Genomic DNA, 52,910 nt, shown 5'->3' on the forward strand with positions numbered 1-52,910 from the left:
GCTTTGAAATAATGTGAAGGAACGTGGGCAGGAAACCCCAGAACTCAGCCAATCTGGCCGCCTTCCTTCACATTATCGACACCTCGCGATTACTGGGTTTATGCTCACCTCGCCATAACTCCAGCCATGCGCCGATATAATCAGCATGGCGCACCGTTGGCGTGACGCCGAGCGCGGCGCAGAGGAAGGCCGAGCCCATTTCGGCGACCAGTTCTTCGCGGGCATAATCCTTGCTGCCGTAGCTGTTCGTGAGGTCGCGTCCCAAGCGCTTGGCATGGCCGGTCGCGTGGGTGAGTTCATGCAGGCAAGTCCGGTAATAATTGACCTGATCGAAAAAGGCGGGCTGCGGGGGCACCTGAACGAAATCGCGCGAGGGCACGTAGAAGGCGCGGTCACCGCCGACATGAAAATCGACGCCGGATGCGGCGATAACATCCTCGGCGACGGGCACGATCTCGCGTTCGGGCAGCGGCGCGGGATCGGCGGCCAATCCTTCGCGCAATCCTTCGCACTGGGCGACATTGAAGACCGTGAAGCGCTTGAGGAACGGAATGGATTTGATCTCGGACGGTGCATTTCCGCTCGGCGGCGCGGCGTTGCCCCCAAGCCCCGCCCCTTGCGCCTCCTTGGGAATGAACCGGTCGGCATAGACGACCGTCTGCCCATGCTCGCCTTTGCGGACGCAACCGCCTGCTGCCAGAGCCTGCCGGAAGGTGAGCCAGCTTTGCGAGGGCCAGCCGTGCTCAATGACCGCCCCCCACAATATGAGGACATTGATGCCCGAATAGGCGCGCGCCGTCAGCGCATTACGCGGCAGGCCGGGCCCGGTCGCACCGTCCTTGCCCCAAGGCTGGACCCACGGCAGTCGCCCGGCTTCCTGTTCTCCGATGATGCGGGCCGTCACCGCGTCATAGAGGTTGGCCCGATTGTTCTCCTGACGATCTTCGCCACCAGCCTTTCCACGGGCACTACGCTTACGAGGTTCACGCATGGTCTGTCTCCTGCGCCACCCTAAAAAAAGCATAAGGCCTCCCCGCAGAGGCGGGGGTGGGCGGCACGAGCGACCAAGAGGCCCGGCTCCAGCGGCCAGGGGCACCTCCCGGGGTCCCCATCGCACGGCGATGGGGTGGACCAGAGGGCGAAACGCAGTGGCGCACCCCAAGCGCAGCGCCGGGGTTGCCCCGGGCCGCGACGGGCCTAGCCGGGCGCGCCGCCTGCACCCGCCGAACGGGAAAGGCCTCGATAAAACGCCGCCGCCGCCAGCGGCGACCATTGGCCGGTCGCAGACCGGCCCCTGCCAGGGATCGAAGCCGTATGGCCGAACGCGGAGCGGCTAGGCGGCCCCGCCGCAAGAGCGCGGTTGTGCGCCAGCGCAAGGCAGCAGTGATGAAAAAGGCCGTCCTTAAGACCGCTCAAGGCCAGCGTTCAGACCCGCAAACCCGCCACGGTTTATAGTGCAAATATATGCGGAATATCCGCAAGATTTCCCCCAGAGGGCCATAATCAAAGGATTTTTGGGCCTCAAGATGCGCTTTATGCACGCTTGGCGGCGCAATCATGCTCGCATGTCCTCTCTGGTTTTCAGGGGGAGACAGATGATGCCGATCAAGAGCCCTGTGATGCGCCCGCCGCACCTTATTTCACGCGGGACCGCGAACCCACGCGATCTGGATGAACCGGCGAGCATCGCATGGGAGGTCGTACGCCGCCGACAAGACTACCCCGCCCAGACAGGTCACCGTACGATTCTCCGCACGGCGCCGCGCGTCCTCCTGATCGAAGCCCCGCCACCCGCAGTCGACATCGGGCTGCTTTTTCGCCGAAGATCCGGCACGTCCTGCGCATGCGGCATCGATTTTCTGGGATGCCCGCATCGATGGCAGCGTCATCCCGGTCGCGGCAACGACGTGCGATCCCTTCGCAGCGCACGCATTCGATCTCATGACCCTGGCTTGGCCCGCCCGAATCCTGCGCAGCGGCGCGCGCGAGGAGGTCTCAATAGAGACGCCGGATGGCCGCTTCCGCCTCAGCGTCCAAGAAGGATCGGTGCTGAAAGGCGCTGTACACCTCACCTATGTCCTCGACGGGAACCGGCTGGGCGACCGGCTGAAGGCACTCCAGCGCTGGCACTACCTTGTTCAGACCGGAAAAGCGTTACCACCCAAGATACCGCCCTCTGGGCGCACGGCACGATGGCCGCTGCTTATCGCCACGCTCGACGCACTTGCCGACCCATGCTCGTTGCGGGAAATAGCGACCCGACTGTTCGGGGGCACGATCGTGGCGCGCGACTGGAACGCAGGATCGGACTATCTCAAGCTGCGGACCCGTCGGCTGGTGACGCAGGCCAGGGCGCTGGCCATGGGCGGCTATCGCAGTTTGTTATAAGCCCATCGACCCGCTCATGCTTTCTTGCGGTGGAAGCCGCGCAAGCTGAGCGCACCCAGGCCAATACGGCCGACGCGCCCGTCGAGCCATTTGCTAAGGAATGCTTCATTGTCATCAAGGCGAGCACCCAGGTCGGTAAACAGGCGCTGCAGGGCGGCAATGACATTGGGCGGTTCGAGGAAACTGATATCGCTGCCGCGTTCGTCGGCAAATTCCTGCAGCGTCATGATCATGATCATGACGAGCTTGGTATCGGCGCAATGGACCGCAAACTCGCTCGAACCGAACGGTCCTACCAGGGCAAGCGCGAAGGGATCGCAGTCGGTGGCTTCAGCAAAGGCGACGATGCGCGAGAAGGTGATGCGCCCACCCCCTGCTTCGAACAGTTCATAGCTGCGCTGGGCCATATTCATGCGGCGTGCGACCTCGCTGGTCTTGAGGCCGCGGTGACGGCGGATAGCGCGCAACGCGCGCGAGAGGCAGGGATTGCTTTCCGAGAGATCCAGCGACGAGAATGCCACGCCTACCTCCAACCTGCACGACCGGCACCATGCCAGTCGCTCCTATTTCGGGAGGCCGATCCTGTCGCGCGTACAGGATAGAGCTATTTGCCCCCTGGCGATGCGCGCTCCTTCTGCGGACTGTCCGCCGTCTTATTGCAGAGTATCAGCAGCTTGATTGCTGATTGCAACCTTTGCTGTTGCGCAACATGCCTGCACATGCCGCGAACACCCGGATTTCCTTGCCGATCGCGATGGCGTGACGAAGCGTGATGCCAAGGAGACGCAATGATGGAGCACAAGTCACGGATATCCTACCAGGAGGTCTACGCGCATGTCCTGCAGCGACTCGCTCAAGGGCACTATCGTCCGACACACCGTATCGGTATCGTCAGCCTTGCTAAATCGCTTGGCGTCAGCACGACGCCAATACGTGAAGCGCTGCGGCAACTGGCTGGGCGCGATATCGTCGTGGAGCGACATCGCGAAGGCTTCTATCTCGTTCCGCTCAGTGCCCGCACGATCGCAGGTCTCTATTTGGCACACGGACATTGGATGGAGCGACTGCTGTCTGGGCCGCTGTCGCCCGGCCGGGTCGGTAGATCGAGGGGCGATGTATGGCGCCTGTTCGACATCGCGGCATCGCGCTCGAATGACGCAGCGCTGATCATGGTGCGCCGCTACATCGATGACCGCCTTCTGGTGTTGCGCCGGCACGAGCCGCTCGTGATGCTGGACCGCGCAGCCCGCGGATCGGCCTTGGCAAAGGCTCTGGCGTTGCGCGACCTCGATCATGCGCGCGCGCTCAGCCAGGCGTTCCATGCGCAATGCGCAAGCCGAGCGGACCGCCTCGCCCACGCACTCGAAGCTCTCTGAACAAGCCACCAAATATATTTGGAAAATAAGGCAAATATGATTTCGATATCGACCCCCACCTGCCGCCTAATAAGCCTGCCGCAAATCCGCGGCTGCAATGGAGGTTGACATTCACAACAAGACTCAATGCGACACCTTGGCTGGCCGTCCTGCCAGCCGGGCCATTCCACTCGGCGCAGCGCGCCATCTCACCCGGGCGTCATTCTCGGGGATTCGCGCTGAGCTCGTCAGCAATCGCCAGTATACGCTGGGCGCCTGACCATCGGGGCGGCGCCGGCTGACCTTCGTCGGCGCCGTTCGCAGCCAGAGGTGCTCCTATGCTCCCGCGCGATCTCTTCGTTTCGCCAAGCGTGCGCTGCGGTGACGGCACCGTGATGCTCGATTTCGAGACCGACACCTATTTCTGCCGGTACGACGCGCAGCCGAGCCGAGAGGCGGACACCAATAGAATACCGGCTGAGCCGATCTGGTGCGAGCCTCCTGACGTGGATGCCCGGCTCGCGCCGAGCGACGTCTGGCTTTTCCTGCGTGCCTATGCTGCGGCGTTGACGACATTTCCCGGTCGTTCGGTGCGCCGTCTCCTCATCGAAGCGGTCGAACTCGAGCGGGTCAGCTACGTCGACGCGCCTTCGCCGGTCGCGCTCGCCGCTCGTTTCGAACGGCTTTCGCTCTATTTGCCGTTTCGCCCGTCCTGCCTGCTCAGGGCCGTTGCACTGCTGCACTATCTTGCCCTGCAGGGCCATGATGCAGACTGGGTGATTGGCGTCCAGCTGTTTCCGTTCCGGGCCCATTGCTGGCTCGCGCGCGACAATATGCTGCTTGCCGAGCGTGCGCACCTGATCGAGGACTATGTGCCTATATACCGGCTGCGGCAGGTTTAGGCAGTGCGCGGCTACCTTGTCCTGCAGTGGGCACCAGGCAATAATGACGCAGACACTGCGGTGCATCGGATCAAAGCGCTGATCGGGCGAGACGGTGGTGACATCCGTGTCGACGCACCGGGTGTCCTGATCGCAGGCGCACGAGACAGAGTGCGTCCCATCGGCTCGGGCACTTATGTTGTCGGCGACCTCTTTGCAGGTGCCGCGCGCCCTGCCACCCCGCCCCGCCTCGACACAACCGACGTGGCAGGCTTTCGCGCCTATTGCCAGACCCTGCTGTCGCAATGCTGGGGCAGCTATGTCGCTATGCGGCATGCCCCGGACGAGGATGCGCCGCTGTGCGTTCTTCCCGAACCCATGGGCATGCGCGATTGTACGAGCTGGGTGCATGAGGGTGTCCGCTTCGTGACATGCGATCCGGACAGATGGATCCTTAAGTTCCCCCCGTGCGATCTGGCCATCGATCGTGACGCCGTGGCGCATCTGCTGGCCTACACGACCGGGATTGCAGAGGCGCAGCCCCTTGTCGGCCTGGAGCTGCTCGACCCTGGGGCGCTCACCACGTTCCGGCCCAAAGGCCACGACAGCGAACGCCTGTGGACACCGCGCGATTTTTGCCAAAGCCATGGGCAAGCAAGCGAACCGGCCGCGCTGGCGTTGCGCGTCGATGCCTGCCTTGCCGCCTGGGCCACTATTGGCGACAAGGCGTTGCTCGAGCTATCGGGCGGTCTCGATTCCGCGATCGTAGCTTCCAGCGCGACCCGGGCCGGCATCCCGATTGCCCAAGCGGTGACCTTTTTCGGCGATACGCTGAGCGGGGACGAGCGCCGCTTCAGCCGGGCCATCGCTGCGCATCTGGGAATCGAAACACAGGAAATCGGCCTGATCGCCCGTGCGCTCGAGACGGTAATGCCGTCCCAGTCCGCAACCGGCATAAGACCGGGGATCGGCGCCACAAGCCTGTTCCACGATGACCGGCTGGCACAGGTCGGCGACGCGCTGGGCACTGACATGCTCCTAACCGGACAAGGGGGCGACGCGCTTTTCTTCCAGCATCCCACGCCCGCAGTCGCGTCCGATCCATGGCCGCGTGCCAAACACAAGAGCAGAGCCAGCCTGGAGGCGCTCGCCCGCTGGTCGCAAAGCTCGATCTGGTCGATTGCCGTGCACGCATGGCTGCCAGGATGGACGCGCAGGCAGGCAGAGGCAAAGCCCTGCTCCTTCACACGCTTTGAAGGTCCGCCCCGTCCCCTGCGCTGGACGGGCCCGCTCGAAGGGCTCCCTCCTGCCAAAGCCATGCAGGTGCTGGCGATAGCAGGCGATCGCAGCGCCTTTGGACCCAGTCAATGCAACCAGTCCATGCGCGTCATCCACCCCCTGCTCTCGCAGCCGCTGGTCGAATATGCATTGGGCCAATCGGTCATGACGCTGACCGATGGCAGGCGCGACCGGGCGCTGGCGCGCGCGGCCTTTGCGCATCGCCTCCCTGCAGCGATCATCGATCGGCGGGGCAAAGGCGCGCTCAGCGGTTTTTTCGGCCGGGTGCTGGCAAGGCGTACAAAATTGCTGCGCAGCGAACTGCTCGACGGTGCGCTTGCGCAAGCCGATCTGCTGAACCGGGCCGCGCTCGAGCAAGCCCTAGACCCTGAATTTCTGATGCAGGAAGACTGCTATGGTCCCATCCTCAATCTGCTGATCGTCGAGGGATGGATGCGGACCTGGCAGGACAGGCTGCGTCACGGCCCGGCATGAGCCACAGGCTTTGCAGAGCCCAAATTCTCCTCAAGGAACGCGAGCACCCGTTCGTAAAGATCGCGCAGATTGGCGGGGCTGGCAACGACATGGCCTTCTCCCCAATAAGTGACAAGCTGGGCGTCTTTTCCTTGCCGAAACAAGGCCGAAAAAAGCTGTTCGGCCTGCCCAAGCGGCGCAAAGTCGCGGTCTGCGGCAATGAGCAGCATCGGTGTCTGGATCCGATCGGCGCGGTAGACAGGACTGTTGGCAAGATAACGCGACGGCGCTGTCCAGGGCGCGGCGCCCATCCGCCCCTGCCCTGCTTCCGCCCAGGCATAAGACGAGGCTACCCAGACACCTTGCTCGGGGGCGATGCGGGCGGCGGGGCCGAAGGTTCCGACCGTAGCGCCAAGGTCGTAAATGCCGGAGGACGCAATGATGGCGCGGAACCGCGCGCTCTGCGTGGCGGCCATCGCGACGGCATAGGCGCCAAAACTATGGCCCCAAAGCGCTATCCTGGTCGCGTCGCAGCAGCCGGTCGCCAATGCGGCATCGATGGCCGGGTCCAAAGCCTGCGCAAAGGGAAAGCCTGTGTCAGGAAGGCGATCGGGCATTGGCAACGACGGCAGCAGCACGGCAAATCCCGCCGCTGCCAGGAGCTGCGCATTGGCATAAGGCCGCAGACCGGTCACCATCTGGTCGGCAGGGGCTGTGCCGCTGTAGACCTCGCCGGGATACGGGATCACGACCAACGGCAATGCAGCGCGGCTATCATGGCCTGGCGGCAAAAGAAGCCAGCTTATCAGGCGCGCACCATCGGGCCCAGCATGCTCCAGGCGGCGCAGGATGGCCGGTTCGACGTCGCGCATAGGGGCGTTCAGCACCATGATCTCCCGCCCATTGGCGGGGCCGGCGGGCAAAAGCCGCGTCTCGCCGGACCGGGCACGCACCCGCAGCAGCAACGGCGTCGCGCGACCTTGCTGTCGCAAGGCATCGACGCTTGCGATCCCGGACGGGCTCAAATGCGCCAACGGCACGGCACCAACCCTCTCAACAAGAACAGCGCCGCCGTCTCCAAGGTTGCGCCAAGCAACTGGCCTCCACCCCGGCAACGAGACGTCGGCGTCGTTCGCGCAGTCTATCGGAACCTGCCATCGAAAGGCATCCGTACCGGACGGACGGGACGTTCGCGCAGCAACGGGCACGCCTTCCTGTGGGCTGAGCGTGCAGCGAAGCGGTCGCGCCGGAAGGCGATCTTGCCCGGCCCGCCATAGCGTTCGACCACGAATGTCCGCGACCCTCGCGACGATGCCAGGTTGATCCTCGGCGAGGAAAGCAATGTACCGCCCGTCCACGTCCCAGCGCGGATCACCCTGGACGGCGCAATCGGGGCAAGGGACCCACTGCGCACCCGACACCAGGTCGACCAGGCGCAGGGTCCGGGCGAAGAACCCCTCGTCCTCGCGCACGACGGCCTGCGCGGCCGGTTGCTGCGGCTGCGCCAGTTCGAGCAGTGCCACCCTGTCATGATGCGGCGACAGCACAAGCTGGTTGAAATGCCCCCGCGCCAGTGGACGCACGGCGCCCGATCGCCGGTCCAGCAGCAGCAATCGCTGCGCGGGCCGGTCAAGGTCGCGCAGATAGCGCCCGCTGCCGATCACGGTGACGGCATGTTTGCCCATCGCGGTTGCATCCCATTTGTCGCGCACCCGGTCCGGGGCCCGGTCCATCGCCAAGGCCCAGGGCAAGTTGCTATCCGCCTCAGCAATCAGGAGCAGGCGGTCCTCAGACAGCCAGGCCAAAATGCTGTGAAAGCCATCATAGCTTGGCGCATAGGGAAACCAGTCGGTCGCACCCGTCGCCACCGTGATGAGGCCGAGTTGCAAGCGGTCGTCCTCCAGGCGCGCAACGGCAAGCTGCGTGCCTTCAGGCGAGAAGCCCAGGATCTTGGTGCCAGGGGTCATGCCGTCGGGCAGCAGAGCCCGCGCCGGACCGCCGCGCTGCAAGTCGACAACGAACGGACGGGCCCGCAGCACATGGGAGATGGCGATGCGCCCGGGCTGCGGCATCGCAAGGAGGCCGTCCAGTTTCTCGAATGCGAGCCAGCGACCGCCGGGGTCGACAAGGATCTGGCCTATATCTTCCTGCCGCAGGAGGTCGTCGAGCCCATAGGGCCGCGCGGCAAGCGGGTCCGGACGCCAGCAGAGCAGCGCTGCGAGCGCCAGGCCGGCGACGATAGCACGCATGATGGCACTACCAGCTTTTGCTGATTTCAAGCGCAACGAACCGCCCGGTCGCGTCGGCATTGGCGCCATCATAACCGGCCCCGGCCGTCGAATCGTAGAAAGGGGGCGCGCGGTCGAACAGGTTCTGCGCCACGAGCGATACCGAAAAGCCCGAAAGGCGCCCAGAGCCGGTGGGTGGCGCAAAGCCCAGCCGGAGGTCGATCGTGGTCCAGGCCTTGATACGCCGACCGACTTCGTCCCGGTAGCGGTTGACATGGTTGACCCCCAGTAAGGCATCGAACGCCCCCCGGGTCCAACCGGCGGTGAGGCGCCCGCGCAGGTCGACGGGTCGTCCCGCGATATTGCGTTGGTCGACCGGCTGGGCGGTCGGCGTCAGTTGCTCGCGCCACCGCGCCAGATAGGTAGCGCCCAGTCCTAAGGTGAAGCGGTCGCTGCCTCGCGTGAAAGCATAGGTCACATCAATATCGCCGCCTGCAACGTCGACGCGCCCCGTGTTGACGTAGCGCGTATCGACGACAGCGGCAACGGCTTCGGCTGGATAGCCCGCCGCCCCGCCTGCTTCGGCAAGGAGCGCGTCTACCAGCGCACGGTCCTGGGCATTGGTTGCAGGCGACACGAACTGGACGAAGGGCGCGAGGCTAGGATTGGTCAATGCCTGCGAGAAATTGCGCAAGGCCGGCAAATCGATCCGTCGGCTAAAAATCGTTCGGAATGCCGTGAGGCTCGCCTTGAAACCGGCAAGGGAACGCGGCTCAAGATCGAGCCCCACGGTCCAGCTTCGCGCCTTTTCAGGCGTGAGACCGGGATTGCCTCCGCTGCGCTGGAGAACGATGACCTGATTGCCACTCCCGTCGGTGAGAATGGTCGGACTGACAGCGGTCGGCGCGCCCAATTCGCGCAAATTGGGGGCGCGGAAGGACGTCCCCCAGCTTCCCCGAAGCGCGAGGCCCTCCATAGGCACCCAGCGAATACCGATTTTCGGATTGGTGGTCGTTCCCACGTCGCCATAATGCTCGGTGCGCACGGCAGCCGAAATGTCGAGGCGCTCAAAGCCGGGACGCGCATTGCCTGGCCCGAACAACGGCACGCTGAGCTCGGCGAACCCTGCCCATATGCTGCGGGCATAATCGGCGGGCGTCCCCGGTTCGGGAAGCGGCGAGAAAACGAAATTCACCGCACGGGTCGAAAAGGCCTCGCGCCGAAAATTGCTGCCAACGGCCAAACGCGCGGTGCCGCCCGGAAGCGCCACCAGCGGTCCGTCGGCCAGAAGCTCGCCGGTGTAGATGCGCGCGCGGGTGCGAACGTCGGTAAAGCCGCTTATCGCCTCAAGGATGGGCCGGGCGTTGGATGTCCCGTCACCATAGGGGTTGAAGTAACCGTCGACCGCGGGCGAATAGAGCGTCGCGGGGTCGTCGGGGATCGTGCCGAGCGCTTCGGCGAGTACATATTCATTGGCGAAGCGGTCGGTTGTGCTCACGTCGCGCTGCGCTGCATAAGCGGCATAGGGCGCAAGTTTCCAGCCGGAACCCAGGTCCATATCGAGGGCTGCGGTGAGGCTCAGGCTTTGTGCCGACCCTGCGGTTCGGGTTGGCCCCAGTTCACGGGTAAAGGCGTAGCCGATAAGGTCGGATGACGCGCCGGTCGGCGAGACGAACCAGGGATTGGCATCGGTGACGCTCAGGATGGTCGCGTAGCCGAAAGTGCGGCTGTCGAAGCGACGATGGGAAAATCGGCCCTCGAGCGACAGGTCGACATCGTCTGCCAGCCTCTGGTTGGCGTGCGCATACACGCTGTGGCGCTCCTGGTCCGGCGAAAGATCCGAGCCTTCCCGGAAATTTTCAAGGTTGACCGCACCGGCCAGAAAATCGCCGGCGCTGAGCGCCGTGCCGTTCTGGCCAGAGGGGATGGCAAAAGCAGGCACCAGCGCACCGTCGGCGTTGAATCCCAATATGTTTCCCGGCAGACTATAAGGATAGCGTCGATCGGTCCCGCCCAATGCGCGGGCATCGGCAGAACGGGCATAACGCCGATCGGCGCTGCGCAAGCCTGCGCGCCACTGATATTCGTAGGAGATAAGCGCCGAACCACCGTTCCAGCGGGTGCCCGCGGTTTGTGAAAGCTGGAGATCGCGAGCGTGGCCACGCGTTACGCTGCCAAAGCGCGCATCGCTCTGAAACCCTGTAAAATCCTGCTTGAGAAGGATATTGACGACGCCTGCAACCGCGTCCGAACCGTACAGCGCAGAAGCGCCATCGGTCACGATCTCGACACGCTCAAGTGCGCTCATGGGGATGCTCGATATGTCGGCAAAATCGCCAAGCAACCCGGCCCCGGCGATGCGGCGTCCGTTGACGAGCACCAATGTTGCATCGGGGCCAAGCCCGCGCAAGTTCAGCCCCGAGGCCAATGTTGCATTGTTGCCCGACCGGTCGGCAAAGGACAACGCGCTCTGCTCGGTCGCCTGCCCCGCGAAATTGCCTGGCAAAGCCTGCAGCGCCTGCGCCACCGTGCCATAGCCGTTGCGCTTCATATCCGCGCGGCTGATAGTCTGGGTTGGCGAGGCTGACGGCGGCGCGCCGCGAATGAGCGATCCTGTTACGACGATGTCGTCATGGTCGAGCGCAGCATCCAAGCTGGCCTCAGTCTCACTGGCCTTCGAAGACGGCGGCGCGACCAGCATGACGATCCCGGCACCCACCTGGCGGACACTGATGCCCGTCCCGGTTAGCAGCCGTTCCAACGCGGCCGCAGCCGTCAGATCACCGTGCAAGGCCGGAGTCTTGCGCCCAGCGGCAAGGGCCGGTGGATAAATAAGCTGGACACCGGCTTGCTCGGCATAGCGGGCCAAGGCTTGCGCCAGGGGGCCACCATCGATGTTGAAGCGGATGGTTGCTTCAGCGGCCGCAGCGGGGATCGACCCTGCGCCTAGCGCTGCAATTATGGCAATGGACGCTCCCCGGCCAAGGCAGGCAGCAATGCGTGTAGTCCCCATGATGTCCCAGTCTTTCCCCCTTTGCGCTCCGACGCAAGCGGAACGCATGGATGCGCCGCGATGGCACTCCTTCAGTCAAGGGACGCACCAGAGTGGGGGTCACCCTGACGGGGCGCGTAAAAAAAGATCAGGTCGCGGGTGAAGGCGGTGGGCGTAAGGTGAAACCGCCGTCGGGCCGCTGTTCTGCAACGAGCCCGAGCATGGCCGAGACCGCCCGGGCAAAGGCAGCGGTATCGCCGGTCTTGAAGGAGCCGCTGATCGGCGATGACCGATGACCGGGAACGGCGAGCACCACCTTCACCTGGCTATAGCGATTGATTTCGCCGACCGCCTGATCGAGCGGGGTCGCATCGAAGAGCACCCGCCCTTGTGTCCAGGCCGTGGCGGCACGCGGATCGACGGGCTGGATGGGCAAGGACGATGGTGCGTCAGACCGCCACTGCTCTCCCGGCCGCAGGCGCACAGGCGGGCGCCCCGCCATCCGAATCTCGACGCCCCCTTGGAACAGCGCCACGCGCGTCTGCGCGCCTGTGTACCGGACATCGAAGCGGGTTCCTGTGGCCCGGACCTCCACAGTCCCAGCGGTCACGATGAACGGGCGGCTACGATCATGGGCCACGGTGAACAGCGCTTCGCCGCGGTCGAGCCGGATACGGCGTTCGCCCTTGCTCAATGTCGCGCCGAGGCGGGTATCGGTATTGAGCTGAAGGTGCGAACCATCTGCCAGACGTACCGTGCGCTGCCCCCCTACGGCCGTCGCGACATCGATCCCTTGGTTTGGCTGGAAGCGAGTCCAGCCTGCCAGAAGCACCACGGCAACAAGGCCCGCCGCGAGCATGAGCGCGGGGACGGGGAACAGGCGCCAGCGGGCTCGGGGGCGCCGCGCCATGGTCTGGTCTGCAAGACGCAGCATGGCGGGCCGCGCCGCTATCCGGCCAGCGTCACCCCACAAACGTTCAGCTTCGGCAAACGCCACGGCATTGGCCGGGTCGCGACGCCATTCGAAGAAGCTGTCGAGCGTGCCCTTGGAGACCGGCAAGGTGCGCAGGCGCGCCAGCCACTGCGCAGCCTGGGCACGGCGACCGCTCGCGCAGTTGTCCTGCTCGTCCGTCATATTAGCCCAGCAGCTTCGTCATGCACTGCTCCACCGCCTTGCCGATACGCCATTCGACGGTCTTCACCGAGATTCCGAGATGGCGGGCAATATCATGGTTCGTCATTTTCCGAAACCGACTGAGCACGAATACATCGCGCAATGGCTCGGGCAGATCGCCTATCACTTGCTCCAGGAGGCGATCGGCCTCCTGCTCGTGCAGGCCTTGCGGGCATGTCACGACGCTGTCGTTGGCCGCCAGGAGGTGCTGCTTCTCCCGCCGCAATCGCTCCCGCCGCCGCCCGTCGCGAAAGAGATTGAGCGCGATGCGCGACAGGAAGGCGCGGGGATGGGCAATGTCGCGCGGTGGCGCGCGCAGCACGCGCAGCCAGGTTTCCTGAACGATATCGTCGGCTTCCGTCGGCGCAAGCCGCAGGTTGCGCCGGAGCAGGCGGTGCAGCCACTGGCCATCGCGTTCGACCCAGGTCTCGACCTCCAGGGCCGCGTGGGCCTGGGGCGGTTTGTCGGCCGCGGACATGGGGCACCTCCCTTACGACGAAGGGGCGAAGCCTTTGGCCTTCAGCAGAATCGATCCATGCGCGCAGATACCCACGTGCGACGCGCACGCAGGGGAACGGACGCCTCCAGCCAAGCCGGTGACGACCGTACTATTCGCATAGGGGATTCCACGCCCCTGCCCCGGCCTGTCCGGAGGCACGCCCAAGCTGATTCATTTATGCCTAGGGATCAAGCCCCAATTGGCCGAGAGGCCCAAGGAAAGACAGGAGAGTGGGAGGGACGGGTCGTGGAACTTCTATGCAAGAAGCCCGCTTATTTGCCGGGCGCATCGAGATGCTGCGGCGTCCCTCCCGGCATTGAGCCCGGTCTATTCGCGGCACCGCCATCCTAGATAGCGTTGCCGCTGCGCGACGCAATGCTCACTCTTCCAAGGCGAGCCTTTCGTTGCAAATCGTCTGGGTGAGCGCCTGCAATTGCCGGATGCGCGCGGTCAGCCAATCAAGCTCGGCATCGGTGATCTTGTAGAAATCGGAATAGCGGGCCTTGATATAGGCCGCTCGCAGCAGCTCGTAGCAGCGCTTGCCTTCTCTGGTGTCCCGCTGCCAGATGCCGATCAGCCGCGGATCAAGCTGCTCGCAGCGCTGCGACAGGAAATTGAGATTATGCGACTTGGGCCGGTACAGCTTGAGGACCAGAAGGATGCAGTAATAGGCGCGCTCGGCGGCCTGGTGCAGATTGAAGGCTGCTTCGTTGCGCCATTTTGCTTGTTCTTTGTCGGTGGTCGGGCTGGACGCTTCTCCTTGGGCGTAGTTTGCTAATTTTAATGCTCTTTCAATGCCTGGAAAGTCATCGTCGAAATAGAACTCCGCCTCTTTCCGTGCTTCTTCAGGCGACAGCGGCACAGGGTCCGCCAGCGGGAAGCCCGGTTCCTCGAAAAGCGCGATCCCTTCCCGGGCGATGTCGATGAAGAAATAGCGTCCGCGTTCCAGCTGATGGTTGATGTCGTCAAGACTGTGAATGATGAGGTTGAGCGGCTGAGGCCAAAAACGCCGGGTCAGCATCTCGACCATCCGGTCCTCGGCCTGGGTCCAATAGTCGGCTGCATTGGTGAGATCTTCGTGATCGACAACGACGAGAATGTCGTAGTCGGAAAAATAACGCCCCACCGGATCGATCACCTGCCGCCCGAGGGCATAGGAGCCAAAGAGGACGATTTTGAGTATGCGCCCATCGCGAATATGCGGTGCGCTGCGCTTTGCGGTCTCCCGGGCAAATTCCTCGCGCAGGATTTCGACAGCCTGCGCAAGATCGCGCCGTGCTCGGGCGGGGAGATGTGCCAAGTCGGATTTCAGGGCATTCATAAGCGAATCATTGCTTGTTAGCTGTCGAAGCGCAAGCGCTAGATACTTGGAGAAAGCGCCGTGAACCTGAAAAGCAGGTTGCACAAAACCGGGCTGCCAGCACTTGATTGCCAAGGCTCCTACCAACTCAATGGGACCAACGCGAAGTGGCGAGAGGATGCTCCGTGCCTGAGGCTACTGTAAAGAAACCGGAAGCAAAGGCCACACAGGGCCGCGAGGGCAGCGACACTTTGCTCCCCTTCTCGCCTTCCGCCTCCGCAAACTGGGTTACGGGGATCAGGCAGCGCCAGTGGGGCTTTGGGGCTATTCCGCGCCACATAGCCTTCGTTAGGTCCCGGACATTGTTCACCGGCAAGGGTTTTATCGGCAGTCCGGTCCTTTTGGACTTTTGGGGCAGCGGGAAACCCCATGTCATAGATTGGAGGATGCGGCCTGAGGGGTCTTCGCGGATCACCATTCCAGGCCAGCCAGGGACGGTCTCGTCGCCTGAGTTGAACGGATCGGGAACCGTAGCGTCAAACAGGGTTGCGATCTCGGCGGACGGCTTCTTGGCTTGGTAAAGGTAGCATATCGTCCGATCGTGGCACGACTACCCCTGGCCGCCAACGGCAAATTGCGACCGATTGTGTTGAAAAAGCCGACCTCTCAGAGCGATGCGTAATTTTCTTCGGACCATTACGTTCGCCGCGACAGACAGGTTCAATTACGTGGCAAAGCCGACTCAATCTGGTGCCTCAAGCGCACGAAAATTTCGCGCGCAGACTTTTTCAACACAATCGACCCTTGTCGGTCGTTTACGCATCGATTTTTCATCCCCCCTGTCCGGTCAGTCCGCTTTCTTAACTTAGTCCTTGAAGACTGGCTGATTGCGGAATGTCGATTCCGGAACGAGTGTGATCTGCGGTTCTCGGTGCGTTGCCTCCCGACAAGAGCCAGCGGTTCGCTTTCTGAAGTCCAAACGGCCTTCCCCACTTAGAAGCCGCCGGTCCTGCCCCACTGGAGGCCGGCATTGCGCACTATGACAATGTAGCTATTCTGATAGCGTTCCCAGCGTGATACCGGCGAGCTTACCAGACTCTTCCCTTAATCCCGGTCTGGTGCGCCGAGCGGAAAATATGCGCGGTAAGGTCGTGCCTCGTTGATGCAGCGTGCGACGGACGGCCGACCGATCAAACGGGCGCGATAAGCTTTTAACGTAGTGTGCTGGTCTGCGATTGGGTGCGCCCAGTCGGCGTAGAAGAGCGATGGGGCGGCAGCGCAGTCGGCAAGGGTGAAGTGGCCAAACAGCTGAATTACCATGTGCCGTCCCTCATTTTGGCTTGCCGTTCGTCCTCACGTGCACTTTCAATAGTCCCATAGGATCCCGTCTGGACCGGACCTGCAGGTTCGTAGGTCGCGATCACGGTGCCGCCGGTCGTTACCTGGTGATCGACCAGCTTGAGCGTAGCTGGCGGCGTTCCCTGGCCGAAAAGCCGCTTGCCGCTGCCAAGCACGACCGGGAAAGTGTACAGAACCAGTCGGTCGAGCAAGCCTGCCGCAAGCAATGCGGGGTAGATCATGCTCGATCCCTGTATCAGCAGGTCGGGGCCGTTCTGCTGCTTGATCGTTGCAACATCATCCACGGTGCGCATCCGGTGGCTGTTCGCCCAGGGCAACGGTTGCTCGCCTTTCGTAAGGACATATTTGTCTGCTGCGGTGAACGCTTCGCCCATCGCTGCGCCTTCACCATCGGCGTAGGGCCAGTAAGCGGCAAAGATGTCGTATGTTCGCCGGCCTAGAAGCAGGTCATAGGGTTGCGAGAAGAACTGACCAATCGCCGTATCGACCTGACCGTCGGAAATGGGGAACATCCAGTCGCCGTGCATGAAGCCCCCGGTCGGGTCTTCACTTGGTCCACCGGGCGCTTGAATGACGCCGTCGAGCGATGTGAACATGCCGCCAACGATATTACGCATTGGTCGCCTCCCCGGCGCGCGCCGCTTCGATTCGGGCGATGTCAATTTTGCGCATCGTCATCATCGCTTCCATCACGCGCTTGGCGGCAGAAGGGTCCGGATCGGCCATCCCGGCCATCAGCGCGCGAGGCACGATCTGCCACGAGAAACCCCAGCGATCCTTACACCAACCGCACATGCTTTCTGCACCACCGTTGGTGACGATAGCATTCCAATAGCGGTCGGTTTCATCCTGAGTATCGGTGAAAACTTGGAAGCTGACTGCCTCATTTGGCTTGAAGTTGGAGCCGCCATTAAGACCGACGAACGACTGGCCCAGCACCGTGAACTCGACCGTAATTTCCTCTCCACGCCTGGTTGACGGATTGTCAGCAGGGGAGTCCTGCCCGATCCCGACATAACTATCGGGGAACAGACTTGCGTAAAACTCAGCAGCCTCTCGGGCCTTGCCATGGTCGAACCACAGGCACGTTGTCATCTTTGCCATTGTTTGCTCCTTACTTTTGGCTGGCCAGCGCGAAGGCGGCGACCGGCACATCTTGGGGTAACGTCCCTACACTTGACCTTCAGGTGGTGAGGATGCCGCCGTCGGTAGTCATCAGTTCGTACCAAATCAGGATGCCTTCAGGATTAGCCATCCTTTTCATCCTCTGCGTATAGCGCGAGCTGGTCGGCCATCGCCTTGCGGTGCGCGGGCCGCGTCTCGCCGCGCTCGACGTAGGCGGCAAGCTTCGGGAAACTGTCCAGTTGGCCTGAGCCGCGCAAGCCGCCGAGCACCGAGATCAGCATCAGATCGCCGATGGTAAACGTATCGCCATCGATCCATTGCTTGTGGTCGAGCGCCAGTTCGAGATCATGAAGTCGTACTTGCAAATCTTCGCTGACTTTGGCGTGACGCGCCTTTGACCATTCACGGTCTGCTTCGAAGATATCATTGACGGCAATCGCCATGACGAACGGCTCGACTGAATTGAGCGCGGCCACAAGCCATTGGATCGAACGGATCCGCGCCGCCGGATCGGTCGGGATCAATTGACCTGCCCGCTCGGCGATACGCAACACGATCGCGCCCGATTCAAAGATCTCGACCTCATCGTCGCGGTACGTTGGCACCTGCCCGAAGGGTTGATGGCAGCGATGCTCGGGCATCTTAGCGTTGCGGATGAGCTCAACGTCATAGGGCTGACCGACTTCCTCGCAGGCCCATCGCGCGCGGATATCGCGGACGAAGCCCCGTGCGAACGGAGGGACCCATGCGAAGGTGGTAATGACCGGAAGCATATCATCCTCTCCATTTGATCAATTTGTTCTGGTTCGACGTCTTGTTATGCGAGTGCGATCAGTTCCCGGCGCAGTATGTCCGGATCATGCAGCTCGGCTTCAACGGCCTGATGGGTGGCGCGCCAGATCGGCAACGCGCACGCAAGAGCGTCGCGGCCGGCGTCCGTGAGGACGAGCAGCCTGCTCCGCCGGTCGGCTTGATCGACATGTACCTCGACGAGACCGCGCCGTTCGAGCGGTTTCATCGCGGCCGTGAGTGTCGTCCGGTCCATCGCCAGCAACTGCGCAACGGGTGCCATTGGCGGCGGAGCGGGCCGGTTGAGTGACATTAGCAGTGAAAACTGTCCATTTGTGAGACCAGCGGGTTTAAGTGCGGTGTCGAACCTTCGCGCCAAAGCGCGGGCGGCACGCTGCGCATGAAGACACAGGCAGGTGTCGCGTACGTCAATTGTGGTCTCGAACGGCACCGACTTTAGCATCTGCTCAATATGTTGATATCAATCTAATCTGTCAAGTTTAATGCATTGTGAGGGCCGGGTTTGGGGTAAGCATCGACAGATTTGGAGCGGGACGGGGCCAGCGCATCGGAACTCCGCTCGCAAAGTCGGCCTGGTATTGAACAACTGGCTTTAGCTTCCGCATTCGTCCGAGGAGGCCATGAAAATTCTCTGCGCCGCTCATCCCATTTGGGCGGAATGGATATCTGCAAGAACCGTCGATATTGCTCGCGTTAGTTTCGCCCTTTTGGCGCAGCTTTACTCAGGATTGTCGCAGTCTTTCCGTCGCAGCCAGCCATCGTCTGTAGCCTAGTAAGGCCAATAGGATCATCGCCGCATAGAGGACGGCAGTTAGCCACAAACCCTTGAAGGTGAACATGCCGACATAGACAATGTCCAATGCAATCCAAAGCAGCCAGCTGGCGGCATGGCGGCGTGCTGTCCAATATTGTGCAACGAGGCTGAAACTGCTGAGCACCGCATCCATCCACGGTAGCGCCGCATCGGTGAAGCGATGCATGCAATAGCCGATGGCGATGGCACCCACCGCACCCGCCGTCAGAGTCGTGGCGGCGCGCATGAGCGGCAGGGGCATTATCACGACCCCTCCCGCATCGTCCCGGCCCCGTGCCCAGCGGAGCCAGCCATAGATGATCGCGCCGCCGAACAGCAGTTGCAGCACCATGTCTGCATAGAGGCGTACATCTAGGAAGATCTTGAAGTAGAGCGCGCAGGCCAGAAGGTTGATGCTCTCGTCATTCATGAAAGTCGCATATTGGCGGCCTACATATTTGAGCGCAGCGCTACCGAACAGGCGTCCGACATCGTAAGTGCTGCCGAGGCCGAACTGGAAGCGCGGGCTGCTGACGGCGCGCTTGCCTTTCGTCGGCAACAGGTCGCCGCCCATCAGCAGATCGTCGTTTAACCGCGTGTGCAGATATTCGCCCGAAGCATAAAGGCTGAACCCTTTGGCGGGACGATAATCGATCTCACCATCCAGCCCGTAGCCGCTCTGACTGCCGCCGTTAATCGTCGAACTGACGAGCGCGCCGCCGCTGTTGACCAGCGTCGCCACCTGGCGATTGCGGAAATGGTAGTGAAAGGCGGTCAGCGAGAAGGACAGGTTGGGGCCAATATAGCGATAACCCAGTTCCTGCGAGACGCTATATTCATTCTTGAGCGCGCCGGTGCCTTGGCTGACCAGTTCGCCGCCATAATAGCTGTTGTAGAGCGCGAACTCGTTAGGCGTGCGAAAGTTGGTGGTCATGTTGGCGAACAGTTGCTGCCGATCGTCCAGCCGATAATGAATCGCCGCGCGGGGCAAGGCGGCGAAGCTGTCGACATGCACTTTCGACTGTGGTCCCGGCAGATGGTTGCGGCCATTGCGCAGCAGGCTGACACCCTTGAATCCCACATCGACGGTGAGGCGCGGCGTAAGCACAATGCTGTCCGCCAGGAAGACGCCTTTGGTCACAGTGACAGTGCGCTGATTTTCATAAGCGAGCAGGCGCCCGTCCGCGGTACGGATCGCCTTGTCCTGATAACCCCAGCTATCCACCGGCCGGCCATCGGCGTCAATCGAGGTATAGCTTTGGGTTACACGGTCGGTGCCATATTTTCAGCGTCGGCGAATTGCGAGGGATAGGCATAATAATAGCCGATATCATTCTGCGGTGCACCTTCCAGCAGCACGCCGATCTGGTCCTGCCCCAGACCACGCAATGTCAGGCTGGACGTCGCGGACAGACCATAAGGATCGCTGGACGATACGTTCGCCCCGGGCAGAAGGTTGACCAACTGGAAGGCGTTGAGCGTCGGGGCCTGTTTTCTGATGAAGGCGTCTGCGATCGAGCTGATCGCTTTTGGCGCTCTCTGGTCGGGCAGCAGCCCCAGCGGGTCGGGATAACCGGTAACTTCTATGGGCGCGCGATCCTGTTCGTCGCCATCCGCCGCTAAGACGGCGGGGGCCGCAAATAGCATCGCGGTAGCCAGTGCGGCCCGGCCAACATAAATGATATCAATCGTCATCGTCTCACGTCCACTCCACGCGGAGGGACGACGGACATACCGCCTTGCCCTCCCTACGCCGGTATCAGCCGGATCAGGTTCAGCGGGTCGTGGTCTGCTGACCACCTCTCAGCCGCGCATGAGCGGCCCCCCGGGGATGCGCCCCTTTAGTAGGTGGAATGTAAGGTGCAAAGTATTATTAGTCGCAACCCGACCCTTGTCGGTCACTTAGCCTTCAATTCTTCTTTCCCAATTGCTGACGTCCGCTTCCCAACCTAAATACGCCACACTGGCTGGGAGCAGGCAGTCAAAAGGTGACATCGGCCGGCTCAGAATACTCTGGCATAGAGTTTCGCTGATTGTTGCCATAATTATTGTTCCGGATAGATCAGCACGTCAGATTTCGATATCCCCGATGCAGGCATTAGGAATTGCCCGGCCAATAGGTTAACATTCCGTGAAATTCGGAGGTGGCGATGAAGACCGATGCGATAGGGCGCCGAACGATGTTGGCCGGGGTTATAGGGGCGGCGGCGATGTCCAGCTTGCCGCTGGGCGCGCGGGATCCGCAATTCAAGGTACCTGTAGTGGATTCGCTGACCTTGACCGTGCTGACCGACAGCGGGACATTTGGACCTTTCTTACCCGATCAGGACCTTCCCGGCTTGAAGGTGCTGCGCGCCGGCAATGGAAATCCCCCAGGCTATACGCGCATGTCTTCCAAGGCTCTGATGGGTGAGTTCGGCCTTTCGCTGCTCGCGGACTCGCTAGCCGGAGATGCGGCACGCCGGATTCTGGTGGACTTCGGTTATACCGCAGAGGTGTTAGCGAACAATATGGCCATGCTCGGCATCGATCCATCAAGTATCGACGCTTCCGTGCTGAGCCATGGTCACCTCGATCACTATGGCGGGTTTCCTGCGCTGGCCGGACATTTCGCAAGGAAGGGACGCCCGCTCCCGCTTTACGTCGGCGGGGAAGAGGCTTTCTGCGAGCGGGTCGCGATGATCGGCAATCCGCCACCGGTGATGGGCATTCTTGATCGCGCTGGGCTAACGAAAGCGGGATACGATATCCGAATCGCTCCAGAACCACGGATCGTCGCGGATCAGGCTTTCACGACGGGTATAATTCCTCTGTTAACTTCCGAGCGTACCGCGATCCCGACACGCATGCGGCCAGGAACCGGCTGCGATCGGCAAAGACTGCGCAGTGACAAACGCGACCTGGCCGAAGTCACCGACGATGGCGAACATGAGCTTGCCACCTGCTATGCGATCAAGGGGCTGGGACTAGTCGTGATTGCGTCGTGCAGTCACCGTGGCGTCCTGAATTCCGTCCGGCGGGCTCAGGCAATCAGCGGCATTTCGAAGGTTCATATGGTTATCGGCGGCTTCCATCTTGTCCGGCCCCGCACCGAAGAAGAGGCACGGCAAACCGTCACGGCCTTCAAGGTAATGGACCCCGATTATATTGTTCCCATGCACTGCACCGGCGAGATCTTCATTGAGGAGGCACTTCGCCAGATGCCCCTTAAGATTGTCCGACCCTATGTCGGCACGCGTTTCGTGATGGGATAAAGGCGACGTATGTCGCAGCATCTACAGATGCAGGATCTTACTGTCTCGCCCGCAACGTCAGCCCAACTACGCTCGGATCATTTGGTGTTCCGACGATCAACCCGGAATTGCCAGCCTGAACGGTAAGGTTCTGAATATATTGCTTGTCGAAGAGGTTGCGGGCGAACAGTGCCACCTCCAGCCGCTGTCCAATGCGCAGGCCGATGCTCCCGTTTACGACGGTGTAGCCCTTGATGATCGTATAGGCCGAAGCTGTAGGATCACCGAAGATTTTGGTCCGCGAACTGGAGTCCACATGCAGCACTACGTCGCTGTCGCTGCCAAATAACCGGACGGGATGAGAATAGTCAGCGCCCAGCGTTACAGACCATTTCGGCAGTCCGGGAAGCCCCCGGCCGCTAAGATTGCACGCCGAGGTTCCAGTGCCGATCCGCTCGATGGGGCAAGGACCGCCAGGATACGACACATACTTCCCATCGGCATACGCTGCCGAGGCGCGCAACTGGAGGCGGTTGGAAACCTGAGCAACCGCATCGGCCTCGACACCCTTCACGCGAACCTTGGGGATGTTGGCGAGATAGGTACGTAGCGCGGCCGCCGCGCCGGTGTCGGTAACGTTCGTCTGGAAGTCGCGGACGGTGGTGTAATAGGCATCGATGTTGAAGATCAAACGCCGGTCTAGCGTCTGCGTCTTGAGCCCGATTTCAAAAGCGTCGTTTTTCTCCGGCTTCACCACAGCCGTCTTGAGCGCGGGCAGATTGTTATTGTCGAGCGGCAGGCCTGCCATGTTGATGCCACCGGACTTCGCGCCGCGTGCATAGCTGGCATAGCCCAGCACGCCAGCGGAGATCGTATAGGAAAGGTTGGCTCGGCCGGTGATATCGCCGTCCTTGTCGCTTGCCGAATAGGTTTGGCCCCGCAGGATGGAAAGCTGGCTGCTACGCTGCGCGGGTGTAACGGTCGCCGGTCCGCCGAAGGTGAAGGTGTCATAGACGCCTTCCTTCTCTTCGTAGGTGTAGCGCAGGCCACCTGTGAGCGTCAGTGCCTCCAGCAGTCGCCAGTTGACTTCGCCAAACGCCGCGTAGCTATCCGACCGAAAATCGGTGTGGCCATCAGTGCCATAGCCATCGAGCAGATCGGAGTCGCTGAAGAGCAGCCAATAGGCCGCACGCGAACCGTAGATGGAGATGGGCCGCCCCGTTATCTTCTGGCGAAAGAAATATAGACCGGCCACATAGCTGAGCGGCCCATCCCCATCGGACGCCACGCGCAGTTCCTGGCTATACTGGTCCTGCCGGGAGGGAATATGCTGGGTCAGCTGGATTGGGATGCCCGTATAGTCCCGATCATTGGCCGCATCCCAGTTCCAGAAGCGCCAGCTACTGACCAACGTCAGCCTAGCGCCACCCAGTTTCCCGTCGAAAATTGCCGCAACGCCGCCTTCATTCGTCTTGACGCCAAGCGGAGCGTCTATGTCGGTCAGCCGGTCATAGGGGTTGAGGCTCGGTGGGGTGTAGGGACCACCGGGGACATTCGCCGCCAGCGCGGCATATTGCCGGGTGGAGGCTTTAAGCGTCGGCGCGACCCGGACATAAACCTGTGTACAGCAGTTGCTCTCGAAATTGGCGAAGTCGGCAATCAGGCGCAGTTGCACGCCTTCGGAAGGCTTGACGAGCAATTGCCCCCGCGCGGCCTGATTACTGGACGTGTTCTGATCACGGCCCGTGACGACGTTGTGGATCACGCCATCCCGCCGGGTCGAGACGCCGGAGATGCGGAACGCAACCGTGTCGCTGATCGGGCCGGACGCCGACACTTTCGCCTGCAGGAAATCGTCGCTCCCATAGGAGAGTTCCTCGCTCGCTTCCGGCGTAAAACTCGGCAGCCGCGTGGTGATGCTGATGGCGCCAGCCGTACTGTTCTTACCGAACAAGGTGCCCTGCGGGCCGCGCAGCACCTCGATCCGGTCGATATCTGTGAAGTCGAAGGCGGCGGTCGCAGGACGCGCATGATAGACCTGATCGACATAGAAGCCGGCGCCCGGCTCCAGCCCGTCATTGGACTGGCTCACCGCGACGACGCTACTGCCCAGCCCCCGGATAGTGACGGAGGTGTTGCGCGGATTAGCTGAACTGTAGTTGAGGCTTGGCACGAGTTGGCTAAGCTGGGATGTGTTCACCGTATAGGACTTGTCGAGCAGATCGCCTCCAACGACGGACAGCGCAACAGGTACGGACTGCGCATCTTCGGCGCGGCGACGGGCAGTGACGATGATCTGGGGCAAGGCTGCGCTGTCTGCCGCTTCCCCTCTGGCGGCAGGACTTGGGGAGGAAGGCTCAGCCGATGCCGGTGCGCAGATCAAAAACGGCACGACCGTGCACATCATGGAAAGCAGACACTTCCGCATAAAACCCCCGTACCGGCTACCGAGGTCGCCTACCGAACTCGATATCTCGTCGTATATAGAGAAGGAAAAATGAAGCAACCTACGTTCTGGCAGCAGACTAGAAGGACTAATTGAGGGAGCGTCGTTCAGTCGGACGCAGGCGCTGCTTTGCCAGGAAGCGGCGTTTCAAGCAGCACCGCAATCAGATCAGCATACGCGTCGCTCTCCGCCATCATAGCCGATTGCGCTTCAAGGGCGCGGTAGGCTGCAAGCACTCTGTGACCGCAGGCCGTCACGCGCGCTCCGCGTTCACGACCGCCGCCCGATAGTGTCTCGACCAGCTTTTCTTGAAAACAGCGGTTCATTTCATCAACCAGCAACCAAGTACGCCGGTAACTCATACCTAGCGCGCGCCCGGCGGCTGATATTGACCGCTCACGCTCGATTGCTTCCAACAGATCAGCTTTACCTGGCCCCATGGCGAAGCCGTTTCCACACAGCAGTTGCAGTTTTACCTTAAGGGGGCCGACGTGCATCTTTTCCACCGATCAGGATTAGCTGGCTTAGAAACATAGCGGTGGCTTCGATCAACGTTCTTGTCAAACTCTGTGCCCTTGCAACGGTGCCTTAGGGCTGCTCGCTTAACCGAATTCAGGTCTCAGCGGCGGCGTCAGACAGTCGACTGAAGTGCCAGACTTGCAATCTTCTAGGCCATAATGAGCCGGGTCTCCCCCGGGCGGTGACGACCCTTTGTGGTCCTTCCCGGTGGCTTTTCCATTTCCCGGAAGCGGACATAGAACAGCGTGCGGTTGCCGCATTTTCAACGTCCGAAAGGTCGGACATTCGCGACAGTCTGGTTCTGAGCACTGAAAATGGGATAGCCGACATTCCGGCTCAGAAATATCGGTGTCAGTTACCGCCAACATAGCGGCCAATCGCAGATTCTGTGGGGCGTTGGAACCTGCCGTTCGTTAACAAGGTGAAACTTCCGGAACGAACAGTAATTCTCGGCCGTTTTGACAAAGATGGTCTTGAAAAGAAACTGTGCGGCGCTTGTACTGGCCCTGCTCCTTGTAGCCTGTGAACGCTCACAGCATCCCGTAGAAGTACGGAATGAGTCCGCCACAGCGCCAGTCTCAAACGTCGACGGCACTTCGATAGAAGCGACGCAGGAATCAGGCAGCATACCCGCAAAAAAAGCTGAGGGCGCAAGGCCCGGCGTTACACCGCCTGAATTGACGCCGCAGGCCGAACGAGGCGAAAAAGGAGCGCGCAACATGCTGCTCACGTTTGCGCAGGCGATCGAGTTGAAGCAATTCGGGCAGGCTTGGGATCTACTCAATCCAGCAGATAAGCAGAAGTGGAGCAAGGCGGACTTTGCAGCCATATTTGCTGACCTTACGAAAGTTTCCGTGGTCATTCCCGACGGAACGACGGAGGGTTCAGCGGGATCGATTTATTACAACGCGCCAATCACTGTCACCGGCAATGACAACGACGGTCGGCCTGTGCGCATCGAAGGGAAAGCGGTATTACGGCGAGTAAACGACGTCGACGGCGCGACCCAAGCCCAACTACGGTGGCATTTCGACACTCTGGACCTTCGCTGGACCCATTAACTAACCAACCTAAATCAGTCAGTCGTTGATCTCCTTAGTAACCTACGTGATTTTGGGGTGCGCGGCGGTTGCCGCTAACAAAACGGACGTTAGGGCGTGCAATGGGTTTTCCCGAAACTGGCCCTTTGTTCATTATCACGACATTCTGGCGAAAGGCGGTAGCCCGATTATTTATTTTTCGTGGCTGGCACCCCTACAACCTTTGTTGACTCCGTCGGCGGTAATAAAAACGCATTGATCAACACTACGAATAACGATGCCGCCAAAACGGCGGAAATTTGGGCTGCGAACATGTAGCGTCGGTCGTATATAAATATCTTTTGCTGACCAGGCTGGTATCCAACTTCAAATGATGGAAATGTCCCTAGGTATTCGTTTCGAAAAACCCGCGGGCGACGCCAATATTGCCTCGCAACCCGTGGCCACAGTAACATGTCGAGAACACGGCGGAACCAAGCCGGGGAACGGCTATAAGCAACAGATACGCGGCTGCTGTTCAGAGGAATTGCGCTCTCGCCAGGTATCTTAATGCAGCCATTCCACCTCTCCGGCCAAATCAAAATACGTGCTATTACCCACATGGACTTGGGATCCCAATCGCCGCGATAAACAATCTCGCTAGCCCGGGCACGCATAAAGCTTCCGCCGATCAAAACGTATAAAAACAGCAAATCGTCTACGTAGCCGGGGAGGCGAATGCGGAACGGAAGTGTGACCCAATTGATCGCCCCATGAACGATGGCACGGTAAGTTGCCAATAAGGAGCTCAGAATCGTAGAAAGGTGAAGGTGGCCTAGTGAGTTCACGAAATTAAGGCAGGCGACGACAGCAACTACAATGCCCAAAATATTGTAGATTCCGGACATGGAACGCCAGACTTCGTTGAGGGATCGCCAAAATTCGTCGTTGGGCGTGTTGTCCCGCTTATAAGTTTTCGCCATCCTCTTGGGCGCTGCCGGCTCGCTTTGAGTCCGCCTCCCATCGCGATCGGGCATTCTCGTTCCATTCGTGTCAATCTGAGTTTGTGCGAGGCAACCCTAGCTCTCGCATCCCTTGATAACAAATGGCATGAGGCAACGTTCGGATACTTCGCAACTGCCTACGGCAGGTGGGTATCGGAACTCTGAATCGAGCGAGAGGTTTGAGAGAAAGGTTGTTGGGCTGTCGCCTGAAAAGCGGTCATTCCCTGACGAAAGGCTGCCCATTTGAAAGCTGTCGGTCATTCATGCATCTGTTTACTTCGCCTCCTGGACCGAATTCAAACTGTACAGTTTTAGAGCAGGATCGTCGGAAGAAGACGTTGTCGTTCGACGACCTCTACTCCTCGCATGACGTCCGTCGTATTGATCCGTCACGACGCAAGTAGTGCCGCTGAACGGAGAGTGGGGAGACACGCGAGGTCCGGCATCAAGTCCTGCAGCTCGTCGAGGATGCCTACCATATCTTGAGCTTCGGATGGGGCTAGGCGGCGCTCCACGAGGGTTCGCAGGTTCTTCTCCAACGCTGCCGCGTATTCCGCAGCATCGGTCGAGCTGGCCGCGCTGGCGACGGCAAGCTCCGCAAAGGACCGATATGTCCATTTCCCGCCCGCCTTTCTTTCGAATGCAAGAGCGAAGGTTCGCTCGGCGAGCAGCTTATCTTTCCATCGCGCGGCGGCAGTCAGCGCCAACTCAACCGACTGGGCAAACGCATCATCCGTAGAGCGCTCCAGAAGCGCGATCACGCTGTCACGCGAAACACCAAGATCGGAAGGCTGCTCGAAAGCCAACAGCGCGTTGAAAAGCGCATTTTGATCGCCAACGATGTTGCCACTGTCCATGGCAGAGGCGAGCTCAGCTGATGGGAATGTCTGAGTCTGCCAGTTGGAGCTGTACTCATCGAGCGGACCAGCTGAAAACTCTACTATGTCCGGAACTTCCACGCCGTCCGAGGCCACATATACTGACCAGGCGGCGGGACGATCGGCTTCAGGAATTGAACGAATGATGTTCCTCAACCTCATGCGCACTTGAGCGGCGATGACGAGCGGATGGAGGCGCTCGCGAACCCACCACCGCTCGCTGCTTCGCTCAACCAAGCTAGCTACCCGATAGGAATTGCCGATCCAACGCTCAACCATCTCGAGAAACTTGGGCCGCTTGACTTCGAGCTTAGAGAACTCACGCGTCAACAGTCCAGCGTGGGCTAGCAAGGCGCACCGCCGGTTAGCAATCGGGGCGTCTGACAATGTGCCGTTGATATCGGCAGACCCGATGACGGATTTGGCTAGTGCAACGAAGTCGTGAGCAGCCTCCGCCATCCGCTCGCTGGTGCCGAGATAGGCATCAAGAACCTCGGTGCCGACTTTGACACAATCGTCGCTTCCGAGCCTCGAACTCACGATTTGCAAGGCGGCAATTGCGGAGAAGAGGTCGCCCGCCTGGGCGAGTTCGGAAGCTAACTCCGCTGCCTCTTTGTCGGCCAGACCCGCGACTAGCGCCTTTATGTCAAAGTCTGTCGCAATCGCCAGAGGCGCAATCAGGAAGGCCACATGAGCTACATTTCCCTGCTCGGCTCGACGTTCGACTGCTTGGCCAAGAGCCTGCGAGAGTGGCAGCCCGGCTCCGAGCTGGAAGAATGCTTCGTAATAGGCCCGTTCGTTCGCCTGCAGGTCGGAGAGCGTCAGGTCGCCCACCTTTCCTCGAAAATCTTGCAACCACCTTTCGGGTGCGGTGCGGAACGCGCCGAGCAAACTCTTGAGTTCATCCATGCTTATCGGTGTCCCGGCAATCTTATTTGACCACTCTGAGACATCGCGGTGGGGTAGTGTAGTGTTGATGCAGAGGCGCCTAAATGTAGCGAGGCGTATCGCGGGGTCATCATGGAGGAGGCCTGCGAAATCCAGAGTTACGCTCCCGTCCGCGCCTTTGACGACAACACCTGTACTCGCATCCCAATCCCCGCTGCTGGCAACTTCGACACCCTCAACGTCCATCATCGGGACCGTTCTGCCGTCAAAGGTCGCTCTTAGAAAGTCGAAGAGGGATTCGGGTGAAACTATGTGCCCGCCGATCCGCACACGACCCGAACCGAGGCCAAAGACTTGCTGCACACGATCAGTTCGAAGTGTTTGGTCGCGTAGATCCTCCGGCGTAGTCGTCCTGTAGTCGATGAACATGTCAACGCCGAGGTTCATCAGCATCTTTTCATGCTTGGCCGACGCCACTGCGATCACATGAGCACCCTTCCACTTGGCGATCTGTACCGCAAAATGTCCCACGCCGCCGGCCGCGCCATTGACCATCACCGTCTTGCCGGCAAGCGGCACCGGATGGTGTTGGTTTGGCATGACCGGGTTTGGCTCGTCATGTCCCAAGTCGATGAGGAACTGCCAGGCGGTAAAAAGCGACATGGGCGCAGCAGCGGCATGAACATGATCTATCCCGCGCGGCTTGTGTCCCAGCTGTGTCGCCGGAACGTTCACATATTCTGCATAGGCTTTGCTACTCCCGAAGACGCCCTCCGGGAAACGAACCATAGAGTAAACCTCATCGCCGACCTTGAAACCGCCAACGTCGCCGGCCACAGCCGCGACCGTTCCCGAGATATCGGTTCCGGGAATGATGGGAAAGTCGCCTGCGGGCCGCCATTCGGGCGGCAGCGTGCGATAGCCGTCACGCAAATACCAATCTGGTGGGTTGACGCCTATAGCATGAACGCGAACCAGAACTTCACCACGATCAAGTTCAGGCTTCGGCGCGTTCTCATACTTTAGCATTTCTGGTCCACCGAAAGCATGCAGGCGAACCGCCTTCATCAAATCGTTCATTTTCATATCTCCGTGCAAGGCTCGTATCCTCCAAAGGCATTTAGGATCTAACAGTAAGGTTGATAACTGTGCGGAATGGCGCTTTAGTAGTGCCATGACGGAACATATCGCACTGGATCGCCTGACGGGACTTATCGCGTTCGCGCGGGCCGGATCGCTGGGCAGCTTCACCGCCGCAGCCCGTTCCCTCTCCATCACTCCATCAGCGGTCAGCAAGAGCATTCAGCGGCTAGAACGTTCCTTGGGAGTGTCATTGTTCACCCGAACGACGCGCTCGCTCACGTTGACGCCTGAAGGTCGTGATGTGCACGAGCGGGCGCTTCGTCTGCTGCGCGAAGCGGAAGACATCGAGCAAACTGCCATGAGCGCACGTTCGGAGCCGTCGGGCACGTTGCGAGTGGCGGCATCATTGCCGATCGGCCTTCACCTCATCGCGCCATCACTACCGCAATTTCGAAGACTTCATCCAAAACTGGTTATAGATCTCAGACTAAGCGACCGTATGGTCGACATAATCGATGAAGGAATCGATGTCGCGATACGTATTGGCGATCTCGCCGACACCCGCCTTCTCTCGCGCAAGCTTGCGCCGCACCGGCTCTGCTGTTTCGCCTCACCTGCCTATCTTGATGCGCGCGGTACGCCAATGCATCCCAACGATCTGGAAGTGCACGAAACGGTAAATTTGCGCTATCAGAGCACGGGCCAGACCTTTCGCTGGCCGTTTCGCATGGGCGAGCGCGAGATGGAAATCGTACCAAAGTCCGGGGTGGTCGTCGATTCCAGCGATGCCGTGGTCGCGATGCTCGCTGCGGGCGGGGGGATAGGCATGGCTACATCATTTGCCGCAGCATCCTTCGTGAAGCGCGGCGAATTGGTTCCTGTGCTTTCTGAGTTCGTTGTCGAGCGTCACAACATCACGGCCCTCTGGCCGGAAAGTCGGCGCGCCAATCCGGCGGTGCGTGCCTTTCTCAACATGCTCCACGCTGCATCCGGGGAGTTGATGGCGGCCACCGCTGAATTCGTCGGGATCATTCCTTCACACTTTGGACCGATCCAACGAAAGAAGTAAAGGCCGCTACCGCCCAATCAAGATGGCGGTTGGTCGGTCACGAGATCCGAATAAATGGCGACACTGAAAGGGGCACGACCGTGGAAATGCGCTAGATTTCTTGCGCTGACCCCGCCACCCACTTTACGTGGAAACACACATTTCCATCGGGCCATGACGATCTCCACATTGTTGTACGCGATAAGACAGAGCCCAAAATTGATCATGAAGTGGGAGGAGCACTGGTCACTGGAATGAGCGCGCGAAGATGCGAAAAATCGATTCAGACCTAATCTTCACCATGATGTATCGATCTCTTTGTGCGGCTTACTCTTCCGCTTCTTCGCTGAATTAACGAACGGCAGCTGCTCGGGCTGATCGTCCAATCACGCGAACTGCGGCTCTGTTGGCGGTCTTTGGCTTCTCTCAGTCCAGGAAGCGCAACTCTTCTACGAGGAGTGCGATGAGCTCAGTAGCAGGTAAGGGCCGTGACAGCGGTGCGCCCTGTCCGGCCCATTGTGCGGCATATCCGGTTTCGCCAACTGCCTTCGCTGCGGCGATCAACGCCTTTCCAGCATCGTAGGTCATTGGATAGCCGGGATGGGGCAAACCGACATTTTCACCCCATTGGGTGAAGCGGTTTGGCAGACCGCGTGCCGGCCGTCCGGAAATTGCGGAGGTCATGACTGTTTTCATAGCAGCCGGACCGGCCAGCGCCGTGCGGTAGGCAGCATCAGCACTGCTTTCTGGACAGGCGACGAAAGCCGTGCCCAACTGAGCCGCTATGGCACCGAGATCGAGCGCTGCTTGGATGCCGCGTCCATCCATTATGCCGCCAGCCGCAATGACCGGCAGGCCAGCGCGTTGCGCCAGTAATCGGGTAAGCGCCAAGGTTCCAAGGCGAGCATCGGGAGCGTCGGGATCGAACATTCCGCGATGCCCACCTGCTTCCCAGCCCTGGGCAACAACCGCATCAATTCCTGCGACCTTTGCAGCCTGCGCCTCGTCGAGGCTGGTAGCAGTGGCTAGCAGCACGCACCCGACGTTCTTGAGCGCAGCGATCCGCTTGGGATCAGGCAAGCCGAAATGGAAGCTGACAACAGCTGGCCTGGCTTCCACCAGCAGCGCAAGCATTTCATCGTCGTGGAGGAAACTCTTGTAGATCGGACGAAGTGCTGCTGGAGGCTGTGCGCCATATTCTTGGAACAGCGGCGCCATCGCCGCGAGCCACGCGGCCTCGCGAGCGGAATCTTGCGCCGTTGGTTGATGGACAAAGACATTGACGTTGAACGGCCGATTGCTGAGGGCACGTACGCCAGCACTCATTTCCTGCGCACCCACTGCGTCGGTGGCAGCAGCACTGATCGAGCCGAGCGCGCCAGCATTACTGACGGCGGCGGCCAGTTCGGGCGTTGACACACCCGCCATTGGTGCTTGCACAAGGGGGAGGGATATCCCGAGGTTTTCTAGCAGTGACATCCTCTCATCATAGCAAAGTGACCGGAAAATGCGATGGACGTGACAATCTGGCTGAAGTGGATGATGGAGCCGTCATATGAACCAACGGCAAGTATTGACTGCGGGCACCGAAAGCTGGAATGGCCGCTGTGTTGGCATGTCGGTCAAAGTGGACTGCAGGCAACTAGTGCTTAATCAGCGGGTCCTTGGTTCGAGCCCAAGTGCGTCCACCATATTTTCAATCACTTATCCGTAATTACGCCGTCTCACAGGGCGGCGCAATCCGGCTACGTAATCGCCACGTAATCGCGGAAGGCCAATTTCGACGATGCCACGCTCGCCGCGAGGTGCTCCTCGGGAGTTGTCGCCTGCTGCTAGCCTTGAGCCATGACAAACTTGATTCGCTGCCGTGGAGCGCTCTTGGAAATCGCCCGCCATTTTGATGCGGAGGCGACGCACGACGGCACATGGCGACCGACGATGCCGGGTGGGAACGTCCTGGTCGCGACCGCCAGCTCAAAAGGTTTGCAGATCGGGCTTGCATCCTGGGCGCTTCCAAATCCGTGCTTCTCGCCTCCTCAACCTTTGAATATACGCTGCTGCCTCTTCGCCAGGGACCTCGTCTCCGGCGCGAGGCGCCTGCATGATCCAGGCAGCCTTGAGCGATGCCTCCTGATTGTTGAAGACGTTGCCTAGCGCAAGCGACGTTGCCGCGCTGACACCGGGCAGGTTCAGCGCATCTGGCGTTTCCGTGAACCGCGCATAGCGGTAGATCTGATCGAGAGCGCGCCGAGAGCGCGTCTTCATGGAGTTGCGCAGCGCCTCGACCGCCACATCGATACCGATCTTGTTCCTGTGCTTGAAGTATGCCCAATGCATTGTAATGCCGAACGGAACCCATCGCTTTGCAAGCAAGACAAGTAGCTAATAACTTCAGAATATTTTGGACTTTAGCAAAAACAAAATTGACATATTATTCTGTTGTATTTGGGCAGATAGCTAAGATAATTTCGCGGGAAATCGGCATCTATTATTGATAACATCCGATAGCAGCTTTTCGACTGGCAGGTTCATCCGAAACCCGCCGTTCATCGCGAGGTGGGTCAAACTGATCTCAACATGCTTTAACGACAGTAAATCTCGCGCAGGCGCTTTTTGTCTATTTTACCGGTCGAACCCAGAGGGATGTCAGACACGAAGATGATTTCGTCCGGCATCCACCATTTCGCTATCTTCCCGTCCAGATAGGACGATATCTCTTTGAAGGTCGCTGTCTGGCCAGATTTCAATTTCATCAGCAACAGGGGCCGCTCGTCCCATTTAGGATGCGGCACGCCAATGACCGCGCAAAGCTCGGCCTTCACGTGGCCTAGCGCGATATTTTCGAGCTCGACCGAACTGATCCACTCGCCACCCGATTTGATGACGTCCTTGGCGCGGTCGGTGATCTGCATGAAACCGCGCTCGTCAATCGTAGCGATGTCACCGGTGTCGAAGAAACCCTCATCGTCAAGTATCCGGGTCTCCGCCTGCCCATAATATGCGCCGACGATCGTCTCGCCCTTGACGTGCAACTGGCCAGGCGTTTTTCCATCGTGCGGAAGCTTACGACCCTGCTCGTCCGTCAGCTGGAAATCGATGCCCGGCAGGGTCCGCCCCTGCTTCAGCATATAAGGAATGCGCTCTTCGAGCGGCAGCGCAGCGATCTCGCGATCAGGCGAGGAAACCGTCGCAAGGGGAGACGCCTCTGTCATGCCCCAGGCGTGGAGAATTTCGACGCCATGTTCCATAAATTCTCGGATGATGGTTTCGGGACATACGGAGCCCGCCACCATGGCGCGTTTGAGGGTGGTCAGCGTATTGCCGCTTTCCCGGCAATGCTTGAGCAGTCCTTGCCAGACGGTCGGTACGCCTGCAGCGAACGTGACGCCCTCACTTTCGATCAGTTCGTATAGCGTCGCACCATCGACGTGCTGACCGGGAAGCACCAGCTTAGCCCCCACCATCGGCGCGGAATAGACAAGACCCCAGGCGTTGGCGTGATACATTGGCACCAGCAGGAGGACCGTATCCCTGGACGACAGGGCCAGGCCATCCGCCTGGCAACTGAACAGCGAATGCAGATAGTTGGACCGATGCGAGTAGAGGACGCCCTTCGGGTGGCCCGTCGTGCCCGACGTGTAGCAAAGGCCGGCGGCGGACTGCTCGTCGAAACCGCCCCAGTTGCATCCCTCGCCATATTGACTGATCAGTCTGGCGAAACCTTCGACCGGGACTGTGCTTCCGTCGATCGACAAGCGGTCCTCGTCGTCGAATAGGATGACGCGCTCTACGGTCGGGCATTTCGGCAAGATCGCCTGGAGGATCGGCAGGCATGCGCGATCGGCGAAAATGATCCGATCAGCGGCGTGATCGACAAGATAGGCGACCTGGTCCGCCAGCAGCCGTGGATTGAGCGTATGGCAAACAGCCCCGATCGCGACCGCGCCATACCATGACTCGAAATGCGGCCCGCTGTTCCAGCCCAGCGTCGCGATCCTGTCGCCCTGCTCGATGCCCATCGCCAGCAGAGCGTTCGACACTTGCTTCGCGCGTCCATGGCATGCCGCATAGGTGGAACGATGCCGCTCGCCATGATTGTCGTTCCAGACGACTTCCGTTTGGCCATGCCATCGCGCCGCGTGAGAAAGGAGCGCGTCCAGCGTAAGCTGGCCCGGCTGCATCAGACCGAACATATCATTCTCCGGTGTCGTACCGGCGAATGCTCTATCCACCGGCATCCCTTGCGAAACCCGTCAGCCGACGGACGTCTTTGAAATATTGATGACGGTAGTCTGCGAGAATTCGTGCATTCCGTCCGTGGATAGCTCCATTCCGATGCCCGACTGCTTGGCCCCACCGAACGGGATGTGCGGAGCGAAATCCAGATGCTCGTTGACCCAGACCATGCCGCTGTCGATCTGGCGGGCGACGGCATAAGCGCGATCGCAGTCGGCGGACCAGACAGACCCTCCAAGGCCAAGTTCCGAGCTGTTGGTGCGCCGCACCGCGTCGTCCACATCCTCGAACTTGATAATGGGCAGGATCGGGGCAAACTGCTCCTGATCGACCAGCATCGCGCCATCTTTGATGTCGCGCACGATGGTAGGCCTTATGAAATAGCCTTCGCCCTCTACCACCTCACCGCCGGCGATGACGTGGCCGTCACGGCGTGCGCTTTCCAGGAAGGTCTTTGCCTTTGCGAACTGCGCCGCGTTCTGAAGCGGGCCGATCTGCGTTCCCTGCTGGAGTCCGTCGCCCACGATCGCCTCATTGGCGAGCTTGGCCAGTTCATCGCACAGAGCGTCATAGATGCTGCTATGGGCATAGACGCGCTTGACCGCGATGCAGACTTGCCCGGCATTCATGAAGGCCTTGGAGAAGATCTTCGACGCCACGGTCGCGACGTCCACATCGTCAAGGACGATGCTGGCGTCATTGCCGCCCAGTTCCAGCGACACCCGCTTCAGCGTTGATGCGGCGGCCGCGATGACCTTCTTTCCGGTCGCCGTGGATCCCGTAAAGGAAATCTTGGCGACATCGGGATGATCGGTCAGCGTTGGGCCCAGATCGTTGAGATCGGTCACGACGTTGAACACACCCGCGGGGAAAATATCCTTCGCCAGCTCGCCGAGCATGAGCGAGGTGACGGGCGTCGTCGGCGCCGGCTTCAGGATGAAGCTGTTGCCCATCAGGAGCGCTGCGGGAAATTTGAACGCAGCGAGCAAGACAGGAAAATTCCAGGGCATGATGGCGCACACCACGCCTAGCGGCTTCCTGTGCAATTCTACCCGGCGCTCTTCGTCGTCCTGCAATATTTCGATCGGCACATCGATGGTGGTGAAGTGGCGAATGAATATCTCGGTGAAGGCGATCTCGCCCGCCGCTTCCGCCAGCGGTTTCCCCTGTTCACGCACCAACATGCGCGTCAGGGCATCGGCATTTTCGTGGATCGCATCGGCAAAAGCCGAAAGTTTCGCGCGTCGATCGTCGAGCGACAGCGCCGCCCATGCCGGTTGAGCCGCCTTCGCCGCCGCGATCGCCTGCTCCGCCTGCCGTATCGAACCGCGTGGCACCGACATGAACGGCCTGCCCGCCGCAGGATCGATGACCTCCATGTTGGAGTCGCCGTCGACCAGTTCACCACCGATTAAAAGTTTGAGATTTTCTAACATATCCTGTTTTCCTCTCGCAAGCGCGCCTGTGATGCCCGTAGGCGCAGGCCTAAACTTGGGTAGCGGTGCCGATCATGATCGCGGCGCCAAGCAGCAGCCCAATCTTCGCAAGCGATGCGGACTCGTGGTAGACGGTGATGCCGATCACCAGCACCACGACCTGGAGCGTGATCGTGACGATCGGCGTCAATGTGCTTAGCTCGACACCGTTGTTGATGAGCCGGGCGAACACCCAGAAACTCAGCACGAAGCTCAATATGCAGGCGACCGTCGCGGCCATCGCCGTAAACCCGCGCGTCGCTGGCAGGAGGGACAGGCCGAGTGCCTGGCCGACAATCACGAATGCGAAAGACGCGAGAGTTGGTAACGATATAGCAGCCACGGGATGATCCTCTCTTTTGCTGATATGATTTGTTTTCACGTGATGATTTTCTGGTCATGAAAGTCGAGATAGGCCGTGCCTTCCATGATCAGAGCCGGTAGCGCCTCGACCTGTTCGAGCCCGGCGAGCGCCTGGACGATGTGATATTGCGTGGGCATGTCCTGCCATGTCGGCACATTGAAGCGGATGCTGCCCGTGCCGGCCCGCACCGAAGGCGGGGGCTGGGGGTCGCGCCGGCTGGACGCACCCGCCATCGGCGATAGCGTCAGATAATCCGCGTCAGCGACCGCCCAATCGCCGCTTCGCGGGATATATTTGTGCGCGATGATCCCCGAGCCGGCGCTCGCGGCGAAATCGGCAACCACGTCCGGCGCGGCATCGGTATCGGGATCACAGGCCAGTTGCATCTCGGCGAAGGTGAAACCTTCCCAACTCGCCCTTATGCTCGTTTCCCCATTCCAGCGCCGGGGGTCGGGCAATTGCGCATAGAGTTTCGGATGGCCAAGTTGCTCGCGACCCGTGATGATGGGGTCGCCGAGATTTTCCCACATCACGGCGCAATAGACGCCATCGGTCACCTTGTCGTCCTGGCCCGCATGGGTGACCGGGATCATCAGGGAGAGGATATTATATCCCCTGCCCGCTAGCCATGGGATGTCGCGCAGGCAGAAAAAGTGAAACTGCGCCATCGCCTCGCCACGCAAGGCAAGCCCGCTTGGAAGCAGCGGTTCGAGCTGTTCAGCTCGGCCGAGGAACCTCACGATGTAGCGCGTGAAGCGGATCGGGCCATCGCGATAGTCCGCGTGATCGGGCGCCTGACGCGGGCCGCCGGCGGCGCCGAAGGATGCCGGCATGATCCTGATCTTGGTGTCGGTTAGCAAAGTCATGAATTTTCCCTCATTGATCGCGCGCTCAGTCATAGGAATGGGTAGGCGCGCCCAAGTGCGTTGGCCCCACCGACCGCGCATATTTTTCGCCCACGCCCCCGCTCCAATATTTGTTGGGGGGCAGTACGGCCCGGCGCTGTTCCAGCTCTTGCTCAGACACGTCTACGTCGATCGTCCCCTTCTCCGCGTCGATGCGAATGATGTCGCCGTGCTCGACCAGTGCAAGGGGGCCGCCGGCATGCGCTTCGGGAGAAACATGGGCTATGCAAAGGCCGCCGGTTCCCGTGGGCCATCGCCCGTCGGTGACCAGAGCGACGTCCTTGCCCATTCCGCGCCGCCGGATCGGGATGGGCGCGTCCAGCATTTCCCGCATGCCCGGGCTGCCGCGCGGTCCCTCGCCACGTACGATGATCACGTCGCCGACGCTGAATTGGCCGTCCGCAATGCCTATGCGCGCTGCGGCATCACCTTCGAAGATGCGTGCGGGGCCTTCGAAAAAACGCATCGAAATATCGGCGGTCTTTACAATGCAACCACCTGGTGCAAGATTCCCCTGCAGAACGACGATGCCGCTGTCGGCTTGATACGCATTGTTGCAGGCGCGCACGATGATGCCGTCAGGCTGCGGCGCATCGGCCAGCGCCTCGCCAAGCGGCCTGCCGTCATTGGTCGGCGTATGGGCGTGCAGGAAGCCACCGTCGAGCAGCGCCTTGAAGATTACCGGTAATCCGCCGATCCGGTGGAGGTCGATGAGCGCATGGGGACCGTTTGGAATGAGGCTGGTGATCCTTGGCGTCCGCCGTAGGATGTCGGTCATATCCCTCAACTCGAACTTCACTCCCGCCTCGTTGGCGATCGCCGGGAGGTGCAGCAGCATGTTCGACGAACCGCGCATGGCGGCGACGACCGTTACCGCATTTTCCAGGCTCTCCCGGGTCACCCAATCGCGGGGGCGAGGACCACCTTCGATCAAAAGCTTCATGGCATGCTGTCCGGCTTTGCGTGCGAGCGCGAGGCGCTGTGAAAACACGGCCGGAATGGAGGCCGTACCCAGCGCGGAAAAGCCCATAATCTCGGCGCAGGCGGCTCCGGTGCTCGCTGTGTTCAGGCCCGGACAGGTGCCGACCGACACCATCGCATCCCTGTTCAGATTCTCAAGCTCCCGTTCGCTCATCTCTCCGCTGAGAGTCCGGTCCATGTCACCGAAGACGCGGTAGAAATTGATCGGCTCGCCATTGCTGTAGCCGCGAAGCGCCGCCCCGCCATGCACATAGACACTGGGAATATTCACGCGGGTCATCGCCATAAGCATGCCCGGGACCGTCTTGTCGCAGGCGCCCAGAGTCACTGCCGCGTCGTACCGCTGCCCCTCAAGGACGAGCTCCACCGAGTCTGCAATGATCTCCCGCGATATCAGGCTGAATTGCGGCCCTCGCTCGTGGACCATCGTCCAGACATCGGAGATCGATACCGTCGAGAACTCACGCGCCGTACCACCCGCCACTTCCACGCCAACCTTGGCCGCAGCGGCCTGCGGCGCAAGCGGCATGGCGCACGGACTTACTTCGGCATGGGTATGAACCACACCCACGAACGGCTTGGCGATGGCTTCGTCATCAAGGCCGGTTGCACGCAGGTGCATCCGATTGGCGACACGCATCGGCCCGTCAATGGTCGCTCGCGAGCGCCAGGCTGGATCATTCATCTTGGCCTCCTGTGCGCGCGAAATCGGCCGATCGGGATCTTGTGACCGTATCGCCGTCCAGCGCGAGCGCATGCGCGATAAAATCGAGAAGCTCGTCGAGTTGGCCCGGCGCGGTCAGCGAATGCCCGCCCGCAAAAGTGTGAAGGCATTTGTTGGGTGAACCAATCGCGTCGAACAGCGCGCGCTGCCCGTCGGTCGAAAAAATCTCGTCCTCCGACTTGATTTGGAAGAGCGCCGGAGTGCGCATGATGCGGGCATCGTGAAGCAGGGCGTCGTTCTGCCCCCAGTCGAGACCCCACATGCCAAGCACCGCGCCCTTGATACGCGGTTCCGCCGCGCACAAAGGAATGCCATAAGCCGTGCCCATCGACATGCCGAACCATGCGACCCGGTTTGGATCCGCCCACCCCTGCTCCAGCACGACGTCGAGAACGGTGCGCCAGTCGGAGACATAGCGCTCGATACCGGGGCTAGTGCGCCAATGCCGCTCGAAGACGCCCAGCATTTCCATGACATCCCTATCGGCATCACCGCGCCGACCGTGGATCGGACCGTCGATCAGCAGGACGGCGCTGCCGGTTCGTTCGACGATTTGCGCCGCAAGCCAGTCGGTGCGTTCGTGGCGCTTGTGGAATGGCCCGCCATGCTGAAGGAGCGTAACAGGCGTGTTGGCTCCCGCCGGAACGCGCGCGTTCCAGAATGTCGCCGGGACGACGCCGTCATCGCACGGTACGGAAAAGTCGAAGCGCGCATCTGTTGATTGTCCCTCGAGCTTCAGGTCAATTTTCATGAGGAATCCCGCTAGGTTCTGAGACAGGCTCAGTTGGCTGTCATGCCGCCGTCGATGACTATTTCGGCACCGGTAATGTGGCGTGCCGCATTCGACGCCAAAAAGCGCACGGTCTCGGCGATTTCCTCGGGCGAAGCGGCAACGCCAATCGGCACCAGCGACTTGGCCACTTCATGCGCATCAAGAACGCCTGAAGCCCCTCCCGCCCCAGCCAGCATGGTCGCTTCTTCCGGATCATGCTTCTGCCAGGCTGGGGTATCGACAATGCCCGGGTGGACGGAGTTTACTCGCACCTTGTTCCGCAGATCCGCGCATTCGAGCGCGATCGCTTTTGTCATCATGCGAACCGCGCCTTTCGCTCCGCAATAGGCCGCCATGCGCGCCTGGCCTTTCAGTCCCATGATCGACGAAATATTGACGACAGCCCCGCCGCCGGACTGCGCGATTCGCGGAATACCGTGCTTCATACCCAGAAACGCACCCTCCAGATTGATTGCCATCACGAGCCGAAGTTGGTCGAGCGACATCGAAAAGGTGTCGGCAAGAATCGACTTGCCTGCACAGTTGACCACGGTTGTCAGGGACGTGACGTGCGTGTCGGTCAGGGCGAACGCAGCCTCCCATTCGTCCTCAAGCCTGACGTCGAGTTTTACCGCCGTTGCCCGCCCGCCAGCCTCCATAATAAGTTCGACGGACTTCGCAGCACTGCGCTCATCAAAATCCGTTACCCAGACATGCGCCCCATGGGCGGCGAAGCTCAGGCTGGTTGCCCTTCCGATTCCACTGCCGGCCCCAGTGATGAGTATCGCTTTGCCTTCGAACTCCGACATGCCCGCTCCTGACGCCCTGATTGGTTGAGAGGAGAATATGGCGGACGAACGGCCCTGACTAGCGCGATAAAAATTATGCAATGCATAGGCAATCACCTATGGATCAACAAACCAAGCCTGTTTACGATCAGATCGAACCGAGCAGCCGGTCTTTTGCTGCTAAGCGCATGGAGACAGCCGATGAACCTCCGTAGCCTTCGCTATTTTCTGAAAGTCGCCGAATATGGGAGCATTACCCGCGCTGCGCTGGCGCTGCACATCACGCAACCATCGCTAACGCAGCATCTCCGGCATCTGGAAGAGCATTTCGGTCTGGCCCTGCTGATGCGCCATGGCCGCGGCGTGATGCTCACCGAGGCTGGCAAGGCACTCCGCCTGAAGGCCGAGATTCTTATCGATGACATCGACGGGCTGCAGAGCGAATTGGAGAGTGCGCAGTCGCGTCCCCGGGGCACATTGTCGATCGGCATGCCCATATCCTGGTCCGAACTCGTCACTTATCCCGTGATCGAGCGTTTCCGCCGCGAATACCCTAATGTGCATATCAAATTAGCCGTCAATGCCAGCGAGGTACTAGCCGAGGCGATGAACGCCAATGAACTGCAGCTTGCGGTGCTCGTAGAAACCGATGAGCAGGATAATTTCTGGTCGCATCCCTTGGTCGAAGACGAGCTGTTCCTTCTTGGCCCGCCTGGCTCATCGCTGGGCCAGCTAGGATCGATCACCCTTCGCGATGTGGCCAGCTATCCAATGATCCTGCCGCTGAACCTCACCATGGTGATGCGGCGGATTGACCGGACATTGGCAACGACCGGCGGCACGTTGAACACCGTCTTAGAAACGCCGTCGACGAACATCTTGCCCCTTGTAGCACGTGGCTTGGGCTACACGATCCTGTCCGCATGCGCCCTGCCTCCTCCCGGCGGGGATACCGCGTTCGAAGCTATTCCGGTGACCGACGCATCAATGACATGGTCGATCGCGACACCTAAGAACCGTCCAAAGACGGCTGCGGTCATTACTTATGAAAGCTTCCTGAAAGAACAGGTTCTGGAGTCGGTATCATCCGGTCTCTGGCGCACGGCAAAGATGAAGAAGCAGCAGAGAAAGGCGGAAGTTAGTACTGAAGCGGAAGCGGTTGCCAAACTGCGACTCTAGCGGGCCGGCGATCTCGCGCGATCACGACGCGACAAATGGTCGGCGCAAGTTCGCTTTTTCTAAGAGTGGCAGTACATCACGATTGAACCGTCTGGCGCCTTCGACAAAGTCGATCCAGGTCAGGAGCACGCCATCCAGCCCAGCGTCCGAGAGCATGGTCAGGCGATCAACAATGCGCTCTGGCGTTCCCACCAACGGGAATCCGCCATACCCGGCTGCATAATGGGTTCGCACCGCTTCCCACGCCTCCCGAGGCATGTCCTTCACCTCTGGCACCGAGAGCGCGATCAGCGAGTCGATGCTCTCACGGTCCTGATGCTGGACCGCATAGTAATCCAGGAAGTCATCCGCCTCCTTTTGCGTGTCCCGCTGAATGACATAGCTATGCGCCCACACCTGGACCTCGCGGCCGAACTCTTCGCGCGCCTCGCGTTTATATTTTTCCACCTCTTTGCGGATGCTAGCCGGCTCTTCCGACCGAATGCCGATGAAGCACAGATCAGCATGCTCGCATGCAAACTTCCGGCCACGGTCGGAATGTCCAGCGTTCATGATCGGCGGATGTGGTCGCTGCAATGGCTTGGGATTGGAGAAGCCAGCGAGAATATCGAAAAACGCGCCATGATGGTCGAACTCATCATTTGAGTTCCACAAGCGTTTCAGCACACCGAGCCATTCTGCGAGATAGTCGTAGCGCTGATCATGCTCTCGCAAGGCGGCGCCGAACATCTCCAGTTCGGGCCGATTCCAACCGCCCACAACGTTCAACGCAAGACGGCCATTGGAAATGATGTCGATCGTCGCGGTCTGCTTGGCCGCGACGATAGGATGGATCGTCGGCGCGTGCGAAGTGACGAAGACGCCTACGTGATCGGTAGCCTGCGCTATCGCCGCAGCCCAGGTGAAGGGATCAAGAACCTCGCCAGACACATGGCCGGGCTTTTCCTTCACATAGCCTTTCCAACGCGCGAAGGGCACGATCGCCTCATATCCTGCGCGGTCCACTGCCCGAGCGACTTCGAGCGCAAGGGGCCAAGTCAATTGGTTGGCTTCGGGCGCCAGGGAATGCGTCGTGCCGCGACCGTTCGTGCAGAATGTGCCCAGCTTGAGCTTGTTGTCGTTGAATATCGGGTTCCAGCTCATCCTGCTGTCCTTCTCTGTCGTCTAGCATTGTCCCCGAGATCCATCAGCTTTCTTCGACTCTCCAGGCATCACCGTCGGATCGGACGTGAACGGCTGAGGATCCGGCGAAATGCGCGACGAGCAGCAGCACATTCTGACTGGCTGCATGGGTCAGCATGTCCCGCCGCGTGGCGATTGCGACGGCCTCGTCCTGACAGAAGTTGCTGCACATATCGGGCAATGCCGCTTGCACCGGATGATGGATCACATCGCCGGTGATCATCGCTTGATGTCCTCGGGAGGATAGGATGATCGAGCAATGGCCGGGTGTATGCCCGGGCGTGGCTTTGAGAATCACGCCCTCGGCAATCTCATGGCCAGGCTCCACCAGGTCCGCGAGTCCAGCCTCAAGGATCGGCTTGACCGAGTCGGTGAAGATCGCCGCCGCATCGCCATCGGTGTCGTCCTGCGCGAAGGCGACTTCGCTTCGCGCAAACAGATAGTGGGCATTGGGGAAGGTCGGCACCCACACGCCATCGACCAGCATCGTGTTCCAGCCGCAATGATCCACATGGAGATGCGTGCAGAGGACGAAATCGATGCTTTCTCGCGGGAAGCCGGCACGGCCAAGCCGATCGAGAAACGGCGTGTCGAGCATGTCAAGCAGAGGGTGGCCGCGCGGCTTGTGGTTGCCGATGCAGGGATCGACCATGATCCGCTTGCCCCCGGCTTCGATGATGAACGCCTGAAAATGCAGGATGATGTCGCCATCGGCCGTCGCGAAGGACGGGCACAGCCAATCGCGCCGATCCAGGATTTCGTGGCGCGTCGCCTGGATGAAGATGGCCGGATCGAAGGCGGTCGGCGGCAATTCGAGCACCCGCGTGACACGAATATCGCCCACGGACCATTGTCTAAAGGTCTCCAGATCGGCCGGAAGCTGCTGCATGGATTTAGCCCTCCGCCCGGCGGAAGCTTGTGCCGTGATGATCGGCCGGCAAGCGTGCCGACCCTTGCGGAAACAGTTTCTCGCGCATGGTGCCTGGCGCATAGACAGTCTTGTAGCGGCCCCGATCCTGCAACTGGGGAACGACCAGATCGATGAAGGACTGTAAGCCGCCCGGTTCGACGGTCCGGACAAGATTGAACCCGTCGAGGCCCGTCTCGTCGATCCATTCGATCATGGCGTCGCAAACTTGTGTAGGCGACCCGATAATAAACGGCTCGCGCCCTGGCAAGTCCGCGAAAGCGGCGATATCGCGGACACGCACCTTCTCGCCGCCATTATATTTGGTCATCGCTTCTATGGCCGTTTGCATCGCATCGCTCTCCACATATTCTATCGGGTCGTCAGGATCATAGCGTGAGAGATCAATGCCAAGGAAGGAGGACATCATCGCAAGATTGCCCTCTTCGCTGCTGTAGCGCGCATAGTCCGTCTTCCGATCGCGCGCTTCCGCCTCGGTTGGAGCCACGATCACCGTCGTGGCATTGAATATCTTGACACTGTCGGCGGATCGCCCCGCCTGCTCGGCCGCCTTGCGATAGCCATCGACGATCCTCTTGGCGCTGCGCTTATCGTTAGCAGCAGTGAAAGCTGCCTCCGCGTGCCGTCCCGCGAACGCGGAACCCCGCCCCGATGATCCAGCCGAATAGATGAACGGCGTCCGCTGCGGTGAGGGTTCGCAAAGATGATAGCCGTCGCAACGATAATGTCCGTCATGCGCGATCTTCCGAACGCCTTCCGGATCGGTGAAAACACGCGACGTCTTGTCGCGCAATGCGGCATCGTCCGCCCAGCTTCCTTCCCAGAGCTTGTAGACCAGCTCCATAAAGTCGTCGGCAATGTCGTAGCGCCGGTCATGCGACACCGGTTCCACACCCATCGCTCGTGCCGTCGATGCGAGGATACCGGTCACCACGTTCCAGCTGATCCGGCCCTTGGTCAGATGATCCAGGGTCGAAAGGCGCCGCGCGAGCAGATAGGGCGGCTCATACGAGGTGTTGGCGGTGACGCCGAAGCACAGATGCCGGGTAACCGCAGCCATTGCCGGGATGAGCATCATGGGATCGTTCGAAGGGAACATGCCGCCCGAACGCATGACCGCGTCCGGCCTTCCGGCGTAGACGTCGTTCACGCCCAGCGTGTCAGCCAGAAAGATACCGTCGATCAGGCCCGCTTCAGCGGTGCGCGCCAGTTCGATCCAGTACTCAAGATCGGCGTAGCGCTCGCCTTGCGCGTCAGGATGCGCCCAAAGCCCCGTCCACGCCTGCGCTGGAGATGCCATGTAAAAAGCGTTGATGAGTATCTCTTTGTCCATCATTCACTCGCTTCGGCAAGCGGGCGCCGGAGATAACCGGAGCCCGCGCGCGTATCAAAACTTTACCGACAGCGATCCGCCATATGTGCGTGGCGCCGCAGCGCCGGACTGGAAACCGGCCGTCCCGCCCGGACCGACCGATTCCTGCGTGATCGAATAATATTTCACGCCGCCGAGATTTTTGCCCCATAGCCCCACTGTCAGCCAGCCGGCGGATTCAGGCGTGAAGCTGAGCGACGCATTGACCAGTGTGACAGCTTTCTCGAAGACGAAATTGTCCGGGTTCCACGCGAACCGACCCGTATGAGCTACACCGACATCCGCAACCCAGTTACCGATCCTCGTGTCGACCTTATAATTGACACCCGCGTTAAACGTCCAACGGGCCACATTCGGCAGCCTGTTGCCTGCTGCGCCGTCTGCGGGCACTGGGCAGGGCCCACCGCCCAGCGCCGTCGATGGCCCGGCGATGGTAGTGCCATTCAGGCAATAAAATGGCGCGTTGATATAGCTTCGATATTTGCCATCGAGATAGGTCGCGCCGCCGCGCAGCGTGAGTCCTTGCGCCACCAAAGCGTCGATCCCGATTTCCGCGCCCTTGATCCGCGCCTGTTGCGCGTTCGTCAGGATGATCCCTGGTATCAATCCCTGTACGTCGACTGCTAGCACCTGAGGATTTTTGATATCGTTCCAGAACAGCGCGCCATTAAGGCGCACGCGCCGATCAAACAGCTCCGTCTTCAAACCGAATTCATAGGAGTCGATCACTTCGGGAAGCGCCGGTGGGCTATCTAGCGGGAAGGTCTTGTACGCACCCGATTTGTAGCCCCGACTGATCGAGACATAGCCCATGACATCATCGGTGAAGTGATGATCCAGCGTCCCCTTCCATGTCAGTTTCTTAAACTGTTCGTTGTCGCGATAGGTCGGGGACGATCCGTTGAGGTCATCAATATTGTATCGTAGGCCAAGGGTGAGGTTGGTGGCATCGCCGATCGGCGCCGTGGCTTGGCCGAACACCGAGTAGCTGTTGATGATCTGTTTGGAACGGATCTCCACCGTACCCGTACCGAACGCGTCGCCGTAAAGGCTGATCGGATTATATTTCACCACGCTGCGAAGATAATAAGCGCCCAAAATCCAGTCGATGTTGCTGCCACTTTTCGACTTGAGCTGGAATTCCTGGGTAAGCTGGGATTCCCGGCTATTCAGGTCGCCATTGAGGAGATTTTGCGGGGTAATATCGGCGTCCAGACGAATCTGCTCGTCGGTGATCCGAAATCCCGTGATAGAAACCAGATCGGCAAAACCCAAGCTCTGATCGATCCGGATGGATCCACCGCCACCCTCTGCGCGAGCAAACTGTTCAAGGTTGTTGCGCGTATTGTAGAAATTGCCGCCCGGCACATCTGCCAGCGACGGCAAGCGGACGGGGGGAGCCGGATATCCCGGCAACGCAAGTCCAGGCGACTGGGCGTAGGTTCCGCTGTGCCGATCGTTGACCATGCCGATATCGCCCTTGGAATAGGCGTAGAATCCAACGATTTTGACTTTGGTCGTGTCGCTAGGTTCCCATACAAGCTTCGATCGCGCAGAAAACAGCTTCTCTTTGAAGATGTCCCGGCCCGTCGTGATGCTCTTGCCCCAGCCGTCCCGCTGGTCCGTGCCGGCCACGGAAATATTCCATCCCAAGGTGTCGGTGATCGGGGTCGAGACATAAAGCTGGCCGGTCCATCGATCATAATTGCCGTAGCTGATCGTCGCGTTCATCTCCTGCTTGCCGCCCGGATCCTTGGTGAACATCTGGATGGCGCCGCCGGATGCGTTGCGACCGAACAGCGTACCCTGGGGGCCTTTGAGCACCTCGACACGATCGATGCTGTTGATCGCAAGATAAGCAGTGCTCAAACGTGCGTAATATAGATCGTCAATATATACAGGGACGCTGGATTCATTACCCAGATTGCCGCCCGCCGGATTGCCGATGCCGCGCAAGAATGGAAGGTAAACGCCGACGACCTGCGGGACGTTCAGCGACGGATCGACGAATGCCAGCTCCTTTATGGTGCTCACGCCGCTCGCTTGCAGCGTTGAGCCGCTGAAGGCGGTGACGGCAACGGGAACATCCTGTAATTTCTGTTCGCGGCGTTGGGCCGTGACGACGATCTCCTGAAGCTGACCATCCTCGTGCGCTGCTGGCACCTGAACCGTGCCGGGAGCATCGGCAATCGAGACCTGCGCCAGTACCGAAACCGGCGTCAGGCCCGTACAGACGAGTAGGGCGCAGGAGAGCCCACGAAAAGACGTTACCCTGAAATGTTGCCGCCCTAAGTTGCCGAGATGTTTCATCTATCCCCTCCTTTTTTCCATCATTAAGCTAGATCGTCAGCGGCTTTTGGTGCGCTAGTTCATGCCGTTCCTTGCCCAGCCCACCATGCCGGGCTGGCCGCTAATGACAGCGCAAAGGATTAATATTGGCGCGGTCGCAGTACTAGTCAGATAAATTTTATGCATCACATAGGTAATAACCTATGGTTTCGGGCTGCGCCGCCGAGCCTCTGAAGGGCAGACACATAGGAAATTACCTATGCAACGCATAATGCTAATCGCCATAGTCCGAAAGGTCGGGTCAGACTATCTGCTGGGTCGAGGCCGATATCAGGCTCAAACAGGGTTCGCTGCAGCCTGCTTTCGCTGAAATAGAGGGCGGGATGCAAATGACCGGCGAACCAACGGTAGCAAGCACCAGGTCTGGTGATTTTAGCGCGGGGAACGGATGATGGCACGATATCTAAAGCGCGGCGTGACCGCAGAGGTGAAGGCGCAGAGCAACCGTCAGGTACATGACACGGTAGAGGGCATTCTGGCCGACATCGAGACGCGCGGCGATGATGCGGTGCGCGAATTGTCGATCCGGTTCGATAAATGGGATCGCGAAAGCTACCGGCTTACTGGCGCGGAGATTCAGGCTTGCATCGACACCCTCTCGCCGCAGGACGTCAAGGATATCGAGTTCGCGCAAACCCAAGTGCGCAACTTTGCCCAGATCCAGCGCGACAGCATGAGAGACGTGGAGGTCGAGACGCTGCCCGGTGTTATTCTCGGCCATAAGAATTTGCCGCTCAGCGCCGCCGGTTGCTATGTTCCGGGCGGAAAATATCCCCTCCTCGCTTCCGCGCACATGTCGGTGATCACCGCCAAGGTCGCTGGCGTGCCCCGCGTCGTGACATGCGCGCCCCCTTTTGGCGGCGAACCTGCGCCCGCCATCGTCGCGGCGCAGGCGATGGCGGGCGCGGACGAGATTTATTGCCTGGGAGGTATACAGGCCGTGGCTGCGATGGGCCTCGGCACGCAATCGATCGCCCCGGTCGATATCCTAGTTGGTCCTGGCAATGCTTTCGTCGCCGAGGCCAAGCGCCAGCTGTTTGGCCGGGTGGGCATAGACCTGTTTGCGGGGCCTACCGAAACCCTGGTGATCGCTGACGAGATAGGGTGCGACGGCGAACTGGCAGCCACCGACTTGCTGGGTCAGGCGGAGCACGGTCCGGACAGTCCGGCTGTGCTGCTCACCACGTCAGAGAAGCTCGCGCTAGAGACCATGGCGGAGATCGAGCGACTGCTCCACATTTTGCCAACCGCCGACATCGCCCGCAGGGCATGGGAGATGTTCGGCGAGGTGATCGTCGCGGAAGACGATAACGAGATGGTACGCATCGCGGACGAAATCGCGTCGGAACATGTGCAGGTGATGACCGCCAACCCCGACTATTTCTTGGAAAATCTCACCAATTACGGCGCGCTCTTTCTGGGCAGCCGGACCAACGTATCGTTCGGTGACAAGGTCATCGGGACCAACCACACGCTGCCCACCAAGAAGGCGGCGCGCTACACGGGGGGACTGTGGGTCGGCAAGTTCATCAAGACATGCACCTATCAGAAAATCCTTACAGACGAGGCGTCGGCCCTCATCGGCGAATATTGCAGTCGCCTGTGCGCGCTCGAAGGCTTTGTCGGCCATGGTGAGCAGGCCAACATCCGTGTCCGCCGCTTCGGTCAGCGGGATGTGCCCTATGGCGGCATTGCCGTGCCCTCCGCGCGGACGGTCGTCGATGCCTGAGACGCTTCCCCGAACCCCGAGCTTCCGGCTAGACGGCCAGCGTGCGCTAGTGACCGGAGCGGGGCGCGGCATTGGCTTGGCTGCCGCGGCCGCGCTTGCCGAAGCCGGCGCACATGTCACCCTAGCAGCGCGCTCGTCTGTCGAGATCGAAAACGCCGCGCAGGCAATTCGCGAAGGCGGCGGATGGGCCGAGGCCGCAACCCTCGATGTTGCTGATCTCGATGCGGTGGCTCGCTTCTTTGCAGAACGCTCGGCATTTGATATCCTCGTTAACAATGCCGGCACCAACCGGCCCAAACCCATGCAGGATGTGACAGAGGCCGATTACGACGCGGTGCTTGATCTGAATGTGAAAAGTGCCTTCTTCGTCGCGCAGGCATGCGTGCGCAGCATGATCGCCGAGGGAGTCAAAGGTAGCCTGATCCACATGGGATCGCAGATGGGCCATGTCGGGGGGCCCAGCCGCTCCCTCTACTGCGCCTCGAAATGGGCCTTGGAAGGCATGAATAAAGCCTTTGCGCTCGATCTAGCTTCCTATAGCATCCGGTCGAATACGATTGCGCCTACTTTCATAGAGACGGCCTTAACGCAGCCTTTCTTCGCGGATGCCGCTTTCAGGGATAGCGTCCTCGCCAAAATCAAGCTCGGCCGCATCGGTCAGGTCGAGGACCTAATGGGCGCCATACTTTTCTTATCTTCAAGTGCCGCTAGCCTTATTACCGGGACGTCAATTATCATCGACGGTGGATGGACCGCTGGTTGAAAGATGCAGTTACTTCATGGATGACAGGTTGCGGAAAATATTGACGTTCCACGGCGCACCTGCGTTTGGTAGGTTTGTCCCACGACTTCGCGTTCGCTTCCGGTAGCAGTCGACCATCTCAGTCACTCAGCCGCCGTTTCGCGCTCCCTAACTGCAGACCGACCGCTTTCCCGCGGCTATCGACCATTGGCGGACCTTTTAGCGATGACGATAGACTTCCCAATAGCAAACATGCTTTGTGGAAGCTGGTAAGTGGTCTCGAACCTTCAAGTCAGCATTGCGCTCGTCCTGTTCGTTGTGGACCGGCGCACATTTCAAGTGTTGCGGACTGACAAGATCAAGGCCTTCGACACAGATGGGCCGGTTCTATTGATGGCGAAGCAAGATAATGTCTTGGCCATTTCCCACATAGGGCGCCGTCGCCGGGCGATCATCCCGGATGGCAAAGCTAAGCCATTCATGCGCGCCTTGGAACGACCGTCCCTACAAAGGCTCCTGCGGTCACCAGCCGGGCTCTACTTCGAATCCCGGTGATTTGCGAACTTAGCGCCAAGCCTGCGGACACTCATGTCGGCAGGCGGGCGGAGGTATCGCATGACCCCAACCAAATTACTAATCGGCCAAATTCTTGTTGTCTTGGCGATCATAATCGCCAGCATCTGGACGGCGACCCAATGGGCAGCGGCGAGCCTCGCCTACCAGCCACAGCTTGGGCCCCCCTGGTTCGCATTCCTCGGCCAGCCGATATACCATCCGTGGCTGATTTTCCCATGGTGGTTCTCCTACGACGCCTATGCACCGGTCATTTTCGACGAAGCGGGGGCCATCGCCGCCGCGGGTAGCTTCATCGGCTGCGGCGCCGCCATCTTTGGATCATTGTGGCGCGCACGCCAGTCGAACAACCTTACGACCTATGGCTCGGCGCGTTGGGCGACACACAAGGACATCCGTGCCGCTGGCTTGCTTAGCAATCATGGTGTGGCGCTGGGCCGAACCGGTCCACACGATCTGCGCCATAACGGCCCCGAGCATGTCATGGCATTCGCACCGACCCGCTCAGGCAAAGGCGTGGGTCTTGTCGTCCCGACCTTGCTGTCCTGGACCGGCTCGACGGTCGTCCACGACATCAAGGGCGAGAACTGGCAACTGACGGCAGGCTGGCGCGCAAGCTTCTCGCACTGCCTGCTGTTCAACCCGACCGATGCCCGCTCGGCACGTTACAATCCGCTGCTGGAAGTGCGACGCGGCATCAACGAAGTGCGCGACGTACAGAATATTCCCGACATTCTGGTCGACCCAGAAGGCGCGCTCGAACGTCGCAACCACTGGGAGAAAACCAGCCATTCGCTGCTGGTCGGCGCCATCCTGCATGTCCTCTACGCCGAGGAAGAGAAGACCCTGGCCCGTGTCGCGACGTTTCTGTCCGACCCGCAACGAAGCTTTGCTGCGACTCTCCGCCGAATGATGGAAACCAATCACCTGGGGACCAACGATGCGCCGCAGGTGCACCCTGTGGTCGCCTCGGCCGCCCGCGAATTGCTCAACAAGAGCGAGAACGAACGTTCAGGTGTGCTCTCGACCGCCATGTCGTTCCTAGGGCTATATCGCGATCCCACCGTCGCCGCCGTCACCTCGGCGTCCGACTGGCGCATCGCCGATCTCGTCGAAGCGGCGCATCCCGTCTCGCTCTACCTTGTCGTACCGCCATCCGACATCAGCCGCACCAAGCCTCTGGTGCGCCTTATCCTTAACCAGATCGGCCGCCGACTGACCGAGGAACTGCATGGTTTCGGCAAGGACAGCAAAGCTGCCCCGAAGCGCCACCGCCTGCTGATGATGCTCGACGAGTTTCCGGCGCTGGGACGGCTCGATTTCTTCGAAACCAGCCTTGCTTTTCTGGCCGGCTATGGGGTGCGTGCGTTCCTGATCGCGCAGAGCCTCAACCAGATCGAAAAGGCCTATGGCGAGCACAACGCCATCCTCGACAATTGCCATGTCCGCATCGCCTTTGCCAGCAACGACGAGCGTACAGCGAAGCGGATTTCAGATGCGCTGGGCACCGCCACCGAACAGCGGGCGATGCGCAACTATGCCGGACACAGGCTCGCCCCCTGGCTCGCGCATGTCATGGTCAGCCGACAGGAGACCGCGCGCGCGCTGCTGACGCCTGGGGAAGTAATGCAACTTGCGCCCACCGACGAACTGGTACTGATCTCGGGCCATCCGCCGATCCGCGCAAAGAAGCTGCGCTACTATGCCGATTGATCTGCCCCCGCGGAGTGGGCCGGTTGGTTTGTTAGTGGATTATGCTCACCATCGCCATATCCGGGCGGAGGTGGAGCGAAGCGGAACCAGAGGCCGGATATGGCGGTGAAGCCGTTTCCGGTGC

General features: G+C 60.3%; 40 protein-coding genes, 3 pseudogenes and 1 riboswitch. Of the genes and pseudogenes, 11 read left to right on the forward strand and 32 right to left on the reverse strand.

Translation table 11 applies throughout. From position 1 onward, the window contains the following. Positions 1-67 precede the first annotated feature (67 nt). Positions 68-991, reverse strand: a complete 924-nt coding sequence (locus tag LQ220_RS21225) for a zincin-like metallopeptidase domain-containing protein (RefSeq protein ID WP_230190103.1) — start codon at positions 989-991, stop codon at positions 68-70. Positions 992-1,941: 950 nt separating this feature from the next. On the opposite strand from LQ220_RS21225, the gene LQ220_RS21230 reads away from it, so the two are divergent. Continuing rightward, the gene (locus LQ220_RS21230; RefSeq protein ID WP_230190104.1) at positions 1,942-2,388 is read left to right on the forward strand and encodes a DUF2285 domain-containing protein; all 447 of its coding nucleotides are present in this window, start codon (positions 1,942-1,944) and stop codon (positions 2,386-2,388) included. Positions 2,389-2,402: 14 nt separating this feature from the next. Here the strand turns inward: LQ220_RS21230 and LQ220_RS21235 are convergent, their stop codons facing one another. Then, the gene (locus LQ220_RS21235; protein WP_230190105.1) at positions 2,403-2,909 is read right to left on the reverse strand and encodes a helix-turn-helix transcriptional regulator; all 507 of its coding nucleotides are present in this window, start codon (positions 2,907-2,909) and stop codon (positions 2,403-2,405) included. 267 nt (positions 2,910-3,176) lie between these two features. Here LQ220_RS21235 and LQ220_RS21240 point away from each other — a divergent pair, with 267 nt between their 5' ends. The 3 genes from LQ220_RS21240 (at position 3,177) to LQ220_RS21250 (ending at position 6,397) form a co-directional block, all read left to right on the forward strand. After that, the gene (locus LQ220_RS21240; RefSeq protein ID WP_230190106.1) at positions 3,177-3,764 is read left to right on the forward strand and encodes a GntR family transcriptional regulator; all 588 of its coding nucleotides are present in this window, start codon (positions 3,177-3,179) and stop codon (positions 3,762-3,764) included. A 317-nt stretch (positions 3,765-4,081) separates the two neighbouring features. Then, positions 4,082-4,645 (forward strand): lasso peptide biosynthesis B2 protein, encoded by a 564-nt coding sequence (locus LQ220_RS21245; protein WP_230190107.1) that lies wholly within the window; start codon positions 4,082-4,084, stop codon positions 4,643-4,645. 3 nt (positions 4,646-4,648) lie between these two features. Further along, the gene (locus tag LQ220_RS21250) at positions 4,649-6,397 is read left to right on the forward strand and encodes an asparagine synthase C-terminal domain-containing protein (protein WP_230190108.1); all 1,749 of its coding nucleotides are present in this window, start codon (positions 4,649-4,651) and stop codon (positions 6,395-6,397) included. On the opposite strand, the gene LQ220_RS21255 is transcribed toward LQ220_RS21250, so the two are convergent. The 12 genes and pseudogenes from LQ220_RS21255 to LQ220_RS21310 form a co-directional block, all read right to left on the reverse strand. Beyond that, entirely contained in the window at positions 6,382-8,625 is a 2,244-nt protein-coding gene (locus LQ220_RS21255; RefSeq protein WP_230190109.1) for a prolyl oligopeptidase family serine peptidase, read from the reverse strand. The two genes, LQ220_RS21250 and LQ220_RS21255, sit on opposite strands and share 16 nt — an antisense overlap. Before the next feature lie 7 nt (positions 8,626-8,632). Next, a complete protein-coding gene (locus LQ220_RS21260; RefSeq protein WP_230190110.1) occupies positions 8,633-11,617 on the reverse strand; it encodes a TonB-dependent receptor in 2,985 nt (994 codons plus the stop codon). A gap of 127 nt (positions 11,618-11,744) precedes the next feature. Then, the gene (locus LQ220_RS21265) at positions 11,745-12,731 is read right to left on the reverse strand and encodes a FecR domain-containing protein (protein ID WP_230190111.1); all 987 of its coding nucleotides are present in this window, start codon (positions 12,729-12,731) and stop codon (positions 11,745-11,747) included. 1 nt (position 12,732) lies between these two features. After that, positions 12,733-13,248: a sigma-70 family RNA polymerase sigma factor gene (locus LQ220_RS21270; protein ID WP_230190112.1), complete on the reverse strand. Its 516-nt coding sequence runs from the start codon at positions 13,246-13,248 to the stop codon at positions 12,733-12,735. A 400-nt stretch (positions 13,249-13,648) separates the two neighbouring features. Continuing rightward, positions 13,649-14,590, reverse strand: a complete 942-nt coding sequence (locus tag LQ220_RS21275) for a HEPN domain-containing protein (RefSeq protein WP_230190113.1) — start codon at positions 14,588-14,590, stop codon at positions 13,649-13,651. 1,083 nt (positions 14,591-15,673) lie between these two features. Next, positions 15,674-15,865, reverse strand: a pseudogene (locus tag LQ220_RS21280) (glutathione S-transferase family protein); the annotation flags it as partial. 17 nt (positions 15,866-15,882) lie between these two features. Beyond that, positions 15,883-16,545, reverse strand: coding sequence for a dihydrofolate reductase family protein (locus LQ220_RS21285; protein WP_230190114.1), 663 nt, complete (start codon positions 16,543-16,545; stop codon positions 15,883-15,885). Next, positions 16,538-17,032 carry a VOC family protein gene (locus tag LQ220_RS21290; RefSeq protein ID WP_230190115.1) on the reverse strand — a complete coding sequence of 165 codons (495 nt, stop codon included), beginning with the start codon at positions 17,030-17,032 and terminating at the stop codon, positions 16,538-16,540. The genes LQ220_RS21285 and LQ220_RS21290 overlap by 8 nt, the downstream gene beginning before the upstream one ends. A 143-nt stretch (positions 17,033-17,175) precedes the next feature. Then, the gene (locus LQ220_RS21295) at positions 17,176-17,826 is read right to left on the reverse strand and encodes a glutathione S-transferase family protein (RefSeq protein ID WP_230190116.1); all 651 of its coding nucleotides are present in this window, start codon (positions 17,824-17,826) and stop codon (positions 17,176-17,178) included. 44 nt (positions 17,827-17,870) lie between these two features. After that, positions 17,871-18,305, reverse strand: coding sequence for a MarR family winged helix-turn-helix transcriptional regulator (locus LQ220_RS21300; protein ID WP_290369078.1), 435 nt, complete (start codon positions 18,303-18,305; stop codon positions 17,871-17,873). Between the two features lie 280 nt (positions 18,306-18,585). Next, positions 18,586-19,071 (reverse strand): annotated as a pseudogene (gene pnuC / locus LQ220_RS21305) (nicotinamide riboside transporter PnuC); the annotation flags it as partial. Further along, positions 19,069-20,303, reverse strand: a pseudogene (locus LQ220_RS21310) (TonB-dependent receptor); the annotation flags it as partial. The pseudogenes pnuC and LQ220_RS21310, both read right to left, overlap by 3 nt. 81 nt (positions 20,304-20,384) lie before the next feature. Next, a riboswitch (TPP riboswitch) is annotated at positions 20,385-20,494 on the reverse strand. 312 nt (positions 20,495-20,806) lie between these two features. Here LQ220_RS21310 and LQ220_RS21315 point away from each other — a divergent pair. Continuing rightward, complete coding sequence (locus tag LQ220_RS21315) at positions 20,807-21,910, forward strand: MBL fold metallo-hydrolase (RefSeq protein ID WP_230190118.1); 1,104 nt, start codon at positions 20,807-20,809, stop codon at positions 21,908-21,910. A 37-nt stretch (positions 21,911-21,947) separates the two neighbouring features. On the opposite strand, the gene LQ220_RS21320 is transcribed toward LQ220_RS21315, so the two are convergent. Together LQ220_RS21320 and LQ220_RS21325 are read right to left on the reverse strand one after the other, a co-directional pair. Then, positions 21,948-24,317, reverse strand: a complete 2,370-nt coding sequence (locus tag LQ220_RS21320; protein ID WP_230190119.1) for a TonB-dependent receptor — start codon at positions 24,315-24,317, stop codon at positions 21,948-21,950. A gap of 125 nt (positions 24,318-24,442) precedes the next feature. Next, on the reverse strand, positions 24,443-24,832 hold the full coding sequence (locus LQ220_RS21325; RefSeq protein WP_230190120.1) for a LysR family transcriptional regulator: 390 nt from the start codon (positions 24,830-24,832) through the stop codon (positions 24,443-24,445). Between the two features lie 741 nt (positions 24,833-25,573). On the opposite strand from LQ220_RS21325, the gene LQ220_RS21330 reads away from it, so the two are divergent. Then, complete coding sequence (locus tag LQ220_RS21330; protein WP_230190121.1) at positions 25,574-25,915, forward strand: hypothetical protein; 342 nt, start codon at positions 25,574-25,576, stop codon at positions 25,913-25,915. 167 nt (positions 25,916-26,082) lie between these two features. Here LQ220_RS21330 and LQ220_RS21335 read toward each other — a convergent pair whose 3' ends face one another. Together LQ220_RS21335 and LQ220_RS21340 are read right to left on the reverse strand one after the other, a co-directional pair. Beyond that, positions 26,083-26,910, reverse strand: coding sequence for a hypothetical protein (locus LQ220_RS21335; RefSeq protein WP_230190122.1), 828 nt, complete (start codon positions 26,908-26,910; stop codon positions 26,083-26,085). A gap of 356 nt (positions 26,911-27,266) precedes the next feature. Further along, entirely contained in the window at positions 27,267-29,723 is a 2,457-nt protein-coding gene (locus LQ220_RS21340; RefSeq protein WP_230190123.1) for an NADP-dependent oxidoreductase, read from the reverse strand. Between the two features lie 94 nt (positions 29,724-29,817). On the opposite strand from LQ220_RS21340, the gene LQ220_RS21345 reads away from it, so the two are divergent. Continuing rightward, complete coding sequence (locus tag LQ220_RS21345) at positions 29,818-30,795, forward strand: LysR family transcriptional regulator (RefSeq protein ID WP_230190124.1); 978 nt, start codon at positions 29,818-29,820, stop codon at positions 30,793-30,795. A gap of 405 nt (positions 30,796-31,200) precedes the next feature. On the opposite strand, the gene LQ220_RS21350 is transcribed toward LQ220_RS21345, so the two are convergent. The 9 genes from LQ220_RS21350 to LQ220_RS21390 form a co-directional block, all read right to left on the reverse strand. Beyond that, a complete protein-coding gene (locus LQ220_RS21350) occupies positions 31,201-32,253 on the reverse strand; it encodes a nitronate monooxygenase (protein ID WP_230190125.1) in 1,053 nt (350 codons plus the stop codon). 495 nt (positions 32,254-32,748) lie between these two features. Next, complete coding sequence (locus LQ220_RS21355; protein WP_230190126.1) at positions 32,749-33,111, reverse strand: hypothetical protein; 363 nt, start codon at positions 33,109-33,111, stop codon at positions 32,749-32,751. A gap of 245 nt (positions 33,112-33,356) precedes the next feature. Continuing rightward, on the reverse strand, positions 33,357-35,006 hold the full coding sequence (locus LQ220_RS21360) for a long-chain fatty acid--CoA ligase (RefSeq protein ID WP_230190127.1): 1,650 nt from the start codon (positions 35,004-35,006) through the stop codon (positions 33,357-33,359). A gap of 21 nt (positions 35,007-35,027) precedes the next feature. Further along, positions 35,028-36,446 (reverse strand): aldehyde dehydrogenase family protein, encoded by a 1,419-nt coding sequence (locus tag LQ220_RS21365; protein WP_230190128.1) that lies wholly within the window; start codon positions 36,444-36,446, stop codon positions 35,028-35,030. A 49-nt stretch (positions 36,447-36,495) separates the two neighbouring features. Beyond that, positions 36,496-36,828 (reverse strand): hypothetical protein, encoded by a 333-nt coding sequence (locus LQ220_RS21370; RefSeq protein ID WP_230190129.1) that lies wholly within the window; start codon positions 36,826-36,828, stop codon positions 36,496-36,498. Between the two features lie 35 nt (positions 36,829-36,863). Further along, positions 36,864-37,715 carry an acetoacetate decarboxylase family protein gene (locus LQ220_RS21375; RefSeq protein WP_230190130.1) on the reverse strand — a complete coding sequence of 284 codons (852 nt, stop codon included), beginning with the start codon at positions 37,713-37,715 and terminating at the stop codon, positions 36,864-36,866. A 25-nt stretch (positions 37,716-37,740) separates the two neighbouring features. Continuing rightward, the gene (locus LQ220_RS21380) at positions 37,741-39,420 is read right to left on the reverse strand and encodes a dihydroxy-acid dehydratase (protein WP_230190131.1); all 1,680 of its coding nucleotides are present in this window, start codon (positions 39,418-39,420) and stop codon (positions 37,741-37,743) included. Beyond that, entirely contained in the window at positions 39,413-40,210 is a 798-nt protein-coding gene (locus tag LQ220_RS21385; RefSeq protein WP_230190132.1) for a hypothetical protein, read from the reverse strand. Before LQ220_RS21385 ends, LQ220_RS21380 begins: the two co-directional genes overlap by 8 nt. Before the next feature lie 29 nt (positions 40,211-40,239). After that, positions 40,240-41,040, reverse strand: a complete 801-nt coding sequence (locus LQ220_RS21390) for an SDR family NAD(P)-dependent oxidoreductase (RefSeq protein ID WP_230190133.1) — start codon at positions 41,038-41,040, stop codon at positions 40,240-40,242. Between the two features lie 180 nt (positions 41,041-41,220). Here LQ220_RS21390 and LQ220_RS21395 point away from each other — a divergent pair, with 180 nt between their 5' ends. Further along, positions 41,221-42,198: a LysR family transcriptional regulator gene (locus LQ220_RS21395; RefSeq protein ID WP_230190134.1), complete on the forward strand. Its 978-nt coding sequence runs from the start codon at positions 41,221-41,223 to the stop codon at positions 42,196-42,198. A 21-nt stretch (positions 42,199-42,219) separates the two neighbouring features. Here the strand turns inward: LQ220_RS21395 and LQ220_RS21400 are convergent, their stop codons facing one another. The 4 genes from LQ220_RS21400 to LQ220_RS21415 are packed head-to-tail and all read right to left on the reverse strand — an operon-like array spanning position 42,220 to position 47,990. Next, positions 42,220-43,341 carry an LLM class flavin-dependent oxidoreductase gene (locus tag LQ220_RS21400; protein ID WP_230190135.1) on the reverse strand — a complete coding sequence of 374 codons (1,122 nt, stop codon included), beginning with the start codon at positions 43,339-43,341 and terminating at the stop codon, positions 42,220-42,222. 43 nt (positions 43,342-43,384) lie between these two features. Further along, a complete protein-coding gene (locus tag LQ220_RS21405) occupies positions 43,385-44,269 on the reverse strand; it encodes an MBL fold metallo-hydrolase (RefSeq protein WP_230190136.1) in 885 nt (294 codons plus the stop codon). 4 nt (positions 44,270-44,273) lie between these two features. Continuing rightward, positions 44,274-45,644, reverse strand: a complete 1,371-nt coding sequence (locus LQ220_RS21410; protein WP_230190137.1) for an LLM class flavin-dependent oxidoreductase — start codon at positions 45,642-45,644, stop codon at positions 44,274-44,276. Between the two features lie 51 nt (positions 45,645-45,695). Next, complete coding sequence (locus LQ220_RS21415; protein ID WP_230190138.1) at positions 45,696-47,990, reverse strand: TonB-dependent receptor; 2,295 nt, start codon at positions 47,988-47,990, stop codon at positions 45,696-45,698. Between the two features lie 427 nt (positions 47,991-48,417). Between LQ220_RS21415 and hisD the strand changes: the two genes are divergently transcribed. From hisD to LQ220_RS21430, 3 genes are all read left to right on the forward strand, one after another. Next, on the forward strand, positions 48,418-49,758 hold the full coding sequence (hisD, locus tag LQ220_RS21420) for a histidinol dehydrogenase (protein WP_230190139.1): 1,341 nt from the start codon (positions 48,418-48,420) through the stop codon (positions 49,756-49,758). Continuing rightward, on the forward strand, positions 49,751-50,521 hold the full coding sequence (locus LQ220_RS21425; protein ID WP_230190140.1) for an SDR family oxidoreductase: 771 nt from the start codon (positions 49,751-49,753) through the stop codon (positions 50,519-50,521). The genes hisD and LQ220_RS21425 overlap by 8 nt, the downstream gene beginning before the upstream one ends. Before the next feature lie 594 nt (positions 50,522-51,115). After that, positions 51,116-52,786, forward strand: a complete 1,671-nt coding sequence (locus LQ220_RS21430) for a conjugal transfer protein TraG (protein ID WP_230190141.1) — start codon at positions 51,116-51,118, stop codon at positions 52,784-52,786. Positions 52,787-52,817: 31 nt separating this feature from the next. Here LQ220_RS21430 and LQ220_RS21435 read toward each other — a convergent pair. Continuing rightward, on the reverse strand, positions 52,818-52,910 hold a 93-nt coding region (locus LQ220_RS21435), incomplete at its 5' end, for an integrase catalytic subunit (protein ID WP_230190142.1).

Source organism: Sphingobium sp. CECT 9361 (assembly GCF_918741285.1).
In the GTDB taxonomy this organism is placed as follows: domain Bacteria; phylum Pseudomonadota; class Alphaproteobacteria; order Sphingomonadales; family Sphingomonadaceae; genus Sphingobium.

Coding starts and splice junctions, on each gene's coding strand:
- LQ220_RS21290 (WP_230190115.1), bottom strand. CDS start 17,032: ATGGCAAAGATGACAACGTGCCTGTGGTTCGACCATGGCAAGGCCCGA.
- LQ220_RS21430 (WP_230190141.1), top strand. CDS start 51,116: ATGACCCCAACCAAATTACTAATCGGCCAAATTCTTGTTGTCTTGGCG.
- LQ220_RS21415 (WP_230190138.1), bottom strand. CDS start 47,990: ATGAAACATCTCGGCAACTTAGGGCGGCAACATTTCAGGGTAACGTCT.
- LQ220_RS21410 (WP_230190137.1), bottom strand. CDS start 45,644: ATGATGGACAAAGAGATACTCATCAACGCTTTTTACATGGCATCTCCA.
- LQ220_RS21270 (WP_230190112.1), bottom strand. CDS start 13,248: ATGTCCGCGGCCGACAAACCGCCCCAGGCCCACGCGGCCCTGGAGGTC.
- LQ220_RS21340 (WP_230190123.1), bottom strand. CDS start 29,723: ATGAACGATTTGATGAAGGCGGTTCGCCTGCATGCTTTCGGTGGACCA.
- LQ220_RS21355 (WP_230190126.1), bottom strand. CDS start 33,111: ATGCATTGGGCATACTTCAAGCACAGGAACAAGATCGGTATCGATGTG.
- LQ220_RS21385 (WP_230190132.1), bottom strand. CDS start 40,210: ATGAAAATTGACCTGAAGCTCGAGGGACAATCAACAGATGCGCGCTTC.
- LQ220_RS21320 (WP_230190119.1), bottom strand. CDS start 24,317: ATGCGGAAGTGTCTGCTTTCCATGATGTGCACGGTCGTGCCGTTTTTG.
- LQ220_RS21265 (WP_230190111.1), bottom strand. CDS start 12,731: ATGACGGACGAGCAGGACAACTGCGCGAGCGGTCGCCGTGCCCAGGCT.
- LQ220_RS21400 (WP_230190135.1), bottom strand. CDS start 43,341: ATGAGCTGGAACCCGATATTCAACGACAACAAGCTCAAGCTGGGCACA.
- LQ220_RS21225 (WP_230190103.1), bottom strand. CDS start 991: ATGCGTGAACCTCGTAAGCGTAGTGCCCGTGGAAAGGCTGGTGGCGAA.
- LQ220_RS21295 (WP_230190116.1), bottom strand. CDS start 17,826: ATGCTTCCGGTCATTACCACCTTCGCATGGGTCCCTCCGTTCGCACGG.
- LQ220_RS21240 (WP_230190106.1), top strand. CDS start 3,177: ATGATGGAGCACAAGTCACGGATATCCTACCAGGAGGTCTACGCGCAT.
- LQ220_RS21345 (WP_230190124.1), top strand. CDS start 29,818: ATGACGGAACATATCGCACTGGATCGCCTGACGGGACTTATCGCGTTC.
- LQ220_RS21245 (WP_230190107.1), top strand. CDS start 4,082: ATGCTCCCGCGCGATCTCTTCGTTTCGCCAAGCGTGCGCTGCGGTGAC.
- LQ220_RS21330 (WP_230190121.1), top strand. CDS start 25,574: ATGCTGCTCACGTTTGCGCAGGCGATCGAGTTGAAGCAATTCGGGCAG.
- LQ220_RS21325 (WP_230190120.1), bottom strand. CDS start 24,832: ATGCACGTCGGCCCCCTTAAGGTAAAACTGCAACTGCTGTGTGGAAAC.
- hisD (WP_230190139.1), top strand. CDS start 48,418: ATGATGGCACGATATCTAAAGCGCGGCGTGACCGCAGAGGTGAAGGCG.
- LQ220_RS21365 (WP_230190128.1), bottom strand. CDS start 36,446: ATGTTAGAAAATCTCAAACTTTTAATCGGTGGTGAACTGGTCGACGGC.
- LQ220_RS21255 (WP_230190109.1), bottom strand. CDS start 8,625: ATGCGTGCTATCGTCGCCGGCCTGGCGCTCGCAGCGCTGCTCTGCTGG.
- LQ220_RS21395 (WP_230190134.1), top strand. CDS start 41,221: ATGAACCTCCGTAGCCTTCGCTATTTTCTGAAAGTCGCCGAATATGGG.
- LQ220_RS21260 (WP_230190110.1), bottom strand. CDS start 11,617: ATGGGGACTACACGCATTGCTGCCTGCCTTGGCCGGGGAGCGTCCATT.
- LQ220_RS21275 (WP_230190113.1), bottom strand. CDS start 14,590: ATGAATGCCCTGAAATCCGACTTGGCACATCTCCCCGCCCGAGCACGG.
- LQ220_RS21375 (WP_230190130.1), bottom strand. CDS start 37,715: ATGACTTTGCTAACCGACACCAAGATCAGGATCATGCCGGCATCCTTC.
- LQ220_RS21285 (WP_230190114.1), bottom strand. CDS start 16,545: ATGCGTAATATCGTTGGCGGCATGTTCACATCGCTCGACGGCGTCATT.
- LQ220_RS21380 (WP_230190131.1), bottom strand. CDS start 39,420: ATGAATGATCCAGCCTGGCGCTCGCGAGCGACCATTGACGGGCCGATG.
- LQ220_RS21425 (WP_230190140.1), top strand. CDS start 49,751: ATGCCTGAGACGCTTCCCCGAACCCCGAGCTTCCGGCTAGACGGCCAG.
- LQ220_RS21350 (WP_230190125.1), bottom strand. CDS start 32,253: ATGTCACTGCTAGAAAACCTCGGGATATCCCTCCCCCTTGTGCAAGCA.
- LQ220_RS21230 (WP_230190104.1), top strand. CDS start 1,942: ATGACCCTGGCTTGGCCCGCCCGAATCCTGCGCAGCGGCGCGCGCGAG.
- LQ220_RS21335 (WP_230190122.1), bottom strand. CDS start 26,910: ATGCCCGATCGCGATGGGAGGCGGACTCAAAGCGAGCCGGCAGCGCCC.
- LQ220_RS21390 (WP_230190133.1), bottom strand. CDS start 41,040: ATGTCGGAGTTCGAAGGCAAAGCGATACTCATCACTGGGGCCGGCAGT.
- LQ220_RS21300 (WP_290369078.1), bottom strand. CDS start 18,305: ATGCTAAAGTCGGTGCCGTTCGAGACCACAATTGACGTACGCGACACC.
- LQ220_RS21405 (WP_230190136.1), bottom strand. CDS start 44,269: ATGCAGCAGCTTCCGGCCGATCTGGAGACCTTTAGACAATGGTCCGTG.
- LQ220_RS21315 (WP_230190118.1), top strand. CDS start 20,807: ATGAAGACCGATGCGATAGGGCGCCGAACGATGTTGGCCGGGGTTATA.